Source organism: Pseudomonas sp. P4795 (assembly GCF_048822895.1).
In the GTDB taxonomy this organism is placed as follows: domain Bacteria; phylum Pseudomonadota; class Gammaproteobacteria; order Pseudomonadales; family Pseudomonadaceae; genus Aquipseudomonas.
The window spans coordinates 229,063-286,733 of the sequence record NZ_JBMFBT010000009.1; the positions used below are offsets into that span (position 1 = coordinate 229,063).

A 57,671-nucleotide genomic window follows, 5' to 3' on the forward strand; every position below is an offset into this window, starting at 1 on the left:
GGACTGGACGACAAGCAAGTCGCGGAGATGAACGATGCGTTCGCCAAGGATCAGCGCAAACGTGAGCAGGAATACCTCAAGCCGCCGCTGGCACAACAGATTGCCGAACGCAGCGAGCGCATGCAAAAACGCCTGAATGACTGGCTTGGCCCGCTGAGTAAAACCCAGCAACAACGCGTGGTGAGCTGGTCGACTGCGCTGGGCGATCAGAACACCCAGTGGATTGCCAACCGCGTGCATTGGCAGAAGCAGTTCAGTGCGGCGGTTGCCCAGCGCAAGAGTGCAGAATTCCCACAGCGGATCGAGACGCTTCTGGTCAATCGCGAGAGTTTATGGACAGCCGAATACCAAAAGGCCTACGCCGATACTGAAGCGCAGGCACGCTCGTTGTTCGTCGCCTTGATGGCGGAGAGTACGCCAGAGCAACGGCAGCGGTTGCTGAAGAAGATTGAAGGAGTGCGCAAGGATTTCAATGATCTGAAATGTTTAAAAGCTGCTCAGAAAAGCTGAAGATCAAAATATAGCAGCCTGCGGCAGCTCCTACACAAACCCTGTAGGAGCTGCCGAAGGCTCGGGCCGCGATCGGACGATCTTTTGATTTTGCTTCTAATAAAACTCAGGCGATCTGGGCTTTCGAAGCCACTTCATCAAACGTCCCTTCCGCCAGCGCATCCTCCTGATCATCCAGCACCTGACGCGGGTGATCATTCCCGGGAATGCTGCTATCGATCATGCTCAACAGGCTGGAGCCGCGCGGGGTCAGACTGAAGTTGTTACCGGTGCTGCCCTCGTCTTCCCCACGTGGCCCAATGTAGCCGCGCAGCAGCAACATCCGTTCATAGTCACAGGCCAGCGTTTTCAGATGATCCAGATTATCGATCGGCTCGCCGGCCGCAGCTTTTGCTGCCGCGTAATCTTCGGCGACAGAGCGCGGCGCAAAGCTGTGGCCAGCGCCGTTTTGCACTTCATGCAGCAAGCGTTCAATCAAATCCCAGTTATAAGTCGTCATCCTGATACAACCTCCGGTGCGCGTGATTAATGACGCGTTCATAAGTTGTGACCGGAACCAATCGTGGCCGTTCAGCCGCATTCGTCGCTGCGACCGACCGGCGGTCTGTCGAATTGCAACACCGCCAGACGACTAGGCTGTGAAAGACGGTTCAACCTCGCAGGAGATTTCTCCATGAACGTTCAGAATCATCCGGTGGTTTCGCGCGAAGCATGGCTCGCCGCCCGCATACAACACTTAGCAGACGAAAAAGCCTTCACCAAGGAACGCGATCGCCTCAGCGCACAACGCCGAGCGTTGCCGTGGATAAAGATCGACAAGGACTATCACTTCCAGGGGCCGCAAGGAGAGCTGAAAATTGCCGACCTGTTCGGCAAACACAGCCAACTGATCATTTACCACTTCATGTTCGCCAAGGCCTGGGAGGAAGGTTGTCCCGGCTGCTCGTTTCTTTCCGACCACATCGACGGCGCCAATCAGCACCTGGCGCATCACGACATTGCGGTGGTGGCGGTGTCCCACGCGCCGTTTAACGAATTCCAGGACTTTAAACGCAGGATGGGCTGGAAGTTTGACTGGGTGTCTTCAGAAGGCTGCGATTTCAACTACGACTTGGGGGTATGCGCCCGGGCCGAGGATGTTGCTGAAGGAAAGGCTACATACAATTACGAAAAGACTGACAGCGCCGAGGAAGAAATGCCTGGGCTAAGCGTGTTTTATCGCAATGATAACGGCGAGATTTTCCACACTTACTCAACCTACGCCCGCGGGCTGGACATGCTGGTCGGCGCCTACAACTACCTCGATCTTACGCCCAAGGGCCGGAATGAGGACGAGATCATGGAGTGGGTGCGGCATCATGATCGGTATGAGGGCGGTGCTAAATCGAATTGCTGTCATGAGACTTAGTCTTCAAATCCACTGTAGATGCAACTCCGCTTGTTTAACACCTCACCGGCGTTGCTGCATCTCTTACACCTTTTATCAACATATGGTCCCGGTGGCGACGAGTGGGTTCAACGACGCATTTGAATGTGCGATGCTAAGTCAATCACGTCGTCAGGTCTGCGGCCGACTACAATTGCCAGATACAGATTTCAGGAGGCCCATATGGAAAAGCTGAGTTTGCAAACCAAAAAAACCTGGTTCGCGAAGCACCGTAAAGCCAATTTCGCGGCCAGCCTTCGCCTGGAAGGCTTTGTCCCATCCCCGTCCGATGGCGATATCAAACTGCCGACCAGAGACGCGGCGTTAAGAGCCGTCCGGCTCGTGAAAGTTTGAGCGACGACAAGTATGGCACCGACCAGGCCCCGGATTGCTATCCGGGCACTGATGTCCTGATCAATCTGCTCGACTTACGTAATGCCGAAGACCTTGATGAGGCAGAGCGCTACATCAACGAGATGGCAGCTGCGCAGTTGGAGTTCGTCTTACCCCCATACAGCCTCGCGACTTTGAAACAGGTGCATCGCACACTGTTTGAAAAAGTCTACGCGTGGGCCGGAGAAATTCGAACACTGGCGATCAGCAAAGGCAGCACCAGATTTTGTAGCCCTGAGTTCATTGAAAGTCAGATCGCCAAAGAGTTTTCGAAGATGGCTGCTGCAGGCTGGTTCGAAAGCTACTCACGGGACCAATTGGTCTCAACAGTCGCCGAATCCTACGGCACACTCAACGTGGCTCACCCCTTCAGAGAAGGTAACGGTCGCACACAACGCATTTTGTTCGAATTTATCATTTTCAACGCAGGCTATCTGATCGACTGGGGATCGGTCGAGCGCGAGGAGTGGATCGACGCATGCATTCATTCGTTCCACTGTGACGACAGCCTCCTTGAAAAGATATTCGACCGATGCATCGGCGCGTCAATCCTGTAAGTCGAACGCAAGCTCACTGAACTTTCCCCGCGCAAAACTCCTCAACCGGTTACCCCGTCTTAACCGGAACTGAGGCCATCCCATGAAAACCCTGATCAAGCTCACCCTCGCCGCCAGCCTGGCCTGCGCCCTGCCCGTCTGGGCCTGCACGCCAGAAGAAGCTACCGCCAAACGCGAGCAACTGGCCAAGGAAGTCACCAAGCTGACGCAGCAAAATCCGGCCAAGGCCAAAGAGATCAACGCCGAATTGCAGAAGATGGACTTAGGCACGGCCAGTGCCGATCTGCCGGACAAGTGCCAGTTGATTGATCAGCGTTTGAAAGAGCTGGGTACGGCTGAGAAGAAAACTGAGGGTTAAACACAAGATCAAAAGATCGTCCGATCGCGGCCCGAGCCTTCGGCAGCTCCTACAAAATAGGTATGGGGCTGTTGAAGGCTGCGATTTTTTGGTGTCAACTATGCACTAGCGCATTTATTTATTTGCACAAACGCATATCCACTACTAGGGTTACCTCGAGTCAGAGCGAAATCGCCACCAAAACATGGCAAACCTTAAACGCCGCTGACTCGGCAACAACGCTACACACGCACAAGCTGGACGCTTGTTTTCACTCATGGAGGATTGAAAAATGTTAACCAATGAAGCAACCCGAATCACCGGCGACACACTGCCCAACTGCCTGGTCGGTCGTCTGCTCGACGCGCAACTGGTCGAAGTCGAAGCCGCCCCTCAAGCCCGAGCATTGGCTGCCGCCAGTCTCAACTTCAGCATGCAGCCGCAAACCCAGACCAACTGGTGCTGGGCCGCGGTTTCTGCCTCGGTCGGCAACTACTACGGCACCGGGTCCTGGACCCAGTGCGGGGTGGCCAGCAGCGAACTGGATCGCAACTGCTGCAATCAACCGGGCCCGTGCAACGTCTACGGCTATCTGGATTCCGCCCTGCGCACCACGCGTAGCTACAACGGCATGAATCAGGGTTCGCTGCAGATGTCGGCCATTCAGAACCAGATCAACATGGGCCGCCCGATCGGCTTGCGTTGCGCCTGGTACGGCGGCGGCGCGCACTTTCTGGTGATCTGTGGCACCAACGGCAACTACCTGCTGATCGCAGACTCGATCTACGGTTACTCGACCCGCGCGCTGAACTCGTTCCCCGGTTCGTACAACGGCGGCGGCAATTGGACCAACACTTACTTCACCGTGAAAAACTGAGGAGGGCTACATCATGCAACTGACTTATCCAAAGGCGCCCTCCAACGGCGTACAGACACTGCGCCAGGCGCTGCAAGCCGCGCTGCAAACCCAAGGCTTTGGCGTTAATCGGCAGTTCGCCGCTGCGGCTCCGGCCAAGATCAGCCTGAGCGAAGCCTACCGCGGCTACTCGCTCAGCCTGGACGATCTGAGCAACGGCAAAGGTCTGCAAGAAGCCAAGGTCGGCGACTGGCATTACCTGGTGTTTGCCGACGGCGCGACAATTGCCGATGCGCAATTGGCCGATGTTCGCGGGCATGTCGAGTTCGCCTCGCTGAACCACGGGACGCTGGCAGCGGCGACGGTGGATGCGCTGAAACTCGCGGAACAGTCGCCGCAACTGCACGGCAAAAGCGTCGAGCTGCGGGTGCTGTTCATTTCGGCACTGCACGTTGTGGCGATCTGGCTGCATGCCGCCGGTGAAAATGTGCTGATCCCGATTGAGCCGACGCCCAAGGAACTGGCAGTCACTCAGTTGTACAGCGAGGCGGCACTGCTCGCGCTGCTCAAACCGGCGGCTGATCAGGCACGTCAGCGCTTCGACGCGGACACCAGTGGCCTGCTGGGGAGCTGATAAACCTCAGGCATAAAAAACCCGGACACGCTGTCCGGGTTTTTTATTGCAGCGCTACACAGTTTTACTCAGCTGCAGGCTCTGCTGGTTTGCGGCGCTTCAGCGGGGCCATGCCGTCGCTGCTGACCAAAGCGTCCGGCTTCGGACGGTTGGCGCTCTTGCGTTTGGTCGGCGTCTTGGCGGCAGTTTTTTTCTTGTCGCCCTTGGCGTCGGTCTTTTTCTTCTTCACGCCGACAGCTTTGCCCGAGGCCTTGACCTTTTTCGGTCCGCCGTAGGTGCCTTTGACTTCCTTGATGGTGCGGCGCTCGAAGCTCTGCTTCAGATAACGCTCGATGCTCGACATCAGGTTCCAGTCGCCGTGGCAGATCAGCGAGATCGCCAGGCCATCGTTACCCGCACGCCCGGTACGACCGATACGGTGTACGTATTCGTCGCCGCTGCGTGGCATGTCGAAGTTGATCACCATGTCCAGACCTTCAACGTCCAGACCACGCGCCGCCACGTCGGTGGCCACGAGGATCTTCACGCCGCCCTGCTTCAGACGGTCGATCGCCAGTTTGCGATCCTTCTGGTCTTTCTCGCCGTGCAGCACGAACGCTTTGTATTCCTGAGCCACCAGACGACCGTAGATGCGGTCGGCCATGGCGCGGGTGTTGGTGAACACGATGGCCTTCTGATAGGTCTCGTTGGCCAGCAGCCAGTTCACGATTTGTTCTTTGTGCTGGTTGTGGTCAGCGGTGATCACCTGTTGACGGGTGGTCGAGTTCAACTGGCTGACCGCGTTGAGCTGCAGGTGCTCAGGGTTGTTCAGCACCTTGGCGATCATCTCGCGCAGGCCCGAACCGCCGGTGGTGGCGGAGAACAGCATGGTCTGCTGACGGTTGGTGCACTCGTCAACCAGACGTTGCACGTCCTCGGAGAACCCCATGTCGAGCATGCGGTCGGCTTCGTCGAGCACCAGCACTTCGACTTCTTTCAAGTCGAGGTTGCCAGCGTTCAGTTGTTCGATCATCCGCCCCGGCGTACCGATCAGGATGTCCGGCACTTTGCGCAGCATCGCCGCCTGCACCTTGAAGTCTTCACCGCCGGTGATCAGGCCGGACTTGATGAAAGTGAACTGCGCGAAGCGCTCCACTTCTTTCAAGGTCTGCTGAGCCAGTTCACGGGTCGGCAGCAGGATCAGCGTCTTGATGCTGACGCGAACCTTGGCCGGGCCGATCAGGCGGTTGAGGATCGGCAGGACAAATGCGGCGGTCTTGCCGCTACCGGTTTGCGCCGTCACCCGCAGGTCACGCCCCTGGAGCGCCAGCGGAATGGCCGCGGCTTGCACAGGCGTTGGCTCGACAAATTTCAGCTCGGCCACAGCTTTTAGCAGGCGTTCGTGCAGGGCGAATTGGGAAAACACGGGTGCTACCTCGAAGATATGCAAAAAAACAGCTGCATAGGTTACCGGTTTCGAGCGCTCAGGCCGAGCCTCTTTATCTAATCGGCCACAAACAGTGGCTTTTTTGTTGCCTGATTTGTCTTCAACGCTAATACGTAGCGTCTTAAATGCTCTAATCGTCCGTCGCGTCTTACAGAAGAATCTTTACTCCCATGGATTTCAAACAGCTCTGGCTCAACGCCCAAGACCTCTGGGGTGCCCTCGATCAGCACCCGCTCCTGCACCCCAGCCTGGCGCTGATGCTGCTTCTAGTGATCGCGCTGGTACTCGGACGAGTGGCACGTTATCTGATTCTGCACGCCAGCCGCATCCTCGGCCGTCAGCCGGCGCTGCACTGGCTCAACGACTTTCGCCACAACAAGGTGTTTCAGCGCCTGGCGCAGATGACGCCGTCGCTGGTGATTCAGTTCGGCCTGCATCTGGTGCCGGAGCTGAGCAAAACCGCGATGCTGTTCCTCGGCAATGTTGCGCTGGCATTCACCATCCTGTTCCTGACGCTGTCGATCAGCGCCCTGCTCAATGCGTTGCTGGATATCTACGCGCGCACCGAGCATGCGCGCACGCGCTCGATCAAAGGCTACGTGCAGCTCGGCAAGATGGTTTTGTACGTGTTTGGCGCGATCATCATCGTTGCCACGCTGATCGACCGTTCGCCGCTGTTGCTACTGTCCGGTCTGGGTGCGATGTCGGCGGTGATTCTGTTGGTCTACAAGGACACGCTGCTGTCGTTCGTCGCCAGCGTGCAACTGACCAGCAACGACATGCTGCGGGTCGGTGACTGGATCGAAATGCCGCAAGTCGGCGCTGATGGCGATGTGGTCGACATCACGCTGCACACGGTCAAGGTGCAGAACTTCGACAAGACCATCGTCTCGATCCCGACCTGGCGCCTGATGTCCGAGTCGTTCAAGAACTAAAAACAAGACCCCCACATCCCATACTATTTTCGATGAAACCCTTTAAAATATTGGGTTGAATAATAGTACTCATACTGCATTCACCATACTATTTGCAGTGCAAAATTTCGTTCATCCACCACAACATTTCTCCATTAGGGGCCTGCAAAACAGCTTCGTCTCCTACCTCCGTCCTCAAAAACGCGTGTGCCATCGGCGAGTCGATTGAAATGTAATCATTGTGATCGAAGATCTCGTCGTATCCCACGACCTCTGAGTTTTTTGATATCGCCGGCCTCGTTTTCGATCTCCAGCAAGCCCCAAAAAAGACCTTTCCCTCTTGTTCGGATGAGTACTCGACAACCCGTACGTCCTCAAGCCGCCTGCGAAGGTATCGAACTCGTCGATCAATTTCTCGAAGCAGTTTTTTGTTGTACTGATATTAAGCATTTTCGCTACGGTCGCCGCAACGATGCGGCCAAAATGAACTTGCGAGCTGTGTCGGGACGCTTCTTTCCCCAAAGGAAATCAGCTCTTGCTTCAAAGCCTAGGTGCTAAAAAGCAACCGCAACGAGCTAGTCATTACCCTGTGCGAATGGGGCGTTAGTTACCCCACATAACTGAATCGCCTTGGGTAGAACGTCTAGAAAGGCTTCACCTTGCAATACTTGAAGCTAACCATATTCTGCCGCATGTAATCCGCCATCGATGCTCATATTTCAGGGAACAAGCATTAATTATCCCGTAACCGACAAAAAAAACAGGTTTACAGCGCCTATAGCCACAAACCGATAAACCGATAAACCGATAAACCGATAAACCGATTGACCGATTGACCATATTGCGCACCGAGCCTTAAGTTGGCCAATGGAGCGAACGTTAAAATACTCCCTATAACCTAGGAGATTTCAGGCCCGGAAACAGCCTGTCGAACAGCCGAACCATAGAATTCACATGGATTGACTAGCCCTCAGTTTCCTATGTTATCCACCCCAACGGCTTCGGTCGACAGCTAACTAATATTATTAGGCAAAAAACTAATGCGAGTTCAAGAAACTCCCGGAGCGGGCGATACCTTAGTCATATCGTACTGAGCATTTACTTACTCACAGGGAATATAAGATGGATACGGCGATCTTCAGTTCAGTTATTGCTGCTGCATCTGCAATTATGGGCGGCGGCATGGTATCGATAGTTCAACTGCGTTCTGCAAGAGAAGCACAATCAACTCAACTCCGCCTCGAATCAATTAAAATAAACGCCGCAGTGGAAGACAAACGCATCACCACGATTATTAGCAGCTATACCGATACACATAAAATTTTGAGCCGCATTGCTAGGGAATACTCTTTGACATCTTTGGATATTATGTGGAGGGCAGAGTTAAGCGAAGCTGACTACGACCAAAAGTATCTAATTTCCTGCGAGTGCTTAGATGGTGCTCGCGCCATTGTCGATCTTTATTTTCCGGAAATTTCAGCAATAATGAAGGAAATATACGGTCAAATGAATGTTTTTTGGGGGAGTTTCAAAGAAATCCGTTCTCTAACTCAATTTAATGAGTCCTATGCAAAAAAAGAGAAATTCCACGCAGAAGCCGCGGCGGCTTCGCTTAAACTTTCGAATTGCGTCAGTATCGCAAAAAGTAGACTAAACTCGCTTGTGAGCACCTCTTAGATTCAGCACCCTACAACCCAGCTTTACCAATCCATTGAACTAGCACACAAAGATCATAACAATAGAAACCTTTTATGCTTTTTTTCATTATTACAATTAATTAGCTTTTCAACCAGGATCAGAATATGGACAATACAGTATTTACACTTGGTTAATTTATACCTGAAACCCTAACGTGCTAGGCCGTCATATTTACGCACCTATAACAATATGCGAATCTATTTTCACCATCCGCACAAATCGACCTGGGGTCAACATGTATATATTGGATACGTCAGCAATCCGTGGCATTTCTAGCGAAAAACTTAGATTAGCCGCAACGAAGGTGAAAATTGCAGTTTCAACACTGACAGTTCTAGAGCTCGCAAGTCACTTAAATGATTCCTCCGACGAAACCAGCTACTTAAGGGCTCGCGGAAATCTGATCAAATGCCAAATCCCTATTCTACTGGACGATCCTTTCTGGCTGCTATCACAGAAACTCCAATCATCCTCTAACCCTACTCGAAGGGACGATAAAGTTGTCTTGAGCCAACTGATAGCTGCTGCAGAGCAATCGCAGTCCTTAGAAGAGCTAGGAGCAAAGAGTCTTGCATTTCCAGATGGTAGCGTTGTGTCATGCCTTAATATCGGGGAGAGAATCGGTGAGATTTTGAAAGATGAAGAGGATTCCTTCGTCTCTCATATCCAATCCCTTCCCGCTTTAGCGCATCTCGATCCAGCGTTGAATGGAAAACATAGATTGATATCTGTAACTCTATTCGGACAATTGACCGCCGCAACACAATCATTATCTCCTATGAAAGATTGGAACCTCCAAGCCAAAACGTTTCTCGCGACAGCGCCATATTTTGGCTATTTAACACATCGACTGTACCATTATGCAAATTGCCGATCACCTGGAGAGACGATGTTACCTATTGATCGCAACGACTGCGAGGATGCATATATTTCTCTGAACCTAGATCTGTATAAAGGGGATACGTTAGTTACAAATGACAAGGGGACACTTGCTGCATTAAGAAACACCTTAACACTACTAAACGAAATCCTTCCAACCCCATTAACCTCAAGCTACGTAATGACTAACGACGAGTTCCTCATTGCCGTAGAGCCCTAACACTTTGCGACTCGCCCACATTGCTCGCTGGAGCCTCCGCACAACACGAAGACTTCAGCTGGAACCATGATGAGTGGTTGTTAATATATAACTCTAACAAAGAAGCTCCTTATGACTCACTCCTTTATTTAAAAAATGTCAATTATGGCTCCATGTCATCTTGATAGATACGAGCCCATTCAGCGCCGCCTTATAAAAAGTCTTACCCCCAGATTGATTCACTTTTAGTTCCAGCTGCATTAATGACTGCTTTAAATTAATCGGGCTCACATGCATTACCTCTCTTAAATCGCTTGGAGACAGGTAGCACGGTGGAAATTCTTTCCAATCGCTCGGAGCAGTAGTGTCAGCTAAGGGTGTGATTTCTTGGGCTGCAAAAAATTGAATTTCCTTTTTTTCTTGAATAGATTCAGAAATTTCCGAGTAAGTTTCTGGTATAAAATGGATCATATATCCCCTTGATATTTTCGGTTTCATCGAACGCTGGGAAGCGTTTCAGCCTAACGTTTTCTTGCGTTGAATACTTTTCTGTGGGCTGCCACTTTTCGGAGCTCTGCCCACCGTGGTCATAGGCAAATAATGTGGCTACCCGCCCATGGCTTTTCAGTCGTATGCAATTCAACATGATGAATCTAAAGACAGAATAGTTTGACTAAGCTGTCATGATTTACCCAGCTTCCAGCCTGCGGAGCACACTACGAGCCAAGTTTTTGGCTGAGGTAATGGAACAAAGTGCGCACGGCATTGACGAATAGCGAAGCTTCCGCCGGTTCAATCAAGCGCTCAGTCGGGTGCGCAACGCTACCATGATTTCTTATTGTGTTAAGCGCGTCCAAGACAGCAGCGAATGATTGGAGTACCTTTGCAACTTCGCCACCATGACTACCTAAATCTCCAAGCGCCGAGTGCTCCGAACGGAGCGCTTTGAAAGCCTGCGTGAGTGTCGCGTTGTCGGGTATCGAGATGCCGGCATCTTTGCATGCGGTCTTCAGGTAACCGTGCATTGCAGTATGCAAACGATCGACAGCACTTTGTGCACCGTTGGTTGCAACCAGCTGGTCTGCATCTGAGAGAGCTCGACGTACTACGTCAGAGGCACTAAGCGACGGGGCCACTGCCGGAACGTACCCTCCGCGATGGCCCAGTTGAGCCAGGCTTTGCGGTTGAGTCTGTTCCAAAATGGGTAAAATTTTCTCGTGCATAACGAGGGTGGCTAAGGCGCGCCCATCTGAACTCATTAAGTAACTTAAGGCCTGATGGACACAGTTACCATAGTCCGCATCTTGCCAGCTTAGGCTGCGAAAAAGTCGATTGTGACCCGTAAGATAGTCGAGGTGTCCAGTCAGTAAGCCAACCTCCCGCCAATCTTCTTCGCTAAACACTTTAACGATTGCACGTTGTAGGGCGAGGATCAGCGGACCGTTCCAAGACGGGTCCTGTAATAATGATTCGTTCAAGAAGGACTCCCTAGACTGTGCGTGTAGCACAACTCCTATTGTTTCTCGATCTAGGGGATTGCCACTAGGTAACACAGAGGTCCGGCGGCGTGGAGGTAATTCAACGAATCGGTGGTCACTGCGGTGATCCTACCTTGGTTTCGGCATAGATGAGGTTCGCATTTTCTTGCGAAACCGATTTTCCTCGAACGACGAGCGGATCTTGTTGTACTGGTAATCCGTATTCTCAATCCGATCATCAAGCGACCCCTCCCAGGTAACCTTCCAAGCTGTGTAGGGGAGGCTTCTCTAGTCAAAGAAAAATCGAGCTCCTGCTTCAAGGCTCATGACGTTCCGTTGTGAAGATGTTGGTACTCCGTCGGTATATCACTATGCAGGCAGGTCAAAATGGATGCCGCAGCAACTTCGCCATCTCATCACTCCCACCCTGCGTCGGCAGGCGTGTCAGCACCTCTTTGAGAGATCGAGTATTAACCGACAGCATGAAGCGCAGTCTCTTGCTTGAACGAGAACCTCTCCGAGATGCATACGCTATCTCGACGACGACCTCGTGATAGCTCAAGTGTCAGGAGGCTATCCTCGGGAAATGCAGGGCTGAGCTCTAGTTTGAGGTACTCGAATAGTTGACGGTCATGGACAGCTATTACCACCTGCCGACCATGTTCCTTTGACAAGGTCTTCAGAAGTGCCGCGAAGTGGGCGATATGCACGTCGTCCATCGATTGCACCGGGTCATCGAGAATGAGGCACGGTAGATCGCGGGGGACTGACAGATGCAAAGCGATAAACAAGGAGAGTGCTCCGGTATTAAGATTACCTGCGCTCAACATGGCACCTGGCGTCCCACCGGCTTCGCCGCCATCTCTATGCTCAGTAATCAGTTTAGGCTGGAGCCTCTGAGTGGATGATTCTGGAATGCGAAATGCCGGCACGAATGGTTCTCCTGGCGCTAATCGTACAAACAGATCGCGCCACACAAGGTTGAGCCGATCATTGAATTCTCGACGAATAATTGCGGAACGAATCTTATCAACGGCACTACGGATCGTGTTGCCCTGCTCGCGTAGGACTTGGGCCCGCTCGAGGGCACCGTTAGCGGCTTTCCAAGACTCGTCATCGGCAGAAATCCTTGCATCCACTTCCAATCGTTGCCTAAATGCAGCACGAATCGTAGCGATTAAATCGGCAGCTTTTCGCCGCAGTGAAAGACGCTTTTCAAATCGCGCCGCTTGGGTAGCCAAAAGCGCTTCCAACCTAGTCGCTCCAGCCTCGAAGGACTCTCCATCACCTAACTGAAGTGCGCGAATTGAAAGCGCAAAATCATTCAAAATGTCGTGCGCTGCGACAAGAGAAACATCGCGGATCTGAGCGTCGCTCACTGAACGACGCGCGGCGACATCGGCTGCGCGTAATTTTCCACCTAACTGCAATGCGTTGAAAATACTCTTCAGTTGGCTGATCAGAACATTGATAACAGCTAGCCGCCGATCAAGGTTAGCTAGGTCACTCTCCTCAGGACTACGCGCAGCAATCGTCTCAATGTCTCGCTCCAGTCGTTCAATGGTGACTTGCATTTCACTGCGCGCACGTCCGAGTGTCAGTAATCGCTCTGCCGATGCAGATAAACTTCGAACCTTGTCATGGACATGTTCGCTTAAGGGAGCCAAGCCCGTTTCGGTGAAATTCCGATCGCAAACTGGACACGTATCATCGGTAATGAAAGATGTCAGTTCCGAAAGTGCCGCCGCCAGGCTGCCAGCACTACTGGATAGAAGAACGACTTCTTCGTCGATCGTGTTTCTCTGGCGCAGAGCCACATCACGTTCATCTTGCGCTTTCGCGCGCCCTACGATATCAGTCCGTGCTTGAGTAACACGTTCCGAAACATGCTGCTGCTCAGTGCTTAATCGCACCAGTGCCGTTTCTGCGAATTGCTCCGGGTCGCTTGGAAGCGAAATATTTGATAACACCTCTTCGACACGACTGCGAAGAGATTTGACTTGATCTCCATATGTCGCTTCCCAATGCGAAAACTCCTCACTAGCTTCATCCGCGCCAATGGTAATGAGGTCTACGGTGATTCCGGTTGGAGCCTGCGCCCCCTCAATTTCACGCCGAATGGAAGCTAGTTTTCGTTGCTGATCCGTCAGCAGTGAAAATGCGTCCGCGTCTTTGTCATCTGAAAGGCTAGTGGCAACTCGATCGAGTGTTTCTTCCCGCACCTCCACGGATAATTCCAACTCCTCACAGAGGATTGCAAGCTCATCAGCCACGATTTGAATTTGCTCGTCTAAAACTGAGTGTGCCTGGCGTTGTTCGGCGAGCAGGCGATCTAGGCGTAATTTTTCATTTTCCGCAGTAAGCCAGCCTTCAACACTTTTGCGAACGTTGCGCACATCTGCGAGTGGCTTCAGCCCAGCTTCGAGCGCGTCAAGGCGATCCAGTCCTAGAAGTTTGGCTACGAATTCAGCTAGAGGAGATGTCGCATCGTGGCCCGCTTCTTGATAGATCTGAAGCAACTGACCAAGCAGAGCCTGCGGTAAAAATGCCCGCTCGCGGAAGAACGTCGCACGCATATTGTCAAGCGCGCTGATGGACTGCGCACCGGTTACATTGAGAGTAGCGTTGAAACTTTGTTCTGATATTCCGCTGAGGGCCCGCAGCAGAACACTGCCCTCAGAAGCTGATCGATGAATTAGTTGCTTCTCATAGCTGGGATCAGCGCGTTCCAGCGACTGAACCTTCCCTGTCAGGGCGAGTTCGATAGCTGAAAGAATGCTCGTCTTTCCCGCACCATTTTCACCATGGATAAGCACAACCTTGGCGTCAAGCGGTGCATGAATCTTTCCTCGGATGCTTCGGAAATTGTTGATGTCGAGGCTTTTAAGAATGAAATCGCTCAAGACTGCTTCGCTCCCAGATCGGATTGGAAGGCACCGCTGATCACCTGCGAAATGGTATCGATCACCGCTTGCTCTCCGTCTGATGATGCGGCGATAACAGCCTCTATAAGTTCGCTATTAGTGTTTGCAGAAAGCGCAAGAATAAGCTGTTCCAAGGCTGGGCCATTGCCAGTTTGGGATTGTCCTATAGGGGCAGGAAGCGTAAGCGGTAGTAGCACACGTATACAATCGTCCAACTGACGTTGCGCCGCCTCATCTGTCGGCCTGCCTTGATCATCAAGTGAGACTCCTTCGACATGCAGTACACGGCAAATCTCAGATAGAGCCTCAATCCCCTCCATCAGCACTGCACCTGCGATGACTACCGTCACCACATAACGTGAGCCGGTTACGTCGAGCGCGCGACTCAACGCTTCGACACGCTGTTTGACACTTGCGCCTTCGCGGTCACCGTACCCCCCCCGTTGTTGTGTCGACCACTAGCACTAGATCTAGCGCCCTACCATCGTGGCCACGCATCGCAGCGGTGAACGCGAACTCCACACCAGCAACCTTGAAAGGGATCGTCAAGTCAGTGTAATCAGCGCCGTGAAGTCGCTCCTGAATCGCATGTATGATAGGTGCAACAATCACAGCATCATCTCCTTAACAAACTCCTGCTGTAATGTCGCGGCATCACCACAGTTCGCGAGTAGATTACCGAGGCTTACATGCGTTTCGCCAATGTGTCCGGTTCGTCCCGGAGCAACACGGACGCGCCTCGCACTCCCTCCGTTCCCACCCATCTGATACCAGGCATCGTCAGCATGTAGGATGATTGCATTGTTGTCGGCGAATCCACCGTTCATTTTTAAAGAGATCGCCTCAGCAGCCGATTTCACGACAAAAATTGGGCGATGTACCCCGTCAGGACGTAATGCACACGCAGATACAGCCCCTGACTTCAGGTCTTCATCCGCGGGTTTATAAATATCCCAAAGCCCCGTTGCTCGCCCATATTGCAACAGCGACAAGGCGACCCCAAGACGTCCCAAACCCATAGCTTTGGCGTTCTGGTCAGTGGCGATGAGGTTGAGAGCTGAGTTGCTGAACGTCTCGTAAGCGTCCGCGCTTGAAGGTAGGCGGCCACTTCGAAACAAAGAGAGCATACGGGACCATAGCTTGACAGCGTGGTTTACAACGTCAGTCCGGTTGTAATCCCCAGGGGTGGGAACTGCAAGTTCTGCTATGTCATCTCGTAACGACTTCAGGAAAGACTTGAGTTCGCTTGCAACCAGGCCTTTACCGATTTCGGTAAGAGAAAGCTGCATTAATGCAGTGATCTTATCGCCAAGGACCTTGAGAACCAGCGCGATTAATACCTTTTCACCCCAGGCGCGCAGCAGCGTGGCTTCGTGAATGGCAGCCGCATTTTCGTTGTATGCCTCACCATAAGAGAGGCGTAGCACATCTCGCTGTCCCTGCTGTATTTTATCCTCACAAAAGATATGCGCTGGAGCAGCCGGTGCACACGGCCAAGGCCATGCATGCGCCGCCTTGGCTCGCGCGAAAAGAGTCTGGAGGTTGTTGTCTTGGATTGATAGTCCGAGCACGAGCGTTTTTTGAGCTGTTGCAAGCCCGACGACAGCATTGCACATAGCTAAGAACTCAGGCTTCTCCGGCCAATCCATTATCTGGGTGTAGCTTCCGGTTAAGAATCGGCGAAAAACTAATGGCTCACGCGAAGCATGCACAATGCAGCCATGAAACTTCAGCAATCGTGCCCGCCCGGCAGGCCCTCTAAGCTGGTCGGGGTCAACGACCACCTGCAGCACACCAGGAACACGGTTGCTCAAACGATCGACCGCTGCCTCTATAAATCCGTCCCAATTCGCAGAGGCGACCGACTGTACTGCCCCCTCTAGAATTAGGATCGCAATACAAAGATGTTCGGCGGCAGGCGGCGCGGGATCTTGGAAGGCCAGCCTGATATTGATCGCATCCCATAGGATAAAGTCAGCGTTCGTTCCCGCGATACGAATGTCAAGAACCCGCGCGTACTTGTTCCAGAGCCGGCCAATGATGCTGTCATGCTCTGGCCAAGACGCAAGCGGTTGTACGTACTGCGCCTGAACTGTCGCGGGCTCTATCTCGGCAAGCACGAGGGCTTCTTCAAGTGCGGGCAAATACGCCGCGGCAGTCCCAACTGCAACTGCCCTCTCTCGAATATAATCGAATGCTCGTTCTATGAGGTTACCGAGGTTTGGAGCTTGCCTTGAAATCCCTGAACCTACCCATAGCGCAAATTCGCCATTCGCGACCGCATTGGCAGCCGGAGCGAAATCGGACTCGAGTTTCTCAAGCACCTCACGCACCGCAATGTCATTAGCCGTTGGAGCTGGAGCCATGTCTACCACTTCTCCCTGTTATGACATCGTCGTATTACTTTTCAGACTTCGACAATATAGTCATCTCAGGGCGCATTGATATAGACAGATTTTTACAGTTCCTCCTTGGCTACAGGCGTATTCGTGTTCTTTTGTTCAGGAAGACTCAATTCAGTGGAAAACCTGCTGGCGATCTGCACGCCCATGATGCTCTGGAGCAAATAGCATCACGGCTCAAGCAATTAGCCAATATTTCTGGATTTGGCAGCGGGGCATAGCCGGGTGGCGATATGACATCAAGACGTGCTTTATCTGACTAAGAATGCTGATAAGCTCCCACTTATCCCCTCTGTTACGGCCGCATTTTGAATGGAATCAAACTTCCTCCCCAGGACACTCTGGCACCACGACGAATACAACGTCGTTGAGGTAGCCCACACCGAGTTGGATGCCGAGTTTCGCGCACAAGCTCGCCCGCTGATCATTCTGGGTGGAGCGGGAATGGGCAAAAGCTGTTTGCTCGGATGGTTAGCGGAGACGTACGGCTATAGCATTATCACTGCTCAGCAACTGAGTCTTCCACTTCTTCCAGGGCAAGAACTCAACGCGACAAAAGGCCTGGTGATCGACGCGCTGGATGAGTTGCACGCGTCCTCCCCAATGGACGCGCTGATGAAGATCATTGAGCCGCTTGGCAGGCTGGGCTATCCCAAATTTATTCTGTCCTGCCGGGCATCCGACTGGATGGGTGCCGCGAGTGCGGCGATCATCGAACGCAGCTATAAGGCATCACCGCTTCAACTACACTTGGGCGCACTGACCGAGGAGCAGATTCAGCAGGCGTTGCGTGATCAACTGGGAATTGCGGGCGCGTCAAATCTCATTGAACACCTTAACGCTAGGCGACTCGACAATTGGCTCGGAAACCCCCTTACTTTGGGGTTAATTATAGAAATTGCCAAGACCGGATCGTCACTCCCCGAAGGACGTGAAGAACTCTTTCGATTTGCGGTTAAACAGCTACTTAGCGAGCGTAATGCCAACAAGTCAGCATTCGCACCGGCCGAGCAAGATGCACTTGATGCTGCCGGGGCCGCCTGTGCCGCTCTAATCCTGTGCGGCTTCGGAGCCATCAGCCGTGCGCCAGCCATCGGCAACACACTTCCCCTAGTAGAAGCCAGTCGGCTTTCTGGCAGCAAGCCTCTATCTCAGGTGCTCGCAACACGCCTGTTCGATGCTGTAGGTGTAGACCGTTTCAACTATTCTCATCGCAGCATTGGCGAATACTTAGCCGCGGATTGGCTTCGACGGCAGGCCGATTCGCCGCGCAAACGTCGTCGAATAGTCGCGTCGTTTCATCGGAGTGGGCTGGTACCTGCAAGCTTGCGTGGTGTGCATGCCTGGCTAGCCTTGGACCCGCATCTGGCGCCAGAGGTGCTCACTGTAGACCCTGTGGGTGTCATCGAGTACGGCGATCCTGAACAGCTGACATCACAGCAGGCACGAGCGCTTTTGCGTGCCCTGGACCATCTGGCGACACGTAACCCAGGTTTTTTGCCAGACTTCCACAGTCTTTCTCTGAGAGGCGCAATTAGGGCGGGTATGGAGAGCGAACTGTTCGCGGTGCTGGAGCAACCGGCAAAGTCAGTTCAGCTTCGCTTGCTGCTCCTCAAATCAATTCCGGGAACTACCGCCGCAAGCCAACTGGCTCCGACGCTTCAGGCGCTCGTCCGCAATCCTGCTGAGATCTTTGCAATAAGACGCGCAGCACTTGAAGGGCTATCCGCTTCGCTGTCGGAGGCACAGTCGCACGAGCTTATTCAAGCACTCATGTCACAAAATACAGACGATAACGCCAGACTTGCGCTCGATTTGACCGGTTTGCGAGGTTATGCCTCATTCGACGATTCCTGCATCATCAAGCTCGTAATCGCTTGTGCATTTCATGATTTTCGCTTTGGTGAAGAAATCGCCAAGTATGATCATTTGGTGGGGCATTTTCCCGGCCAGCGGATCGCCGGTTTTCTGGACAAGCTGACGCAAGCAGCGGCAGCCTTGGCGATTGCCGAAGAGATCACGCAAATGCCTGAAATCAGCGATCTCGTGGTGTATCTGATACTGCGCTACCTTGACGAAGAAAGTGTTGTTCCTAGCAGTCTACTGCGCTGGCTTCGTTTTGCTGCAATCCAAGGTGGCGGCTACTATCCGGCAATCGAAATTGATGAGCGATTGGAAAAAGACGAGCCCACGCGTCACGCGATACAGCGGTTGGCGCTGCTAAGCGAAAGTGCGGAAGAACGCATGGGTAGCCGGCATTACGACTTGCAGCGCGCATCCAAAAGTCTTCAATGCTCAGAAGCCGATGCCATTGCCCTGCTCAATTCCCTCAATTCCGATGACCTCGAAGATGACCGCTGGCGCCAGGTGGTAGAATTGCTTTCCCACACTGACGATCACGGAGCGGATTTGCGCGCTGCGGCTCGAGTGTTCGCGTGGAATCGTCCTGACGGATTGGTGTGGATAGAGCAGCTATCGCTGCAACGCTCGGAAAGCGAGCTGGCGGAGCTCATCGCAAGAAGCAAAAAGCTCGATGCTCAAGCGCTTAAGAAGAAGCACACCGAGGCTCGCCTCCCCTACCTGCATAAAACCCCGCAAATGCTGAGTGGGGACTTTGACACTCTTCAGCACCCGGCAATAATTTATCTGGGCCAGTGGCATACATACCGGTCTGGTGCAGCCGCCCATGAACGTCTGTCTCAGTGGCTGGGCCATCAGTTAGCGAAGAGTGCGCTGTGTGGCTTCGAGGCTTATCTGCAAGGTATTCCCTCCACGCTTTCAGTTGCCGAAGTAGCCAGCTTCTATGCCAAGCAGGACTGGTTTTTCGATACGCCCGACATTGGGGGTGGGGAAGGACTCTCACCATTTATCATCATCGCTGCCGCCTATGAGCGCCACAGAACTGGTGTCGGGTTCAACGACCTCACTGAGCTGGCACTGATGACTGCGTTTTTAGCCATACACAACTGGTTTTACCGTGAGTCACATCCCCTACGCCCCATACTAGATCAAGAAATCCAGGCCAGGGGGTTATGGGAGCAAGCATTACGATTGCTTCACGAGCCCCAACTCTTTATGGACTCTCACAGGGGTGCATTCGATGAGCTTCTGTATTTAGAGAAAGACAAACAACTAGTGTCAGGCTTGGCAACGGACTGGTTGCGACGGTTACCATCAATGGCGGCTGAGCGGGAAAATCAACTGATAAAGATGCTTCTGGAAATTGGAAAATATGACGAGCTGCGTGTCCTTGCTCAGCGCCGCACGTCCCCATCGCCCGCCCATCAACTAAATTGGGATGCAGTTGGACTGATGGTCAACTTCCAGGCAACCGCCAAGCGGTTGGCGGTCGGTCCTGTGGACAAGGAATTGTTGCCTTGCTTGCGCGCCCTTGAACCTGGGTACTTCTTCGGTGCAGAGGGACGTCCTTACAAACTCGATATCCCGCTGCAAGAATGGATCATCGCGACTTTTCGAGCCTTATGGCCTTACACGCAGACGCATATCGGTGATATCACCGATATGGCCTATGGCGGGCACGACACAGAAGGAGAACTTGCTCATCTCATCAAGATATTAGGGGACCTTACAACACCCGAAGCAATTGATGCATTGACTCGACTCTGCGAAAGCCAACGCGACACCTACACAGATCTATTGCTCGATGCAAAAGCGAAACAGCAGCGACTGTGTCATGAATCAGCGTTTACGCATGCAACGCTGGAAGACCTTATCGCAATCACCAAAGATGTAATTCCTCGCTGCGGTGCTGACTTGCAAGCCTGGGTCCTTGAAGAAATCGACGCCATCCAACGCAAGATAACGAGTGACGACGTAGGCTCCTGGAGAGGTTTCTATCGCACTGATCAAAACATCCCTGTGGATGAAAACAGTTGCCGCGATTATCTAGTAGGGCTCCTTCGGCAAGGCTCTCCGGGCGTTGCGTTTGAGCCTGAAACGCATGTAGCCGCTAATAAAAAAGTCGATATCACATGTTCCACGGTAAAAGCACGTCTCCCTATCGAGATCAAAGGTCAATGGCACAAATCTGTCTGGACGGCCGCTGACAATCAGCTCGACAAGCTTTACACGCCCGACCATCGCGCAGATGGTTTGGGAATCTATCTCGTTCTATGGTTCGGCAAACAAGCCGACTCGGCATACGCCCTCCGAAGCCCCGGCAAAGGTATACGTCGTCCATCCTCTGCTGAGGAAATGGCTAAGATGCTTGAAGAGCGTTGCCTGGCGTTCGCACAAGGGCGTGTAAAAATTGTGGTGCTCGATCTGGCGCGTAGTAGCGCCAACGCTGGAGCAGGCCCGCGTATGCCAGCCCTCTCCTGCTTGAGCTATTTTTGGGTAATTGCACCGACTTGACTAGCCATTTGCATCGAACTTGCCCAGCACACTTCGTAGTCTTGACCGTCAAAGAACGAATCAAAGCTACCTTTCACGGGCGGTGGATATCGGTCACAAGCAGCCATTTTCAGTTGTAGTATCGCCCCCATCTAAAATGCGAGGTGGTGGCCTGCCATCAGTATCTCTGGCATTCATTACGATCAGGCATGATGTCCCCCGCGGTGTGTTTCTGGGCACACACCGCAACATCTGCGTAATTGCATGGACTTGACCACTCAATTGCATTGCCTCTGACCACCCGTTTGCATTCAACTTGACCACCCAATTGCACTGCCTCTGACCAATCATTTGCATTCGACTTGACCAGCAGGTATTCGCTGCGCCTGTGGTGCACAATCGAGGGTCGATAGAAAAGACACTGAAGCGTTTCATAGGCCGCGAGTGCCGTAAGCAAATCAGTCTGCGTACTCTGGAACGCAGCCACGCAGCTTATCATCAAGCCGAAGGGCAAGGTGACCAGATCCGGTTGGTCAGCGGCCACGGCCTGGAAATATCAGGCCGCCCGCGCCAAGAGTGGAACGACCTGTAGCTATTGACTCAGGTCATCCATGAAGGCGAGCAACTACAGGTATTCAACGAGAACATCAGCAGTGGCAACACTGACAACAAGGATGACTTTCATCAGAGCTACCGCAACCGCTTTATGGTTCTTCCGTGGGGCGCGTTCTAACGTCCGCCTCCTGTCCACAAGAAGCCTCGGGGCCAGGCAGCCCTACCGCTGTGGTCACCGCCCTGGCAGACGAAGAGATCCAGTGCAATCAGTTCGGTAGGGTGAGCTGATTGAGGCCTTCCTGGGCTAATTGCTAAAGATCTTCGACTCAAAGTAGCAGCCTAGAGGCCCTCCGACTCCAGATCCTCAGCGGCTGCCGTCGCGTCATCGGCCCTACAATGACAATGCTTGCGCAATCTGATTCGCCTCAGCCTTGGTTTGACCACCGTCCATGATTGGTGCCCGTAGCAACGACCTCTGCCCCTTGCGATCCACGATCCAGAACGCCATCTTTATAGGTGTTTCCCGCAGGACACCAGTTGCAGGGGCCTCTTCGGAAGCGCCTTTGCCATCCGGCAGCTTTGTCACATCGAACTCCCATTTACGGCCGGTTGCCTGCGGCTCTCCATGCTCGGCTGGCTTGGGCGAAAACTTCGTTATGTGCATTTCTCCGGCTTGCAGCCCCAATTTTTTCGTCATGAAGGCGCGCAGCAACGATTCGAGCTCCTGATCAGATGATTGAGCCAAGCCTACTGTGAGACCAAGTTGTGCCCCCGTTTGCAAGTTTTCGTAGTAAAAATGATTGGCATCACCCAATCTCAGGCGGTAAGTGCCCACACGCAAGGGCAACCGCATGCCTGCCCAATGGTTAACAAAAGCATTTTCGCCCTTCGGTATTCCCCAGCCCATCGAAGCGTCGCTTTCCTGCCATTCGATGAACGTCCGGTTCAGGGCGACAGCCTCTGTGTCTCTTCTCTGACGGTAGGCGATATCCGCAGCATAATCTAACGCGGCCTTATAAAATTTCTCATTTTTGGCAGAGCCATCCCCCCAGGCAAGTACGGCCAGATCTAGCGTGCGTCGGGCCGCATCCAACGCGCCACGCCGGTACTGCGCCACGCCGATAAATGTTTGTAATCGTGCAATTTCCTCGGAAAAAAACGCATCGGGCTTAGCTTGCTCCGCCAGTTCAGCGGCCTTGGACCAGCCGCCAGGAGTATTCCAATGCGAATCCATGTCTCGGTTCTGCTCGGCCATCGTGCGCTCGCGAAACAGCTGTGGTGCACTTTGCCATTTCAGTGCTGCGAACAACTTTCGCACTTGCTCAACTGCTTGGGCCTCGTCTCGCGATCTGAAAATCACATCGATCTCCATACGCCAGTCGCCACGTAGCGCAGTCCAATAAACGTTGGTGCACGGCTCGCCGTCACAGGGTTCTGGCCTCTGTAGTTTGACGACGGTTAGTCCGTCGAAGGGTAGATCGGGCATCGCCGATGCACGCGCTTTTTGCTCACGCAACTCGTCGTAGGATTTGAGCCATTCCTGCCGCTGTGACGATGTCTTCTTGCGTTGTAATTCGTCATAAGACAGCGAAATCTCGGCGCTCAAGTGGCTGTCTGCCGATTTCTGTGTGTAGAGGACGCGGGAGTCGAAATCCCGGCTATTAGCGGGTTCAAACTTCGTCAGTTTCCACTGCCCCAGTATCAACGGCAATGATAAACCGGCCAACTCGTAATGTAGACGTGGCTCATCCGGCGACAGGCGCCATAGTCCGGAATAGGGTTTGGTGACGGAGTAGAGTTTTTCCTGCAGGCGGACGACCGCTGCCCTGTCACCCGCCGCCATGCTTGCTTCGATAGCTACGCCTAACAGCGCTGCGCCGTGAAGGTCTGGGGTAACCGTGCTGCCGAAAGACGCTGTCTGCTGCTCTTCATACTCCACTTGCTCTTCGGCGGCAGCACGGGCCTCTGCGTACTTCCCCTGCTTGTACAGTAGATTCACCAGCAAGGTTCCCCCGTCCAACATCGCGACAATACCATTGACCCCTTCGCGACGGCCTGCCTCCATCGCCACCCGCGCCGCAGTCGTAGCCGCCGGCCAGGATTCCTCGCGATTCAGGTGCTGCGCCTCAAGCAACAGTATATGGGCGAGCTTCGGTTGCGGCTCCGCCGCCCAAGCTGCGGTACAGGCTGACAACAGAACTGCGGCCAGGAGGGATCCGTACCGGCTTGGTAGTAAACGGTTCATATTCGTCCCTCTGGCACGGGTCTAATGGGTGAGCTACACAAACTTGTACCCAACAGCAAGGCACGGTGTGAACGAGGCGCGGAGCTTGGGGATAGGCGCTGTAGCGATGGATGCATAAATACTTCCTTGTGGCTTTACATAGTGGTTGAAGCGGCTTACTAAACAGAGTTTCCCTTTCGGGGACGTTTGGGTGGAACGGCAAAACGTCTATTTGACCCAGCCGAATAACGAGAACCCGCGACGGCCTCCAACTGCCCGCCGTCACGCACGAAATCGCTCACCTCTTTGACTCGGCGACTACGGAGCCAGGTAATCCATTGGGCGAGTTCGGTGTGCCGCTGTTGTTCAAGCATCCGTGTGAAACGTATCTGCCAGCGCCTGCATGACGGGGCGCAAAGCCCTGTGCGTCGCTGCTGATCAACCACACTCTCGCCATTGATCAGACCTTGGGCAAAACCCAACCAGTGCTCCGGATGACCTAACCGGGACAGTAACGTGCCATGGAGTAAGCTCACCGTAGTCCAACAGCTAGGGCATCGAAAATCAGGGCGCCGCTCATCGATACGCTGCATGTGAGGTGAACCACACTTCGAACACACCGCCTGCTGAGTGGTCAGCAGCAGCTCTGATCCACTCAAGAACGCCTGGGCTTGAGCCGCAATATGCGCGGGAGGCTCCAGGTTGGTTCGATCTTGTCGCGCAGACCACCAGTGATACAACGCTGGAAATTTTTTGGCCATCACGGCACGGCAGGGTTTAATCCAGCGCCACGTGGTACTGGGAGAAATACCCATGGATTTGGCAATAGCGGACATCGGCCAACCTGCTAAGAGGTACTGACCATAGGTTGACCACAGGTACATGAGTCCGTAGCCCGAAAACGGCGTTTTCGACAAACAGTTAAAGCCTTTATTGCACGCAATGCAGCGATAAAAAGGCAGTCGTACTTTTTGACTGGCATCCAGCCTAAAGCGTGGATGACCGCACACCGGGCACTCGACCGGTGATTTGTTGGGTAGCTCGTGCAGATAGCGGATAAACGCATCCGCTTGGCTGTGGAGCTCAACAGGTAGGCATCTGTGGTAGTCGAGGGCAGCACGAGTATTGGGCATTGAACTTAAGTTTTTCATGGGGCATCTAGTGAGTTAACCGGTCAACCTCAAGACGTGGGTTCACCAGAAGACACGCATCGTAATGGGGTAAATCCTCGTGCCTGGGGATGGGCACGAGGGAAGTTTTCCTGGTAGCTATCCAAGAGTTAGCCATATCAAAGACGCTACCGGTTTGTGCGTATTCCACGCACAAACCGGTAGACACTCCCACTAAACAATAGAATCGATGTCCAACGTATGAGGCATGCCGCTGCGAGAGGCAAACATCAAACCGTCATCAACCTGCCGAGGAATCATTGCAATCTGCACCAGCCGCTTGTTCTCCCGTTGGTTTTTCCAACGAAGCAGAGCGTCTTCCAAGTTGGGAGATTGCGCTGCGCTTCCGTAGACATCGACCAGTGTCAGACGACGTGCTTTTTCCTTTTTAAGACGCGCCACCGAATCGAAAAGCTTTTGCGACTCTTGGTTCAAATCATCCGATGTTTGTATGTACTCAGGGTCATTGTTGATATAGCGCTGAGTGTTCCTTGTTTGCTTACCTTGATCCTGTACTTTGGTGCGCATCGTCTCCAATGCCGCCGCCACAAGCTCGTATTCACGCTTAGTGACCACCGTCCCGCCAGTTTCCTGAGTTTGCTGCCAACGTCGAAAGGTCGCCCAAGAGAACGGGATATAGGACCCCGGTATACTGTGATCACCTAAATTCATGGCTTGATCGATAAAACCACCACGAAATGGCAGGTCGCCATCTTTGGCCAGAGCCCTAGTGCAAGCGGCCTCCTCAATGGAGGCACAACCCGGATCCCAGAGAATCGCCGACTCTTCCTTCCCGGTAAAATCCACGGGCATGAAGTGATGCAGCTCGCCATGGTGCTGATAGGGCGCGCCACCGACACGAACCAGACCTGCGACGAAGATCAAGATGCCTAAAACAGGGTTGGTAATAAAAAGTGCCGCAAGCCCAGGAATCCAGATGGTTCGCCGTGCGTTCATCCAAGGCGCAGGGACACCGGGAATCATGTCGTTGTTGTTCACCATCCGGTGGTGCTTCAGCGGCTTGGCAGCGGCGACGAACGTGGCATCACCCGCGCGTGGCGATCCATAGGTGTAGAGGAGAACGTCGTACTTCTGAGTTTCATCACACCGCAAAGCTTCCGCCAGCAACAATGCAATCGCACCACCCAGACTATGGCCACTGATTATGATTTTTTGCCCGACATAAAATCGGAATAAATAGTCCTGAATAAACTTCTTTAACGCCTGATAGGCATCGTAAAAGCCATTATGGACCTTCCCTTTACCTTCTTCGAAAGGCACTTGTGCCGCGTCAGCGTCCCGCCACCAATCTGACAACTCCAGTGTTCCACGAATAGCAATCAGTATGACTTCATCATGGTGCGTGATGAACGCCTGCGTGCTCTTTCCGCTAAGCCAATTCTTGTTGGCGTCATCAAAAAAATGCAGATTGGCAGGGTGTTCCTGAGTGTCGCTCGGCTTGTTTTGCTCATACGCCGTTGGGTCGAATGGCAAAATCTCAAAGCGCTTTGAGTAAGGCACTTCTTCGTACAGTGGATAGTAACGGTGAACCGACGACTGCGAACTGTCTACCTTCCAACTTTCTCGATAGTTCGAAAGCGCGTCACCAAAAAAGTTACCGACGCTGGGATCCAGCGGGAAACTCACGAAGTCCACAGGATTTTTAACGGGGTTTTGACCGAAATTGGAGTAGCTCAAGTCCGACATGATCGCGAGCTGGTACAGGTTCAGTGCGCTGAAGGCATTATCCGTTGACAGCATCGGTCTAAACGCACGCAGGGGGCGCACTTGTAGCAGCGTGTGCCGGTTCGACAGTAGCCCAACACCTACTTGAGATAACGGTTCTGGACCAAAACTCAGCTCATCAAGCGCCCTAACCAAGATGTCATCTGGCGGGTATTTGCGGTCAACGCGCGGGGGTAAATGCGCGCTACGTTTGACCAGATCCCGCACCTCTACCTGGATGAATTTATCTCCGGCTTTTTGCGCGGGGTTGTGATCGACGGGGAAACCGTCTTTGTGGAAGAAACGGGTTTGTTCGGCGCGTACCTGGAGTTCGGTAATCGGAAGTGGATAAGATTTTCTATCCACGATCTTTTCATACCAAATATCAACGCCTCCTTGATACTCACTATCGACCGTTAATACGACAGGGCCTCGATAGCAGTCTTCAATCTTGGCAAACCCTTTGGCGTCCAGCACCCCCGTGTACTGTTGCTTCGCGCTGTCCTGAAGGATATAGGCAAGACCAGCATACGGTTTGCCATCACCGAACTCGTCTACCAACTGAAAACTAACCCAGTGCCCTTTGTTTGGGCAGGTAAACATCTTGCCGCTGAATGCCGGCTTATCCCCATCTTCCATGGGTTTATACGAACTCATCCTTTGATGTCCTTATTCGGTGCAGTTGGGGTAGACGGAGCAGTCACGTCCATCGGGCATTTTGAAATCGGTGAAAGTCGGCGGAGTTTGGCAGCGGAACGTTTCCTTCGTTTCGATACAGGGCTTCCAGCCCTTAGGTGTTTCTAGCCATGAACGCCCAAAATACGGCTGTTCCTCTTTCGCTACCGTCAGTACCAATTTCACAGTCTTGCCCGCTAGCTGATCGCGCTGCAACGCCCCGCCCGCCAAGCTTTTCTGCACAACGCCATTCGCGTCGAGCGCCCGGCACTCTAGGATTTTGACGATGTAACGATACGGACCCATCGTGCGAAACAACCACTGGCACTGCCCCTGAAAGACCAGAGGTCCCGATGGGGGGAAAGTGCGAACCGCTTCTGATGGCTCATCATGAATCGATAAACCGGCAGTCTGTAGACTCATGTCCAGCTCGCGCTTGCCCCACTGTCCTTCGATATGCAGCACCACTTTTGTCAAAACCATTGAACAACCCTTCGCGGTGTCCGTCAGTGACAGCTTGAACTCAACCGGACGCACTCCCTTGGGCTGCTCGCTTTGGATAAGGTTATGCCCGGAACACGACTCGCCGGAGGCCGACTCGTAGTAAGCCATCGGACTAACGGTGAAGTTCTCTGGGATGTCGGCTTGAAAGGTAAAACTTTCTGTCTGTGCCATTGAGCAGCCCGAAGCGACCAAGGCCATTGCGCTCACAAATGAGACCCGCAGGAAGTGTGGAGTGAAGTGTCGTACGTGCATCATGCTGATTGCTCTCCTGACCAGAATTTTGCTTCATTAAAAAGGCGCTCGAAGTGAACCTGCGGCGCTTCACCGGCATGAGGTAACCAGCTTTTTATGATGGTCGGCTCAGTTTCATTGAGTTTGTTGATGATCAAGAAATGCACTTGCTCAGGGGCAGACCATCCCCATTGCTGAGCCTGCGAGAGTTGTTCTGCAAGCCAAGTGCTTGGGTCTTGGCGCTGGCTGAGTCGCATCAGGTCGTCGCTGTGTTCTGCCCACAGATACCGGTAGATATTGGACTGAAGCATCTCCATCGACTGACTCGCCGGTGCGGGAATGTTCAGCCACATCGGATCAGCAGGAAGCGGGTGTTCGCCGGGAACTGGATTGTGGGTGACTTCCCAGCTTGCGCCTTGCCAGTAACACGTACTGACCGTTGGCCCCAAATACTCAGGGCGGGCTTCTTCAGGGAGATGCCCCAAGGCGCGGGTTAGGACGCGATTGTCGTGGAAGCGGTACAGCGCCTGATTGGGCCGCGTGCCGATAATCAGCCGTTCGCGCCAGTGTTGAGTGAGCGTCGGCAGATCACCTTTTCGAATACTGGCTAGCCAGCCCCAATTACGCTCAGGCACGTTGAGTAGATCTCGGATGCGTTCATCGTCAGGACTGTCAACGAGGAATATGAAAGGCCCCGCATCAGCTAAATCGGAGACCTGAGTCTCGCTGTACACACTGGAATGCTGATCAGGACCGCTGTTTTTCAGCAAGGCTTGGCGGACGTCGAGTTCGCCTTCCGAATCCAGAATCAGGCACAGAGCACGGTCGAGCTTTAGCTGATCGATCATCCATTGCCGAGGGGCGGCAGCTATCATGATGTCATTCCTTTGGGCAGGCAAAGACCGTTTTTACAAGCCTCGCAAAGCGGGCAGAAGTCAGCGCCTTTAACTTTACTGGCCACCATCAGCGCATTTTGTGTCGGGGCCATCATAGGCAGTGCGGGTGGGGTCGCCAGGGCCGCTAATACGCCCGGCAACAATGGATTGGCAGCCGTTCCTCCAGCAGGTGCACCGCCGATTTGAATCTCGGTGCTACTAAAAATACCACCGGCCCCAATTACTATGTGTTGACCACCGGCTTTCAAGGTGATGCTGGCCCCGGCATCAAGGATTAAATTAGCCCCGGCTTTGAGGTGTACTTCCTGGCCCGCTTCGACCACCAGCGTTTGACCGACACGGGTGTGGCTGCTGCTGGCTACCTGTAAGTAGTCATTGGCTTTGAGATCGACCTTACGGTCAGCGGTGACGGTACGCTGCTCTTCAGCCTCCAGCACAGCGATGCTGTTGCCCTTGATGGTTTCCCGGCGTTCGTTACCCACTTCCAGCCGACTGTCATGTTCGACCTTCTGCTCCATGTCACGCTGAGCGCGCAGGTAGATCAACTCCTGACCGCTGCGGTCTTCAATCGACAGCTCGTTGTAGCCGCCACTGGCGGGCGAGCTGTGACTGCGCAGAACCGTTTTGGTTTTGTTCGCGGGCAAGGGGTACGGCACAGGCGTGATCTTATTAGGCACGCAACCGGTAATTAACGGATTGTCGGGATTACCTTCCAGGTAGGTCACCACCACTTCCATGCCGATACGCGGGATGGTCACCGCACCGAAACTATCCCCGGCCCAGCTGGATGAAACCCGCAGCCAGCAACTGCTCTTGTCGCTGCCAAGTTCGGCGCGATCCCAATGAAACTCGACCTTAACCCGCCCGTACTCATCGCAAAAGATTTCTTCCCCCGCTGGACCGGTGACCCGGGCCGTCTGGCTGACCAGCACCGACTTTCGCGTGACCAGCGATGGACGGTAGAACACGTCCCAGGGAATCGCGCTGAAGCTGTTGCGGTAACCTTGGGTAAAGCCGTCCTCAGGTTTAACGTCGCTGGTGATCGCCTCTTCAAGCGCCTGGGGTTGTTTTCCAGCATGATTGACACTGAGCAACAGCCACAGCGCGTTACACGCTTTGCGCGGGTGTTCGGTCAGGTCGAAGAAATAGCCGCTGCGTAGGATCGGCTGGTCGCTGTTGCCCTCGGCCAGTTGATAGTCGCTTCGGTACCGCTCAAGGGCGTGACGGGCAAGCTGTTTTCCGAGCTTTTCATTTTCGTGCAACACCGGGTAACAGTAGTCTTCAAGCGCAGGACTAAACTCGGCAGTGAATTGGCTTTCCAATAACAGGCTTGGGCGTTTTAAATCATAGCCCCGCCGCGTGGCCGTGCTGGTACGAGTGCTAAAGCGCATTGAGAACTGACTGACGACCGGGTGATCAGCCGCCAGGCCTGAGCCTTGCTGATACGGTGTGCCCCCCAGCTTGGGGAAATAGGTCTGATCATCGGTGAATACCAGCTGATGGCCATCCTGGCTGTGTTGATGGTGCCACGAAATCCCATCCTCACTGCACAACCTCTGGATGAACTCGAAGTCGTTTTCGCCGTATTGAGTGCAGTATTCGCGCTCAGGGCTGGTGCTGGCATGAAAGGTATACGCATCGCCCTGAATGCCATGCCCATTAAGGACCTGGGCGATGATTTGCGGCACCGTCAGGTGCTGGAAAATCCGCTGGTTATGGCTGAACTGCAAATAGTGCAGAGCGGGCACCAAGGTCAGTTGGTAACGGGTCAGGCGTTTACCGGCCTCACCCACGAAAACATCTTCGATGCGCCCATGAATACCTTCGCCATTCAGGCCAAACTGGAGAAAAGCCGACTGGCTGAGCAGGCTTTCCAGATCGAAATCAGGGTACTCGCTGACCAGTTCAATCTGGATCGAATACAAGCTGCTGATGGCTTCGGTGCCGTGAAAGGCCAGCACCTTAAAATCGTTACGAACAGATGGGATCAGTAACGTGAAGTGCGCAGCATTAGCCGGCGCGAACATACGCTTATCCTTAAGCTGAGAGAGGAGACAAAACGCGAAGCCAAAGCCATACCTAGCCTGAGCAAGCTTAAATTTTCGAGCACGCTAACAAAACGGCAGAAGAATTGATGTAGGAAACGTCCTAAATCGCGTCAGAATTTTCGTTTGTTCGGAATGTTTCTTCGGTGACCGACAGAGACAGCGAAAATGATGCTGAGTTCATTTTTCGTAAGCGTCCGGCAATGTCATCTAGGCAGCTACGCTTTGAGAGGGGTGCCCGACTATGCGGACACCATCTCTAGCTAATTAGGCGTCTGGGCTTATCGATATTTCGGGTGCGTGGCTGACTGGAAAGTTTACCGAACGAGCAATGAAGCATTTCTCATGAGCTATTTTGTGCAGAGTCTGAGCTTTTGCAATCTCAGACCCCGATGCCAGAATCACTTTCGGCCTCAAAATAACTGAGGTGAACTGACCAGCGCCGTCGCTTTCCTCGACCATTATTCCTTGAGCGTTGTCCTCGTAGGCCACCACAACGATCCCGGCCTCAGCGCAAAGGCCAAGGTACCAAAGCTTGTGGCACGCAGATAAGGATGCCAAGAGCAATTCCTCGGGACTCCAGCGCGTGGGGTCTCCTCGAAAACTGGGATCGGACGACCCCTCAATTGGTATTTTGCCGTTAGCTGCGATTACGTGCGCCCGGCTGTACCCCCTATAAGATGACGTTCCTGTTCCGTTGTTGCCGACCCAAGTTACCTGAACTTCGTACTCGTGCGCTTTATCTACCATTGATCCCTCCTAGGGTAAGCGTCTTGCGGAGTCATCTTGTCGAATGAAAATCACGCGTTTTCGCGGCGGTGCGCGGGAACTTGAGCAAGAAAACGATAGCAGCCTTTAGGCTGCCGTCGATTCAAAGTGGCTTTAGCTTTTTTCGATGATGGAGGTGATAGCGGACGAAAATTGGTGGGCATCCTCAAGCATCATCAGATGGCCACAATTTTTCATTACTCGGTATGACGCGGCTTTCTCTTTGACCCAGGCAGGAATGTGCCATCCATTGGCTGATCGCTCGCCTGCAATAAGATGGAGCGGAATGTTATCAACCCAGCCTTTGATTCCATTCAGGTAGGCAGGGTCGCCCGTGATATCAACGACTGAGGCTGCCATTTGTTGAAGCGTGCTCGCCGGCTGAAACGAAAGAGAGGTTACTGCGGCCGACAAGGTTGCCTCGGTTGGTTTTACTCCCGCGCCATTCAGCCACTTTTCAGGTTCTGAACGGTCTTCCGCCAGCTTGGCCTCGACTTCTTCGAGTGACATCTTTGCCAACTTTTGCGACCAAAAAGCGTCATCCAACGTGAAGTTGCCTTCAACACTTATCACGGCTTCCACGCGATCCGGGTACGCTGCGGCAAAAAGCGCAGCAATCGCACCACCGACCGAATGCCCTACGAGGTACCAGCGGTCATGTGTTGCAGAGACTGCATTGATTTCCTTATGCAGATACTCGACTTGGGCATTTAGGCTGATCATCGGCGGATCGACTTCTGCCAAGGAGCCGTAGCCGAGCATGTCTGGAGCAAGCATTTGCGTAGACTGTGCCCCATCACTCAGGAAGGTTTCGTTGAGTGGGCCTATCAAGCCGTGAATAAAAACTATGCGGGTTGAATGAAGCATCCATTTCTCCAGTTGGTATCTTGAGTTTCTATTCAAGAAGCAGCGATGCATCTTGCTTGGCTATGCCGATCGCCACCGATGCGGCAGCAACTCCGCAATTTCACTCGCCCGTTGCGTCGGCAGCCGCGCCAGTACGTCCTTCAAGTATTCGTACGGATCATGCCCGTTGAGCTTGGCCGACTGGATCAGGCTCATCAGCGCCGCCGCACGTTTGCCGCTTCGCAGCGACCCGGCGAAGAGCCAATTTTTGCGACCCAGCGCCCACGGCCTAATCTGCTGTTCGGCGTGGTTGTTGTCTATGGGTACCGCGCCGTTGTCGAGATAGCGTGACAACGCCGCCCAGCGTTTGAGGCTGTAATCCAGAGCCTTAGCGATGGCCACTCCATCATGCACAAGCTCCCGCTGGGCTATCATCCAGGCATGCAGGGCCTTCATCGCTGGTGCGGCTTTTTCCTGACGTATTCGGCGGCGCAAATCCGGCTCCAGGTCGCGGACTTCATGCTCTATTTCGTAGAGCACCTGGATATACCGCAAGGCCTTTTCGGCGAGCTGGCTTTTGTTCGTGACATGCAGCTCGAAGAACTTGCGCCGCGCATGAGCCATGCAGCCGATCTCGGTCACGCCGAGTGCAAAACTGGCCTTGTAGCCACCAAAATCATCGCAGACCAGTTGGCCCTTCCAGTCTTGCAGAAAGGCGCGGGCATGTTCGCCCGAGCGGCTGGGGCTGAAGTCGTACACCACGGCCTTTACGTCGGCAAACTGGCTGGTAGCATAAGCCCAGACGTAGGCGCGGTGGGTTTTCTTAGCTCCCGGCGTGAGCATCTGTACCGGTGTTTCGTCGGCGTGCACCACGTTGTGTCCGAGCATCACCTCGCGCAGGGCATCGACCAAAGGTTGCAGTTGCACACCGCAGGTGCCGACCCATTGCGCCAGGGTTGAACGCGGGATTGCCAGGCCGGCTCGGGCAAAGATCTTTTCTTGGCGATACAGCGGCAAATGATCACCGAACTTGGCGATCATCACCTGGGCCAGCAGGCCTGCCGTGGGGATTCCTTTGTCTATGACCTGCGCCGGAACCGGGGCCTGGATCAGAGTTTCGCACTGATCACAGACCCACTTGCCACGGATATGGCGCTCGACGGTGAACACACCAGGCGTGTAGTCGAGTTTCTCGCTGACATCCTCGCCGATACGCTTGAGGGCGCAGCCGCAGGTGCACTGCGTGTTGTCCGGCTCGTGATGGATCTGCGTGCGTGGAAACTCGGGCGGCAAGGCTGTGCGTTTGGGTTTTTGCCGAGCCACGGTCTGGGACGGAGCAGGTTGCAACGCCTCAAGCTCGGCCTCGATGGCCGCGATGTCGGCGTCGATCAGGTCATCGAGCAGGCTGGCTTGATACGGGCTTAGTTGCTCGCTGCGCTTGGCAAACTTGAAACGTTTGAGCTGTGCGATCTCATGGGTCAGCTTGTCGTTGACCGTTTTGTAGTGATGGATTTGCTTGTCCATTGACTCGACGCGCTGCATCAACTGCGCCGCGATAGTGCGCAGTTGTTCAGGGCTTAGTTGGTCGAGATTAGGAAGCGAAGTCATGCCGCCGATTTTGCCAGAACAGGCCAACACCGGCGATAGACGCATCGGACAATTGCACGGCGACGCTGGCCATGGCAGGTGTTACATCATGGAAATCGCATTGCCTGGCCCCACTCTGTGCCAAGGCAAACCCAGCACCAGAGCGCGTAACTGTTCGTTGCTCAATTCCACCTGAGAGCCATGCCGAGAACCTGGCCAGAAGAACTTACCTTGATGCAGTCGGCGCGCCGCCAGCCAGATACCCAGGCCATCGTGCACCAACACTTTCATGCGATTGGCGCGGCGATTGGCAAACAGATAAGCACAGTGCGGCTGCGCCGCACCGAACACGGCTACCACCCGCGCCAGCGCGGTGTCGGTACCGGCGCGCATGTCCATGGGCTCGGTGGCGAGCCAGATAGAGTCGATGCGGATCATCGCAACAGGTCTCGAAGAAAGGTCGCACAGGCAGCCGCGCTGTCGGTTGGCCAATTCACTTTGACGGTACCGCGCGGGTGCTGGATTTCAACGCAGATGTTCGATGATGCAGCTTGCGACTCTGCTCCGGCTATCCACCGGCGAACGACATTGGCGTTGATACCGTGCCTCATCGCAATGGCTGCCACGGAAACACCGGGCTGTTCGCACTCGTGGACGACCTGAGCTTTAAAGGATTTCGGGTAAGACTTACGTTGGCGCATGGCGATCCTAGCGTTAAGGGTAATTGCGTCCGTTTAAAAATACGCGGACACAATCGGCCTTATTGGCCGGGCTCGGTAGGTGTGTTCACCGGCCGCTTACCATTTTTCACCTGTATGAGCGCACTCTTTGAAACAATTCGTCTGCGGCAAACTGTTTGGCAAGCACAAAATTGCTCCAAATCTGTCGCTACTAACAACCGCTGAAAGCTTTGTAGCCCGCATACTGCGAACTTCGCTAATCGACGGCGCATGCGCTCAACATCTGACAGTTACCTGCCAACAATTAACCGCGACCAAGGCGTGAAGAGGACGTCTCGATTGTTCGGAGGGAATGAAATTGGATGGTCAAGCTGCCGGCCAAGCAAATTGGCAAGTGACATTCTGCAACAACATCTGTACCCCTTCCAGAAGCCTGAGCCTAGGGTTCAATACCTACTACCGGACAGCCACGCAGCTATTTGAAGACATAACATTGTCCTACGCGGACCACACGCTTCCGAAGCTGCGCAGGCAGTTGATCATCGACGATTTGGGAATCGGCGGTATTGATTCCCAGCTCGGTCCCTTCCTCCTAGATGTCATCGATCAGCAGTCACGCAATGGCTCCTTGCTGATCACCAGCCAGTACCCCAAGGAAAAATGGTACGACCTTTTCACCGATCCGACGATTGCCGATGCCGTGTTGGACCGAATCGTTCACAAGGCGCATGTGATTCCGCTCAAGGGCGAATCAATGCGCAAACTTAAGAGCAGGAAAAGCTGAAGACCCCCGACCACTCCGCCAGCCGGTGGAGTGGTCAAGTCGAATGCAATTGAGTGGTCAGTGCGAATGCAAATGACTGGTCAGCAACAATGCAATTGGGTGGTCAGCGTGGATGCAAACGACTGGTCAGTGGCAATGCAAATACCTGGTCAAGTGAGATGCAATTTCGCAAACATCCACACCGTAAGGAAGCGCTAGGTGCACGACCTCTCCATAGGCCACCTCGAGCTTCTTTGTTATCACCTGGTTGGCCTGCAATGCCTGCACATCAGTCGGTATTTCCGTCTTAAATTGCTGGCCGTTGGCGTTGAACGAATAACTGCGACCCACCTGGTAGTTGAGGGTACGCGCCCGGCAATCCCGTCTTGCGTAATGTCATTGCCTGGCAAGCAATGACTGGCGGGGCCATCTTGATGACCTAAGCCCGAACGCCTTAGATAACTGCGAGCATGCCACGAAACGCTTGTGCCTCCATCTCCACGAGACTAGAAGAGGTACTGCCCTCATGCTCCAGCAGGAATCGTTTTACGAGCTGAAATCCAAGGGAATAGCCCAACCATCTCGGGAGGTCGGATGCACCAAAGAACCACGCGTCGTGGCCATAATCCTTGCGACTCCAGTAGCTCGCCGCCATTCCGACATGGCGTCGAATGTCAGACACATCAAGGCGCTCCCATGGTTCAGGTAAACCACCACAGATTTCCTGTGCAAAAGCGCCCGCCAGCCCCTCCGAAACAAGCGCTTCACCTAATGATGACCCATAACCTGGCCCATCCCATCGGGCAGCATGGTGAAGCTCATGTGCGAACATTCGTTCGAGCGACGCTTCTTGGTTTGCTCTGAAAATGTCACTCGCAGGATCTACGGTCAAAAAAATAAGGCCTGGTTCGGGCGCATATCCTAGATGCCCCTTTTCTGGAATGACATGAGTGCCAGCTTTCACGATCACATCAAGTGGGCGCAACGGCATCAACACAATTGCTTTTTCGTAGGTTTCTAACAGGCGGGTGTGAAGCCAATTACGGTGATCGATAAGCGCGCCACGCGCGTCGATGAAATGGAAATTTATGGATGTCATTGGTATGCCTCCTTGCGTAAAGCCTTGCGTAACGAGATAGGTTGCCACCTATGCGGCAACAACTGATCGATTTCACTCGCCCGCTGCGTCGGCAGGCGCGTGAGCACGTCCTTCAAATAAGCATACGGATCATGCCCATTGAGCCGCGCAGATTGGATAAAACTCATGATCGCCGCCGCCCGTTTGCCGCTACGCAACGACCCTGCGAAGAGCCAGTTCTTGCGTCCAAGAGCCCATGGTCGGATCTGGTTCTCGCACCAGTTATTATCAATGGGTACAGCCCCGTCATCGAGGTAGCGCGACAGCGCTGCCCAGCGTTTTAGGCTGTAATCCAGCGCTCTGCTGATAGCCGAACCTTCAGGCACAAGGTCGCGCTGGGCGATCATCCAGGCATGCAACATCTCCACCACCGGTACGGCTTTTTCTTGCCGTATTCGACGGCGTAAATCCGGTTCCAGGTCGCGGACTTCGCTCTCGATTTCGTAAAGCAACTGGATGTAGCGCAGGGCCTGCTCGGCGAGCATGCTCTTGTTGGTGGCGTGCAGTTCGAAGAACTTGCGCCGCGCATGGGCCATGCAGCCGATCTCGGTCACGCCGAGTTCAAAACTGGCTTTGTAGCCGCCAAAATCATCACAGACCAGCTTGCCCTTCCAGTCTTTCAGGAAGTTGCGAGCATGCTCTCCGGCACGGCTGGGGCTGAAGTCATAAACCACCGCTGCCAAGTCCGAGAACTGGCTGGTGGCATAGGCCCAAACATAAGAACGGTGGGTTTTCTTCGAGCCGGGAGCAAGCATCTGTACGGGTGTTTCATCGGCGTGGATGACTTGCTGCCCAAGCACCACGTCGCGCAGCGCGTCGACCAGAGGCTGTAACTGCACGCCAGTCATGCCAACCCATTGAGCCAAAGTTGAACGTGGAATTGCCAAGCCAGCACGACCGAAAATCGATTCCTGACGGTACAGCGGCAGATGGTCGGCAAACTTGGCGATCATGACGTGGGCCAGCAACCCGGCGGTCGGGATGCCTTTGTTGATGACTTGCGCCGGAACCGGTGCCTGGATCAGGGTTTCGCAGTCATCACATACCCATTTGCCACGGACATGGCGCTCGACGGTAAATACGCCGGGCGTGTAGTCCAGCTTCTCGCTGACGTCCTCACCGATGCGTTTGAGTGCGCAGCCACATTGGCAGTGAGTGTTGTCCGGTTCGTGATGGATCAACGTGCGTGGAAACTCTGCCGGCAACGCAGTGCGCTTAGGCTTTTGCTTTTTCTCGATCGGCGATGGAGCGGTTTGCAAGGCTTGAAGCTCAGCTTCAATCGCCGCGATATCGGTATCGATCAGGTCATCGAGCAAGCTGGCCTGCTGCGGATTCAACTGCTCGCTGCGCTTGGCAAACTTCAAGCGCTTGAGTTGCGCGATCTCGTGGGTCAGCTTCTCGATAACCGTTTGGTCGCGGTGGATCTTCTTGCCCATTGTCTCGACTGTCTGATCGAGACTCTCCACACGCTGCATCAACGGCGCTGCCAGAGCGCGCAGTTGTTCAGGAGTAAGATGGTCGAGATTGGGGAGCGAAGTCATGGCGCCGATTTTGCCAGAGCAGGCAGTTCGCGGCGATAGACCGATAGGCTAATGGCAGCCGTTAAAGCAGTGTGATCGCGCCGCCAGACCCCACGCGCTGCCAAGGCAGGCCCAGCACCAAGACCTGAAGTTGCTCAGTATCCAACTGTATTTCAGAGCCATGGCGAATGCTTGGCCAGTGGAACTTGCCTTGGTTCAACCGGCGAGCAGCCAGCCAGATGCCGAAACCGTCATGCACCAGAACTTTCATACGAGTGGCGCGGCGGTTGGCGAATAGATAAGCACAGTGCGGCTTCGCCGCACCGAACACCGCGATCACTCTGGCCAACGCTGTCTCGGTGCCAGCGCGCATGTCCATCGGCTCGGTGGCGAGCCAGATGGAGTCGATGCGAATCATCGCAGCAGGTCTCGAAGAAAGGTCGCGCACGCAGCAGCACTTTCAGTTGGCCAGTTCACTTTGACGGTGCCACGCGGGTGCTGGATCTCAACGCAGATAGTCGATGATGCAGCTTGCGAATTTACTCCGGCCAGCTGCATGGGTAACGGAATAAACGCAGGTTGCAGCGCCGTGCTTTTCTGCGCTTGTACCCGAATCCATTTATGGACGAGGTTTGCGTTGAGGCTATGGCTGAGCGCGATGCTGGCAATAGAAGCGCCTGGCTGGGCACACTCTTGAATGACTTGAGCCTTGAAGGACTTGGAGTAGGAACGGCGTTGTGGCTGCATGAAATACCCGCTTAAAAGGCTAGAACTGGTGCCCACTTAAATTTAAGTGCACACCATGTCGTGGCTTTGCGGGGCTGGGTAGATGACTTGGCCGGACGGATACAGTTGAGGTTGATCGCAACCGTTGCACCGGTTGCGCTTGATGAAGAGATTTCGGCGGTGCCATTGATCACCCCAATGCCCAACGAACAGGCGGTCATTGATTGGTTGCAAGTACGCAGTTCCATCGGTGGGTAGCTGAGTGTTGTCGCCGCTCCGGACTCCAGCAGTATCATCCGCAAATCCTCGCCTCACCTTAATATTGCCGTTGCCGATGAAATGGCTCGAAAGATCAAGAGCCTTAGGGAAGATGACCCATTGGCGCTGCTACAGCCGCCTCAGCCAGGGAAAAAGCACAGCCAGCTCATGGCGTTTCGCTGTGCACCGCTTGAGCTTTCGATGTTCATGGCACAAGTGACCGGCGCAGCAATATTTACAGACCTCCCGATTTTCTGGCGGCAGTTACATGCCGCAACGCAAGCTCAACCTAATGCAGCATGGTGGCTGCCATTCACGGTTTTGACCGACCAGTTGCTCTTTACGCTGGCCGAGGTACCGTACGAAATCTATCGACTGAGGACATCAGTAAAATTGGCCAGTTTCCGAGGCGTGTTTAGAACGGTGTCAAAGTTGCTTATCGTGCCTGAGGGGGAGATTGCAAGCCAGGTTGAGCAGCTTGCAAATGACACTCGTTTAGCAAGACTGGTTGCTCAAGATTTTTGGGCAAAGGATTGTCCGGCTGTTTTTACACGACGACTCAGAACTATGATTCCTATGGAAGGATTTGCCTATGCCGCCGTGCAACGCCAGGTCCTAACCTACGAACATGAGGACGCACTCAAGACCGTTCCACTGGCTCTGTTTATAGAAGTACCATGAAAACTGAGTTTCGACTTTTGAACTTTTAAATCGGACGACCTGCTCGAACGGTTTTGTTCTACCTGTAAACCGGGACCCTCTGTATAATCACAATAATCGACCCGATTTGGATGGCGCTATTGGAATTCTCCAGCCAACTTTTGAGTTAGGATCTATATAATATCCCACCGAATCACGGACGTGTAAGGGCTTTATCTGAGGCTACCAGAAGTATCAAAACCAACATGGGTACCTGGCAACCCATCTCGGGAACCCCTGTCACGGCGAAACTAGTCAACTTATGTATCTTGATTGTTAGGCAGATCAGACTTCCCGCCATACAGGTCAAAAATACTGACTTGTGGAAACATTGTGCTCATGGTTTCGTTAGAGTCATACACTATATACCCCCCTGTATAAGCATATATATTCAAGTTCAGTTTGTAATACAAATTCAAACACCGCGTTAATCTTGTGCGCTCCTTAATTTCTCGCTCAATCGTCATTTCGGAGAATTTCGGATGAGTTGACGAATTCCGTAAATCCTTCCAAGCTTGCACTTCCTGCTTTGTGATCAACCCTTTTTTAGCGAGAATGGTTAATGCGGCATTTGCGTGAATGTTACCCCAACGCTGGACGCTTTTTACAATGGTCTCGAGATGTAGAGGATTTATCTCTGTCTCAGCGAGCAATTTTATTATCCGTTCTTTTTGCTGTTCAAACTCTGGACTATCTTCATCTCTTTCAAGTTTCGGTATAAATAAATCTATTAGGAGCCCTTCGATAGATACGGTTAGCGCTAGTGCGGTAATCGACTGTTGCGCATTGAAACCTTGCCAAACTCTTTTCCATTGGCTCACGGTACTATCGAAGAATTGTGGAAATTTATCCTGGACATATAGAATATTATTTAACAATTCAAAATGGCAAGAATTATTCCATTTACCATCCCCCAACATAAGAAGCTCATCAATCGGGTGCGGCATTATAGTTTTATTAATTTTTTTATTGATGCTGCGTATATGGTGAAAAACATCACTGCCTGTGCGAGTGGTCATTACATAAGCAGTTGGCATGGTTCCACTAGTGAAGCCAACATAGAACTTCAATGCTGAATACAAATCTTCAACATCAAACACACCATTAGCATAGATAGTCGTGTAGTATTTGTTATCTATGATGGATACTTTGTAATCAACCAAATCAAAATCCGTCTGATTCCACGTCATCGACTGACCTGTCAATGAATCATCAATTGTATTGGTTTTGTTTTTTGGAATACGGCTGTACTCGAAGCTTTCGAACCAAAGGTAATTATGTTGTTGTAATGGAAGATCTTGCTTATGCTTGTGAACTATCTCGCTGAGAAAAATAGAAAATTTAAAGGGTGTCTGGACTCTGAGCATTCTAAGCCGTAGAGAAAAGTTTTCGCCGACCCATACCTTTCCGGACAAATCTACAGCTTTGAATCTTAAAGTCTGTTTTGAATCTCCATAATCTAACGGATAGTTTGTTCCAAATTTTTCCAAAACGAGATTTTCAGCTTTCGTGCATATCACATCGCACACTAAAGCGCCGCCAGCATTAATCTTTAGAATGCCATGACCTTCAATTTTTATACCCGCCTCAGCGAGTTGCGATATCTCTATAGATACAAAGTCTATGACTAATTCGCCACTACGCACTTCTTCAGATAAATCTTTAGCCAGCATTATGAACAATCCTTGAGCAAGCTGTGTTAGTTGCTGTAATTATAATGCGACGATCCAATTCACAAATCCCCCACTATCTCACCGAGATTTTCAACAGCTTCGTCGATTGCTTGGCAGGGTTCGGAGGAATCACGATAACAGATAGGGGCTTGCCATTGGCATGCCCTTTCTTTTCCGACTGATCACAACCGAACACTCTGAAATTTGGAGAGAGCATCGTGATGACAGAAGCCATTAGCATCATTGAGATGATGCAGTTAATGGAAGCCGAGAATATTTGGAAGCATCACTTAAATCATTGTAGATGCCCTTCGAAATACGTTGAGGTGCATTGCTTATGCATCCTGTTCACTGTCACTCCAAAGGCAATCTTTGGATCGTGACCAGCCAGTGGGAATCACGCGAGGCGATGGAGGATCACTTAAACCACCCGGCACTGTTCGTCGTGATGAGGCTACCGTCATCTCATGCAGTCAGCAAAATTTCGGCCCGCGGTTTTCTCAAGTCCGGCGCGTGAACAATTCGGCGCTTCTGTATCGTGCAAAGTCCCTACAAATAAAGGCACGGGGTTGAGAGTATAGGAAGACCGGAAACGGTGACGTCGAAAGCAAAGGGAGCATGCTTGACGTTGCCCGCGGAGAAGCGCATGACAATGCAGCGAGAAAGATCAGGAGTTTTCAGTGATCCGGGGGTAAGGAGCCGCAGCCGCAGTAACGAAATGAAAGTCGACAAAAACTAAAAAAGGGAGCGTTACATGGGAAAAAAATCGCGGGAAAAACGCGAGCGCAAGGCTGCGAAAATGGGTATGGATCCGCAGCTATGGCCGCAAGCCTTTTCGTCTTTTCTCCGGCGGAATGTGCGGGACTCGAAGATCGAAAGCAATTTTCAAAAAAGCGTGGAGCGAACGCTTGGCGTGCTTCAACGGTACAAACGCATTGATGTGGCCGTGGCGCTGAGTGCTTCGGACCTGTGGCCAGCGAATGTAGCCAGTCCGGTCAAACATATATTTGCCTGGGCGGTGTTGCTGAGAATGGGAGAGTCGACTCCCAACGCGCTCCCTATTGCGACCTATCAGGAGTTCTCTGACTTCGCGAAAGCGCTTTATGCGGCATGGCCCGACTTCCCAATGCTCGAAGATTTTTCCCCAGAAGCTGATTGGGGTCAGACGAGAGTACGTCTGGATTCGGACTTCGTTTCCATGTTTTACGGAAGTTGTATTGAGCGCACACCGGATTTTGTCGAGGCGTTTCGCATTTCGTATGCAGGTGTCGATGCAGCACAGGCCGACATGAACCTCGCCGTCGCACTACAGGCTCGTATCATCGGATCAATACCCGATTTGTCCCGCGTGCCAATTCCACAGTCGAGCAACGGAGATGTGGAGATTCCACCTGAAGACTTCTGGTTGGCGTGCCGGCCAACACTCCTGCAGCTTGGTCACGACTTGGTTAATCGCCGCATCCAAGCAAGTAAAGATCTTGAAATTGGATTTGGTGTCGTAAAGGATCCTCTGACAAATGACAGTTTTGGCAATGACATGATGCAGGGTCAAGCACTCCCATTTCTCGCTGTGACAGACGGAAAAAACTGGGTGCCAATGTCAGTGCGAAGTCTGCCCGGGGTCGTGATCGATCATTGGGCTACACGACACACAGGCGATATCGACGTACACGTTCACAGAAAGCTCGGACGCTTTGTTGCTGAGAGATTCAGCCGCACCCATGTCGGCCCGATGACTCTGATGATCGGCGAAAGCGCGATAGATCACCTTCCTGTCAGCTGCCTTATCCCCGGCAAAAAGGGCGTCTACCTCATATGCGCGTGTGATCAAGGGTCGTATGAAAAAGCCTCACTCGCCGCACAGTTTGCATATGCTGCTCTTAACCGTGGAGAGCTAGCACATTTCCGTTTGCCAGACGGACGTGGCTTCAGCTTGAGTCAGAGCGGAACGCCGGGACTCAAAGCTGAAGAGGTTCACATTCTGATTGTGCTTACTCAATCGAGCACAGCGCTTGGAATGATTAACCCGGCCGAACGGCCTGCGAGGCTTATTCCGCTGGCGGACTTCGTCACCATCTTCGACGAACTGGATGAGCCTGATGATATTGACTCTTTCTGGAAGTTCGTGGATGGGCAACGAGGGATGTTCAGTCCGTTTTCCAGCGGATCTGCTGATCTTTTTGCCTCATTCAAAGATAGCCACGGAGTACTCGTCGATGGGGCCATGACACCGACGTTGCTGATGCTGGACACGCAATGGGGGACCTCGCGTCGCTTTCGAGAGCTATCTTCATTCTGGTCCAAAGCACCCGGCAATTTTCCTGACAATTCAGCCGGTTGGCGCCTGTCACACGCTACAGAAGGCGTCACGAGAATGGATTCGCGGGCATTGCCGCTGTTCGCGTTTTCAACGCAAACCGACTCCTGCACCGTGCAAACCGTAGTTCCCGTTGCTCCAAACCTGCAGATCATGGACGTGCGGATGCTAGAAATTTTTGCCCATCTGTTGGCAGATCAGTTCTTCCGAAACCGCGACGTACTTTCAAAATTACCGTTCATGCAGCAACCATTTCTAGTACTTACTTGTGGAGTGGATGCGGGTGACACCATCGAACCCGAACAGCGTCCTGAACCGCTTTCGGAGTTCCCCAAAACGATTCTCGCCGTGTCGCGAACTGAGACACAGCCGTACAAATTTCATCTGAAAATCAGCACGCGGGCGGTACTGGCCGGCCTCAATGATGCCAAGGACGCATCTTTCGAGGTGAGATGCCTCGTTGAAGCACTCCAACGCTGCCACGATGAACTTGGCGTGCCCTTTCCAGATGACTTAATCGAGTTGCTTCAATCCCGAGCCAAGGAAGCCGCGCGGTTCCAGTTGCAGCATACGAAGCGTTTAGTCGATGTGCCGGACTTCGTAGATCCCATCGTCCCAACACCGACTGACTACAAGTTGGCACGCAAGCACTTGGCTGTCGCAATGCAGCTGCTGGGGTTGAGCCCGGGTCGGTACGAACTCAAGGAAGCCAAGACGAAGATTGATGCCGGACGAAATTTTCTTCGAGGCCATATTGAGCAGCGACTTGCATCTCTCGATAGGCAACAGCTCACGCGGCAATGCATCGAACAACATGATGCGGTTGTGGCGGCCGAGAGATTTGCCATCCAGCGAGCTCGCCAGAGTCTTTCCCATGAAGTCGAGTACGACCGCCTTGAAGTTGTGGAAAAAGCGCGCAAAGAGCTCGGATCAGCAGCCCGCCACTATCGGTATCTGCTGGAAAAGGTTCTCAGCACTCCTGGCGAGGGTACGCAACCGGTCACCAACGACGTACTGCGCGAGCTGGTTGGCTTGGTGGATTGGTACAAAGTCCTGGCCGATGCCGGCGACGTCCTGCATACAGGCGTAGACGTCGGGGGTATTGAAATCGATGATTTCTATATACCTGAGGTCTTCTATTCAACCGACTCCGGAGAGCGTGGTGCGAAATTCGCCCGGGAGTACGCCAAGTCCCGGTTGGGTATCGACCTGAACGATCAGGATGAAGTAGTAGGCGCTTCAGCAGAGCTACTGTCTGACGAGAAATTGCGCCAAGCGTTCAAGCAGGACCTGGGGTTTGAATTGCAGCATTTGCTGAGCACTCTGGCGATCCTGTCTCAGCCGGTCCAATGGGGTTTAGCGGACACCCTCGCACTCTCCTATTCAGCAACTCCGGATAGGCTTTCGCAGCTACTCGTCGAAAGCCTTCAAGGACTCGAAATCACCGAGAGCGTTGCAATTCTGAAGTTCCTGACGCTGTCCGGCTCCGACATTCTTCGACTGGCAGGACGGGATGTGGATGAGGGAGAGGTTCCCTACTGGGAGCACACCAAGCGAATCCATCGCTACGCCATCCGTCCGCTGATTACTGAAGGGGAGTCCCTTCGCTGGGGCGCAGAGGCAGTTAGTCGGGCCATGAATATCTGGAATTCCTCCGTACGAGACGGATATCTTCCAGCCGAATTTGCGTGGCCTCACGTCGAGCCGCTCATCAGGAAAATCAAGGAAGGCATCGAGAATGCACTGGAGGAACGCACGGCAGAAGTACTGCTGCGTCATACGCCTTACGTGGTTCCGAATATGGATTTCTTTCGCAAGTTCCGCAGCGAAGGGTTCGAAGACGTTGGAGACTTTGATGCTGTCGCCTATTGGCCAGAGACGGATACGTTGGTGGTTGCTGAATGCAAATACAACCAGCCGCCATACTCACTGAAGGACACAAGGCGTCTGAGAGACCGGATTTTCGGTAAGACCGAGGACGACAGGAGCGGCCAATTCAGCCGGATATTGCGCCGGCGGCAATTTTTGCTTCAGCACAGATCAAGGATGCTGGAGCTGCTGGGCTGGCCAACATCAACTGCCGACCAACCGCGAAATCTCGAGATCTACGTAAGTCGAGAGGTCTACTACTGGATGGTCCATCCACCTTATGAAGTCCCAACTGTATTTACTCGAGTAGATGCGTTGGACGCCTGGATCAAAAAGCAGATCGTTGGCCAGCCAGCGGAAGACTTGACAACGGTAGCTGCTGACGAGCTTCGCGTTCCGAACACTTGCTGGACGGCCATTGCTGTCCAGCAAGCTTCGACATCCTTCCCCCCGATATTGGCTGATCAAGATCGGTAGCCGTAACCGTGCCCCGGGATGGCCAGATCTTCAGACCAAAGCACCTGACCGCCGCGCGTACCTAAGCAGGTGTAAAAAACATTTTCTGGGGTACCGACACGATGACGCAGGTCGAATAACTTGGCGCCATGCAATTCATTCAAGGTTTAAACATGAACAAACCTCTGCAACAAACCCCGCAACAGATTTGTGAGTCCATCTTGACTAAAGAGATGCAGACGAACATCGAACGCAAGATTTTGCCAAGCGAAAACGCTGTGATAAAGCGAATGCTTGCCCGCAGCCTTGAGCTGAGCGAGACCTATGTTGAGCTCCACTCCACGCTGCATTCGCTCCCGTATGCGCTGGAAACCGTCTTGCGCGTGATCCTGTCCACAGCTGCGTTCTGGAGCCCGGAGAAAAATAACAAAGCACGTGAGGAGCGCAGGAAGCTTTCTGAAATCAATCGCCAGATTTCGACCCGAGCGCTTGAACTTGCAGTCCTTATGGAGCAGAGGTCGAACCTGCACGACAGATCTGGCTTTACGAGCGATACCCACTACCACATTGTCGACGTGATCGAAGAGGCATCGGTACACAACTATCATTTCACGTCCTATGTGCAAGATGACCTCGCACACCTTAGAGGCCAATACGATTTCAAATATTGGCCGTCGCTAGCCGATTGCCTTGAGGAGATTTCTGAAGATGCGGCCAATGCCGTGTCAACGGCATCCAATCCTCTTACAGCGGCAGCAACCGAGGCTACGCGGCCGTCCCTTGCCGACTTCTTTAAAGCGTTGTTCGCTGCAATGGAAGAAAACAGCACGCGACAATGCGGGCGTCTCCCGAATGAATTCAAGATCACGGACAACAGCTTGGCCTCGCTGGCAAACTGCTCTCTGGATCTGAGTGGCGACGAAATGGTGGATGGACCGTATGTAAAACGGCTGCGTCAGCGTCAACGCGAAAAGAAAAAATGATTGTGGGGGGGGAAATCTGTGTCGGGAGCAAGCTTACAGCAGCCCCTCGTGTCCCTGAATTGCGTGTCCCAAGACTGCGCGGACTATCGACCACTGTGCAGAATCGACTATCACGCAGTATGAAACATTGTTGAGCTAAAGCCCCTCGCTCGTCACGAACCACGCAGCCCTGACCGATGACATAGCGCGCTGGCATTGGCAGAGTCCAGGATGGGTCATCGTTGATGATAGCTAGGTTGGTCTTCAGTGCGTTTTTGTAGATAACGATCAGGTAGTCCTGCAGTTTCGAGCGACAAGACCTAGGAGGGTTTAGCTGGACGCGTCCGTGAAAATGCGATTCCACTCTCGGGCCACCAGGATCCGGCAAGCTGACGCAGAACCACCGAAACAGCGTCGCGATACGATTTGCATATTAGCTTCAGTAACATAGGTGATGGTTTGCGCCCGCTCATCGAGTAAAACGCCCCCCGCCCCCCTCAGCAATGCATGACCCGCTACGACGTCATGTGCAGAAACCGGGTAGAGAGATACCCCACAGACGCCATCCCCTGCGGCTACTTTGGCAAGCCTGTATGCGATGGAAGGCATTGCGACGAAGCCAGCTGGTTTACACAGATCGGCATTAATGTCTGGTTTACTGATCGCGGCGGCGCTGACCATCACCAACTCATTGCTCGACAGAGTTTTGGTGGATAGTTTTGAAGGCACCGGTTGTCCATTGCGTATCACCTTTTCTAGTCCTTCAGCCCACGCGATGCAATCCGGCGAACCTTCGACAGTGATCGGCGCGAACACTACACCCAACACTGGCATCTGCTCGTGCAGAAGGCCGACGGAAAGAGCTGAGCCTTTAAGCCCGTTTAGGAAGTCACTGGTGCCATCATTCGGGTCGACAACCCAACACCACGAGTGTCCAGTCAGACTATGACCTGTTTCCTCGCCCCAGAAATCGCAATTAAAAATTTCTAGCAGTTGCTGGCGCAGAAGCTCCTCAATTTCCAAATCTACGCCGGCTTTGTCACCCTCTCCTCGTGGCCCGTCTATCCTCGCCCACTCGGCAATCAGCAACTGACCTGCGCCGATTACGATCTCAATGGTCTGAGTGAGAAGCGCCCAAAGGTTTGGATTTCGCACGGAATGTTCTACGACATCGAGTTTGGTCAGAGTATTGCGATGTTCCTCGACATGTGGTTTACGCGAGCCGCCAGCCAACCGCCCAGTCGGCTCAAAATCTCTGCCAAATACCAAAGCCGCATCAAGGAATCTATGGGCACCTTTATTTGACCTCTTCGCCAGTCTGCGACTGGCTTCGAGCTCAAACTGAGCTTGCAATGACCATCTATAGCTTATGACCTTACGTCTTCCTTTCATCATGACCTCTGACAGGAGCTCCAAGTACGCCGCTCCCGCTCTCAATGCAACATCCAACAGAAAGGTGGGTAGCTCATCAACCACACAGATTGTCGACGACCAGAGTGAATGCGGCCCTTCAAATATTGCTATAGCATATAGCATCTCCCCCTTTAGCCAATGGGCCCTCTCGGGGCACGACATCGGAGCGCTTAGTGATATTCCTTTTTGACCCCAAGCAAAAAGAGGTAAGAACGTGGACTCATTGCGAAATAGAAGGGCTTTGTTTCATTGCTACGATCACATCGATTAGAACCGGTCAACGGAATCGCGCTGCGATGGTTGAGTGTGCGTATGAGCTACGGCACTACCTTTTAACAGCCAAGGACGTTGTGGTCAGGCACGTTCACATGATGTGTCCCCCTTCCATAAGCGGACGCAGCGCCTGGGCTTTAGAAGAGCTTGAAAGCATTGTGGCTTTCACTGGAGTGGACAACGACCAGAGTGCAGTTCTGTATAGGACGTCGATTGCCAGCTACAAGCTCGGCGATCTGGATCTTCGAAGGAAAAAGCATTCCCGAGTTCTGTTCTCCACTCGCCACCTCAAGCAGCACTCTCCGGAAGTTTCCGACTCTCCGCGTGCCGAAAGGTACCCTCAGATGTTTGCTCCTCAATAGGTACGTTGAACAACGACCCACACGAAAAAAAATATTTGATTGAAGAAAAACTCAAATATCTCTATAGCGTATAGCTCTTTATCCCGCAGCAAGGCTTTATCGTGCCTTTTGCGGGTCAGCAAATGGATCTCAAAGAATCCTTCGGGGTTACCGTCAAATCTATTCGTCGCGCCAAAGGGCTGCCACAGATTGCTATTGGCATGAACCAGGGATATATCAGCGAACTCGAAAATGGGCAGAAGACTCCGACGCTGCCCAAAATGGCTGCTATCGCGAAAAATCTAGGAATTCATCCTCTAACCCTTCTCGCGGCGGTATATAGCAACATGGGGCCGGAGGATTCGAAGCAGCTTTTAGCCAAGGTAAGTGGCGAGCTCGAGAGCTTGAAGTAGTGGGCGCAATACAGAAACCACCATGCCTACAGATGTAAGTCTGTATACCGTCTGGCACCCGACTCAGTCATCAATACGTATCTCCATCCCCCGTAACGGTCGTCCAACAGCTCAAGCATGACGCGCCGTTGTGTAGCGGTAAACGGCGCCTAGCCCCAATAGTCCAAGATCACCAAGTCGGTCTTGGCATAACTCGCCATCAGTTTCGCGAAGCGTCCGTCGCCGTGGGCCAGGCCCAGTTCTTCCATCAAGAGTGGCAAGCTCAGATAGCGCACGCTGTCGCCATCCCGGCAAGCCTTGCCAGCGCGCAGGCCAGCCATGTTTTACCTACGCCAGTCGGGCCGGCGATGATCAGGTTCAGCCTGTCGCGTAAACGACTCCTTAGTGCGGTGCATCGTGTGGGTTCCATACGCCACTGAATTCGGAGCAAGGGAGGCGACCCACGTTTGACGATATGTTTGTAAGTGAGCACCCCCATGCGCCCGGTATCGCCAGTCCAGGACGATGTGGCCGTTGTCAAAGGTACTTCAACACCTTTTCAATCGCCTGCATTGTTCCTGGTTTGAAAACAGTTTTTTTCTCAGGGTCGAGTATGTCTCCTACCCTCCCCCGTTCTAACTTCCAGTCGTGCAGGAAGTCATCAGACCTCAGGTATTCCATAGCGCGTCGCTCAATGGCAGACAATTTGAAATCTGGTGCAGTGCCAGAGCGATCGTCCACACGAATCACAGTACCTGGCGGCACAATCTCCTTGATTGTCCGCTGCGCTTCAGCTAGTTCCGCAAGGCTTCGGTGAACAAGGATGCGCAATTGGGGATCCTTGATCTCATTTGCCCAAGCATCACCACCGCGGAGCGTTGGCACACGCCTGCGAGTACTTGGTACCGAAACGAAGCATTTAATCAGCGCTTGATAGTTTTCTCCGGTCTTGTTAGCAATGCTCTGTGCTTTAGGCACTTTTCGCTCGGCACCTAGGCGGGCGATACCAGCGTACGAGAAATCCGTACCACCCGATTCTACGATGTCCTTGCAAACGTCATAGATAGCCTCAAGCGACGCTTTCTGTCGGGGCGACTTCTCGCACAGATGTGCAAGCAATTCCTCTGGGGTCATTCAACGTTCCTCAAGTAACATGCCGGTCTTATCAGCACATCTTCAAAATGTGATTCGGGTAGAAACGCAAAAGGGTCTTTGTAACCCCTTGGATTTGAGAACATATCCATTACTACGCAACACATTTAGTATCAATGACATCAATCCCAGCCACCTGATGCTCTAAGCCGAAAACCAAATTAGATGGATTGGTCGTCAAAAGTTTAAAAAATTCGATTTTAGAGATACGCTCGCCCCCCTGAAGATCATCAAGCAGTAGATCTCCACTGATAAGTTGATTGACCCGATCCCAATTCTGCAGACGTTTGAAGAAGAAGTCTGTAACCTGATTACCAAGAAGTAACTGCTCTCGCTCACTCAGGTTAAACATGTTTGGGCGGATGTCATTCATCAATGCCATCCGGTCAATCATCTGAGACCTTCGTGGAGTTGCGAGGACAGCGGAAGCTGACTGATAGATCGTTGCGTTCACGCACACTTCGTTGAGCTGCTGGTAAAACGAGGTCTCCTGATATTCAATTTCAAGATCGCTCTGGTCGCTGACGATAAGCTTAAGGCCGTTACCCTCATCATCTGTTCCTTCGGTAGCTTGATTGTTCAGTAAGACCCGAGAATCTTCAATGAGCTTCGTAATGGCCTGCATATCACCGAGATACATATCCATCTTCGTAGCGACACCTTCCATCTCAGCATGCAGCTTCCGGCATGCGATCTCACATTGAAGTCGCTCACGGTCATCGAAGATGTCTTCAGTAACTGAAAGCTCCATTTCGAGATAATCGAACTCCTGAATTTTGGCCCGAAAGACCTCAAGCTGGTCGTCCAGTTCGCTGTACTTCGCCCAGAGCAAATTCACATTCAGGCTGATTTCATTCCACAGGGCTGTCAGGCCACCTAGAAATACTGGACCGGTAATGAAGTGACGGCAACGAGGGCAATTCTGCATGCCAAGATACCCCGCCGGAGCTGGCATATATGAGACTTTGTTGTACGGTACACCGCCGTCTTCACATCGACCGCCTGCATATGGACAAACACCGTAATCTCGTACCAACTGGGTACCTGTCATGCCAGACATGAGTGCGGCCAGTGCCTCTTCGCTGTTGGCCACTAACTGATGATGGAGCTGATCCAGACGGTTCTGCTCAATGAAGAGCTGTATATCAGTAGCCTTGTTCAGGAGCGCCCGCTTTTCCCCCTCGGCCATAGCCTGCCGCATCTTGGTTGAATTAATCTTTGTGTAGTACACACTCATTACTATTGAAGTGTGCCCCGCGATCTTCATGATGATCTGCACCGGCATGCCGAAATCCACAACATAGGCGGTGATCAAGCTCACCCGCATGCTGTGAGGCGTATATCGTGAACTGTAGCGAGTTAACGCAGAGGGGCGGCCCCTCCCGTCAAACGTTGCAAGCTCAATGTTGCTTGGCTGGGTAAAGTAGAGAGCAGCCGCAAGGCGACTGATCATCGAGGGCGTAAAAAGTGGGGGTTGTTCTTCCCCGAATGCTCTGAACAGGAAGCAGTTGGCCCCCTTCTTTTTTAGCCTGCTCTTACTGAGATTGCAGCGCTTGGCACAATCGGTCCACGGCGTCACACGGTTAATCGGATTGTATTTCCGTTGCCAGTTTTTTAACACGGTTAGCCAATAGACCAACTTATCCGGAATCCAGGGCACGTCATAGCCTGCTCCATCGTAGCTCGTCTTGTTACTCGTGAAGTGCATACCCCACTCACCCTGGCTCGAATGGGTAACAAATCCATGCTGCCTACCTAACTCTACCAGTGGACCGTTATTTTTGACCCATACTGGCTTTCCATCAACCAACTCGACCACGAACTCATCGGCTTCCCCAGAATCGTTGTACATGATCTGGCGACCGCGAGCCGGTACCGAGACAAGCGTATAGAGAGCAATCCAGTGTATTGGGAACCACAGATAGTATTGGTCACCTGCTTTGCGATAGACGCAGTTCGGGTCATCCGGGTCAATAACCGAGGCATCGACTTGATAATAATCTCCATCAAAGTTATGAACGCTTTTCAAGTCACTGAAGGTCGTAGCGTTTTCGGGTACAATCCAATCCCGAATAGCCTCTACAAACTGGTAGGCAAGTACAGGTTTGACCGACTCCGAAGGTGTGGGTTTGAATCCACCAAATTCCACAACAGAAAGAGGATTCGAAGCACCAGCTACACGATAAGCATAACCGTTTTCATCCTCCTCCGTAAAATGCCGTTTGAGTGCGTCCTCTAGATACTCATTGACTGCAAACGAAGTCCGTCGACCGTGATCAGTATCACCTTGCGCCTCAAGAAACCTCAGATACTTTCTTGTATCCACCAAGCCGCCACTAAGAAATTCATGAACACTATTTCCTAAGGCATGGGGTTCGATAAAGTGACGTACAAACCTACAGAGCGATTGTTCTCGCGACCCCTTTACGGGACATTTATCGAGATAAATTCTAATATCATCTGCCCATCTCTTACTGCTTTTAGATATGTACTGAACTTTACTAGGGAGCTCCACACTCAGAAACTCGTAAACGTTCGCCCACTCCATATAAACTTTGTCTGGACTGTAGGGCATTCTAGGATCTTTTAACACTCTCCAAAGATCGGTGTAATCCTGCATGATTTTACACCCATGCAACTTTACAATTTCTTGTAATTCAGTATAGCTGTAAGGTGTTGGCAGGCCACAGATATCGTACCAATCAATCCATTCACTTACGAAAAGAACATCCGGATTTTCTGGAAGGTCTGAATGCTTGAGACAAGCCGCATTGTAATCATTTTTACTTTTGATCTTGAGAAGCTTGGCAGCCAGCTTGATATCTTCAAGTTCACCGTACGTATCAGGCAATAGGAAGACGTCATATCCAGGAAAATCTAAAAATTTTCTTTCCGGATTCGAAGGTAAGCGAGGATCAGCCTTATAATTTTTAACGTAATCTTGCGCGCAGCTAAACCTGTAAGGCAACGCTAATTTCCGCGCTTCTTCCCAAGTTGCGCATTCATGGGACTTTCGACCAGCCATTGATCTTCCCCACCCCTGCCATTCTTCGAGGTAGACAAGATCAGGATGGCTTGGAAGATTTTTATCTTTCAAGTAGTTCTTTTGGTATTCACCTTGATTCCTAACTCCCAATTTCCGAACAGCCTCTTTGAATTCTTTGTATGTTGCGTAAAACCCTCGAGACTGAGGAGAAATGAAATCACGAGTATCTATATTTAAGAAGTGAACCCATCCCTTCCATTCCTTTGCATACTGCCTGCTCGGCATTGCAGCGAGCTTAGGGTCTTCTTTACGTCTGCGCCCATAAGCATCCTTCGACCGAATTCCCATTCGAATTGCCGTCTTGGAAGCTTCAGCTAATGTGTCGTAGGCAGGCACGCCGACGCCAAGGAATACTGGAAACCCAGGAAAATTGTCATACACAAATGGGGGGCTGGCAGGCAGGCGAGCATCTTCACGCCGCCTTTTTTTGTAGTCTGCGGCCCCAGTTATTCCCAAATCGCGAGCAGCCTTTTGGCATTCCTCAAGCGTAGCGTAAGGTTCTGGAACCCCGAGAAAATTTAGCCACCCCTCCCAATCGCCACCATAATAGGTGTACGGGTGTTTCGGTAAATTGTAATGATCACGCTGAAATTTTTTATATTGCCTAATATTCGTTATACCATTAGCAATCACAAGTGCAGAAGCTTTCTTATAATCAAGAAACTCTACCGAAATAGATTTCGGACGTATAAACCCTTTAACAGTTCTTGTAGGTCTCCGCCTACCTGTAATTCTTGAGCGCTGCTCCCCCTCACTTTCATTCGACAGCTTATCTACCGGGGAGTTTAACCCATCCATCTCGCTCATATTTTCACCTGCTTATTGATCCAATATCAGCGAACGTTACAACATCCCTTAACGATTTCAACCCCCCACCTTACAAAATTCGACAACATTTACCAACTTCAAAACCGTAGTTACCAGTAGCATGTTGCTATCATTATAAGGAGTTTAAAATTAGAAAATCAGGTACAACAGCGTGAGAAAGTGGCTGAGGTGGAAGTCTGGTACTCAAATTTTTTTCCAGCGTATAAATGAAGGGGGTAGTCCCCTACCGCGGCCGATTAAAAATCGGCCAAAAAACGAAAAGTTTTGTTACATTTTTAATTATTTTTTGCGGTGACCCAATATTTTTTCCGGTAAGAAAGGGAAAATCGGGCCAGTAAGCTGGTGAATCGGACGGCCGTAACCCGTCGATTCTATGCGTTGGAGCTAATGTTGAAGATGGTTAGTGTGGTCTCGGCGGCTTGGATGAGTAGCTATGACTCAAGCTGGCGCGTATGCGAGAGCGTCTAGTCTTATATCAGGGAGAGTGAGTTTTGACGCTTCTGCCGCTTCCTCTCCAGCGCCCGCTCCCCTTCTTCAAACGCATCTCGTATATCTTGCTCAGTTGGCTCTTTATATACTTGCTGTGAGTGAATACTTTTATGATGCAAAGCTTTCTGAATAAACTCCGGTTTAAGATCGGATTCCTCTAGCCTATAACCATAGGCATGACGATGCCCATGCTCTGTTGTTCCAATTTTTTTGGAGTGAGGCAAGCCAATGCGGTGCACTGCCGCGCGATGCTGTCGATTAAAGTTTTTTAACGTCTCAGGGTGCCCTTTAGAGTTCGTAAACGCATAAGGATGATCTTCATGCGTAGCTGGGTTGACTCTCTGGCACTTCAGATAACAAGAGAAATTATGCAAAAACAACTTAGCAGTATTGAGTGGATAGAAATAGACTTCTAGGTAACCATCAGCTCCATCAGTCAGTAATGGTGCTTTCCAACCCGCATGCAGGGAATTCGTCTTTCCATACTCAGTACGGGGCTTTCTACCATAATGCCTATTCAGGTAGTCCCGTCTATTCGTATATCCTTTTTCCTCCACTCGCCCCAAGGACGGATGCCAAATACGAACAATCGCCTCATTTCGCTTCTTGTCTACGATCACGTCAGAAAGGAACATTTGGAACACCTCACTCTTACGCAGCCCAGAATAGTGCATGAGGATAGTAATCGCCCTCCCCTTGTAATCGATAAAGTCGTGAGACGATGCCTTTGGATCTGAACTACGGCGCACCCAACCGTTTTCGAGCAGATTATAGATTTCGTTCTCTGGAAATCGCTTGGTCGGCTTCCTGTTCGATGTCGGTACTGCCCCTGTCTGCGTCTTTCGTACGAGGGCTTGCTGAGCGGCTGCATCCTTTGGCTTATTCAGGTGACTCAGGAATACATTCGATTGCTTCTGGTAGTAGGCGCACCAATTCATCCGTTCCTCAACCGAGTTGGCTTGTCTGAATGGATTGGCCCTGGTCGCATTGTAGTTAGGTTCATCAGCAAGCCAGTCTGTATAGCTTGTGATGTGGTTCATGAGCGTTCTAGCGTCCTCGGCTCTGCGAGGCGTCCAGTAAAGTCCACTTGGATCTGTCTGCGTCTCGACGTTGATCGTTCCGTATTCTAGCGCCGGGGCGAATGACTCCAAGAGCGCCATTGTCTTCTCGAACCGGCCCTCATTGGCAGCGATATAGGACATCAGAAGCTTCAGAGCGAAGATACTCCGTTCACGCCAAGAAGCGCCTTTGCGCAGGTATCTTGTTGAGGCTAAGTACCGAAGGTGGGAGATGAGAAGGCCATCTTGTGTCAGGAGACCAGGCAGCTCGACTTCTCGCCCTGTGTTGTCACTCACGTACCGCGTGTTGATCCTGAGGGCAAAGGCCAAGAGTCATCCTAGTAGTATGTAGTAGTTAGTATGTGGATATTGCCTATATTACGAGGGAGCCAGGAGGTATGGAAAGGACTGAAAGGGGATGTGTGGTAGGGAGCTTCTAGGCGTACGAGGGTGAGGGAGAAGTTGGGGCTTTACTAGATAGTATGATTTTTAAAGCGGTGATAATGGCGCGGCATGCAGCAATCCGGCGGTCGACGCATCAAACGCAGCCTGTTCATCGACGCCAGCGGCGTGCGCTTCATTCGTGACGATGAAGAGCTGAAGCTGACCCAGGTGCATTTGCTCACCGACTACATGAGCCGCAAGAAAGCCGAGCTCAAGGCGTGGAACGAAGCGCAGGGCAACGTTGCGGCGATGGCTGCCAACCGCCGGCGCATGACCAACATCGGCACCTTCCGCGCTTATGCGCTGGCCTATCTGAAAAGTCATCCGGAGATCCAGCCGAACATGACCTGCATGGTGCGCCAGATGCAGACCACGGCGCAGGGTATTCCGCTGGAGATCTACTGCTTCACCCGCACAACGGCGTGGGCCGATTACGAGCGGATTCAGGGGGATATTTTCGATTATCTGCTGGCGGTGTTGCCGGAGTTTGGTTTGAGCTTGTATCAGCAGCCGAGTGGCGGGGATTTGCGCGCCGGGTTGTTGCCGGCGGTGCTGGGTGCAGCCCACATTCCTGAAGCCGAAAAACACCTGATGTAACACCGCAAAACCCTGTAGGAGCTGCCGCAGGCTGCGATCTTTTGATCTTAAAAAATCAAAAGATCGCAGCCTGCGGCAGCTCCTACAGGGGTCATGCGGTGCGTCTGATGCCCAGGCGGCTGATCCAGACGGCGGCGAGGATGACGCTGCCGCCGATGAACAACCGCCCAAGCTCCTCATGCTGATTCCAGATCAGCAGGTTCAGCAGCAAGCCCACCGGCACATGCAGGTTGTTCATCACCGCCAGGGTGCCGCCGTTGACCAGGCACGCGCCTTTGTTCCACCAGTACAGGCCGAGTGCGGTGGAGACCAGTCCAAGGAATATCAGCACGGCCCATTGCAGCGGCGCTTCGGGCAGGAAGTTGG

At 52.7% G+C, this 57,671-nt stretch carries 46 protein-coding genes and 4 pseudogenes (2 of these 50 only partly in view); 20 read left to right on the forward strand and 30 right to left on the reverse strand.

Going from position 1 to position 57,671, the window contains the following annotated elements:
- Positions 1-510: the 3' portion of a DUF6279 family lipoprotein gene (locus tag ACOI8A_RS23865; protein WP_420647883.1), read on the forward strand. 360 nt of this gene lie to the left of the window's left edge; only the last 510 of its 870 coding nucleotides appear in the window; the start codon falls outside the window, past its left edge; the stop codon is at positions 508-510.
- 106 nt (positions 511-616) lie between these two features.
- On the opposite strand, the gene ACOI8A_RS23870 is transcribed toward ACOI8A_RS23865, so the two are convergent.
- Entirely contained in the window at positions 617-1,009 is a 393-nt protein-coding gene (locus ACOI8A_RS23870) for a transcriptional regulator (protein ID WP_420647882.1), read from the reverse strand.
- A gap of 174 nt (positions 1,010-1,183) precedes the next feature.
- Here ACOI8A_RS23870 and ACOI8A_RS23875 point away from each other — a divergent pair, with 174 nt between their 5' ends.
- The 6 genes from ACOI8A_RS23875 (at position 1,184) to ACOI8A_RS23900 (ending at position 4,713) form a co-directional block, all read left to right on the forward strand.
- The gene (locus ACOI8A_RS23875; protein WP_420647881.1) at positions 1,184-1,918 is read left to right on the forward strand and encodes a DUF899 domain-containing protein; all 735 of its coding nucleotides are present in this window, start codon (positions 1,184-1,186) and stop codon (positions 1,916-1,918) included.
- A 201-nt stretch (positions 1,919-2,119) separates the two neighbouring features.
- Positions 2,120-2,290 carry a YhfG family protein gene (locus ACOI8A_RS23880; RefSeq protein ID WP_420647880.1) on the forward strand — a complete coding sequence of 57 codons (171 nt, stop codon included), beginning with the start codon at positions 2,120-2,122 and terminating at the stop codon, positions 2,288-2,290.
- Complete coding sequence (locus ACOI8A_RS23885) at positions 2,287-2,886, forward strand: Fic/DOC family protein (RefSeq protein WP_420647879.1); 600 nt, start codon at positions 2,287-2,289, stop codon at positions 2,884-2,886. Before ACOI8A_RS23880 ends, ACOI8A_RS23885 begins: the two co-directional genes overlap by 4 nt.
- A gap of 82 nt (positions 2,887-2,968) precedes the next feature.
- On the forward strand, positions 2,969-3,244 hold the full coding sequence (locus ACOI8A_RS23890) for a hypothetical protein (protein ID WP_420647878.1): 276 nt from the start codon (positions 2,969-2,971) through the stop codon (positions 3,242-3,244).
- 271 nt (positions 3,245-3,515) lie between these two features.
- Complete coding sequence (locus ACOI8A_RS23895; RefSeq protein WP_420647877.1) at positions 3,516-4,100, forward strand: papain-like cysteine protease family protein; 585 nt, start codon at positions 3,516-3,518, stop codon at positions 4,098-4,100.
- A 13-nt stretch (positions 4,101-4,113) separates the two neighbouring features.
- Positions 4,114-4,713: a hypothetical protein gene (locus tag ACOI8A_RS23900; RefSeq protein ID WP_420651424.1), complete on the forward strand. Its 600-nt coding sequence runs from the start codon at positions 4,114-4,116 to the stop codon at positions 4,711-4,713.
- Between the two features lie 64 nt (positions 4,714-4,777).
- Here ACOI8A_RS23900 and ACOI8A_RS23905 read toward each other — a convergent pair whose 3' ends face one another.
- A complete protein-coding gene (locus ACOI8A_RS23905) occupies positions 4,778-6,118 on the reverse strand; it encodes a DEAD/DEAH box helicase (RefSeq protein WP_420647875.1) in 1,341 nt (446 codons plus the stop codon).
- 191 nt (positions 6,119-6,309) lie between these two features.
- On the opposite strand from ACOI8A_RS23905, the pseudogene ACOI8A_RS23910 reads away from it, so the two are divergent.
- Positions 6,310-7,071 (forward strand): annotated as a pseudogene (locus tag ACOI8A_RS23910) (mechanosensitive ion channel family protein); the annotation flags it as partial.
- A 91-nt stretch (positions 7,072-7,162) separates the two neighbouring features.
- Here the strand turns inward: ACOI8A_RS23910 and ACOI8A_RS23915 are convergent.
- A complete protein-coding gene (locus tag ACOI8A_RS23915) occupies positions 7,163-7,477 on the reverse strand; it encodes a GreA/GreB family elongation factor (RefSeq protein ID WP_420657871.1) in 315 nt (104 codons plus the stop codon).
- Between the two features lie 698 nt (positions 7,478-8,175).
- On the opposite strand from ACOI8A_RS23915, the gene ACOI8A_RS23920 reads away from it, so the two are divergent.
- Together ACOI8A_RS23920 and ACOI8A_RS23925 are read left to right on the forward strand one after the other, a co-directional pair.
- Positions 8,176-8,730: a hypothetical protein gene (locus ACOI8A_RS23920; RefSeq protein ID WP_420657823.1), complete on the forward strand. Its 555-nt coding sequence runs from the start codon at positions 8,176-8,178 to the stop codon at positions 8,728-8,730.
- Between the two features lie 256 nt (positions 8,731-8,986).
- On the forward strand, positions 8,987-9,850 hold the full coding sequence (locus tag ACOI8A_RS23925) for a hypothetical protein (protein ID WP_420657825.1): 864 nt from the start codon (positions 8,987-8,989) through the stop codon (positions 9,848-9,850).
- A gap of 138 nt (positions 9,851-9,988) precedes the next feature.
- Here the strand turns inward: ACOI8A_RS23925 and ACOI8A_RS23930 are convergent, their stop codons facing one another.
- The 5 genes from ACOI8A_RS23930 to ACOI8A_RS23950 form a co-directional block, all read right to left on the reverse strand.
- Positions 9,989-10,300: a hypothetical protein gene (locus tag ACOI8A_RS23930; RefSeq protein ID WP_420657826.1), complete on the reverse strand. Its 312-nt coding sequence runs from the start codon at positions 10,298-10,300 to the stop codon at positions 9,989-9,991.
- A 245-nt stretch (positions 10,301-10,545) separates the two neighbouring features.
- Complete coding sequence (locus ACOI8A_RS23935; protein ID WP_420657827.1) at positions 10,546-11,307, reverse strand: abortive infection family protein; 762 nt, start codon at positions 11,305-11,307, stop codon at positions 10,546-10,548.
- Between the two features lie 470 nt (positions 11,308-11,777).
- Positions 11,778-14,210, reverse strand: a complete 2,433-nt coding sequence (locus tag ACOI8A_RS23940; RefSeq protein WP_420657829.1) for an AAA family ATPase — start codon at positions 14,208-14,210, stop codon at positions 11,778-11,780.
- A complete protein-coding gene (locus ACOI8A_RS23945; protein WP_420657830.1) occupies positions 14,207-14,620 on the reverse strand; it encodes a hypothetical protein in 414 nt (137 codons plus the stop codon). Before ACOI8A_RS23945 ends, ACOI8A_RS23940 begins: the two co-directional genes overlap by 4 nt.
- Positions 14,621-14,839: 219 nt before the next feature.
- Positions 14,840-16,597, reverse strand: coding sequence for an SIR2 family protein (locus ACOI8A_RS23950; RefSeq protein ID WP_420657832.1), 1,758 nt, complete (start codon positions 16,595-16,597; stop codon positions 14,840-14,842).
- Positions 16,598-16,945: 348 nt separating this feature from the next.
- On the opposite strand from ACOI8A_RS23950, the gene ACOI8A_RS23955 reads away from it, so the two are divergent.
- Together ACOI8A_RS23955 and ACOI8A_RS23960 are read left to right on the forward strand one after the other, a co-directional pair.
- On the forward strand, positions 16,946-21,007 hold the full coding sequence (locus tag ACOI8A_RS23955; protein ID WP_420657833.1) for an NACHT domain-containing protein: 4,062 nt from the start codon (positions 16,946-16,948) through the stop codon (positions 21,005-21,007).
- A gap of 574 nt (positions 21,008-21,581) precedes the next feature.
- Positions 21,582-21,719 carry a hypothetical protein gene (locus ACOI8A_RS23960; protein ID WP_420657835.1) on the forward strand — a complete coding sequence of 46 codons (138 nt, stop codon included), beginning with the start codon at positions 21,582-21,584 and terminating at the stop codon, positions 21,717-21,719.
- Between the two features lie 213 nt (positions 21,720-21,932).
- On the opposite strand, the gene ACOI8A_RS23965 is transcribed toward ACOI8A_RS23960, so the two are convergent.
- The 11 genes from ACOI8A_RS23965 to ACOI8A_RS24015 form a co-directional block, all read right to left on the reverse strand.
- On the reverse strand, positions 21,933-23,786 hold the full coding sequence (locus ACOI8A_RS23965) for a hypothetical protein (RefSeq protein WP_420657836.1): 1,854 nt from the start codon (positions 23,784-23,786) through the stop codon (positions 21,933-21,935).
- A gap of 158 nt (positions 23,787-23,944) precedes the next feature.
- A complete protein-coding gene (locus tag ACOI8A_RS23970) occupies positions 23,945-24,916 on the reverse strand; it encodes a transposase (protein ID WP_420657838.1) in 972 nt (323 codons plus the stop codon).
- 192 nt (positions 24,917-25,108) lie between these two features.
- The gene (locus ACOI8A_RS23975) at positions 25,109-27,316 is read right to left on the reverse strand and encodes a lipase family protein (protein ID WP_420657840.1); all 2,208 of its coding nucleotides are present in this window, start codon (positions 27,314-27,316) and stop codon (positions 25,109-25,111) included.
- A 12-nt stretch (positions 27,317-27,328) separates the two neighbouring features.
- Positions 27,329-28,093 (reverse strand): hypothetical protein, encoded by a 765-nt coding sequence (locus ACOI8A_RS23980; protein ID WP_420657842.1) that lies wholly within the window; start codon positions 28,091-28,093, stop codon positions 27,329-27,331.
- Complete coding sequence (locus ACOI8A_RS23985) at positions 28,090-28,944, reverse strand: DUF4123 domain-containing protein (RefSeq protein ID WP_420657844.1); 855 nt, start codon at positions 28,942-28,944, stop codon at positions 28,090-28,092. The genes ACOI8A_RS23980 and ACOI8A_RS23985 overlap by 4 nt, the downstream gene beginning before the upstream one ends.
- The gene (locus ACOI8A_RS23990) at positions 28,941-30,992 is read right to left on the reverse strand and encodes a type VI secretion system tip protein VgrG (RefSeq protein WP_420657845.1); all 2,052 of its coding nucleotides are present in this window, start codon (positions 30,990-30,992) and stop codon (positions 28,941-28,943) included. The genes ACOI8A_RS23985 and ACOI8A_RS23990 overlap by 4 nt, the downstream gene beginning before the upstream one ends.
- 285 nt (positions 30,993-31,277) lie before the next feature.
- A complete protein-coding gene (locus ACOI8A_RS23995) occupies positions 31,278-31,760 on the reverse strand; it encodes an OsmC family protein (protein ID WP_420657846.1) in 483 nt (160 codons plus the stop codon).
- Positions 31,761-31,892: 132 nt separating this feature from the next.
- Positions 31,893-32,645 carry an alpha/beta fold hydrolase gene (locus ACOI8A_RS24000; protein WP_420657848.1) on the reverse strand — a complete coding sequence of 251 codons (753 nt, stop codon included), beginning with the start codon at positions 32,643-32,645 and terminating at the stop codon, positions 31,893-31,895.
- Between the two features lie 60 nt (positions 32,646-32,705).
- Complete coding sequence (tnpC, locus tag ACOI8A_RS24005; RefSeq protein WP_420657849.1) at positions 32,706-34,232, reverse strand: IS66 family transposase; 1,527 nt, start codon at positions 34,230-34,232, stop codon at positions 32,706-32,708.
- Positions 34,233-34,313: 81 nt separating this feature from the next.
- Positions 34,314-34,649, reverse strand: coding sequence for an IS66 family insertion sequence element accessory protein TnpB (gene tnpB / locus ACOI8A_RS24010; RefSeq protein ID WP_420657850.1), 336 nt, complete (start codon positions 34,647-34,649; stop codon positions 34,314-34,316).
- Positions 34,646-34,912: a transposase gene (locus ACOI8A_RS24015; protein ID WP_420657852.1), complete on the reverse strand. Its 267-nt coding sequence runs from the start codon at positions 34,910-34,912 to the stop codon at positions 34,646-34,648. Before ACOI8A_RS24015 ends, tnpB (ACOI8A_RS24010) begins: the two co-directional genes overlap by 4 nt.
- A 133-nt stretch (positions 34,913-35,045) precedes the next feature.
- Between ACOI8A_RS24015 and ACOI8A_RS24020 the strand changes: the two are divergent.
- Positions 35,046-35,162 (forward strand): annotated as a pseudogene (locus tag ACOI8A_RS24020) (phosphatidate cytidylyltransferase); the annotation flags it as partial.
- A gap of 81 nt (positions 35,163-35,243) precedes the next feature.
- Entirely contained in the window at positions 35,244-35,675 is a 432-nt protein-coding gene (locus tag ACOI8A_RS24025) for an ATP-binding protein (RefSeq protein WP_420657853.1), read from the forward strand.
- Positions 35,676-36,108: 433 nt separating this feature from the next.
- Here ACOI8A_RS24025 and ACOI8A_RS24030 read toward each other — a convergent pair whose 3' ends face one another.
- From ACOI8A_RS24030 to tnpA, 4 genes are all read right to left on the reverse strand, one after another.
- Complete coding sequence (locus ACOI8A_RS24030) at positions 36,109-36,753, reverse strand: DUF2268 domain-containing putative Zn-dependent protease (RefSeq protein ID WP_231665351.1); 645 nt, start codon at positions 36,751-36,753, stop codon at positions 36,109-36,111.
- Complete coding sequence (tnpC, locus tag ACOI8A_RS24035) at positions 36,750-38,333, reverse strand: IS66 family transposase (RefSeq protein WP_420657855.1); 1,584 nt, start codon at positions 38,331-38,333, stop codon at positions 36,750-36,752. Before tnpC (ACOI8A_RS24035) ends, ACOI8A_RS24030 begins: the two co-directional genes overlap by 4 nt.
- A 61-nt stretch (positions 38,334-38,394) precedes the next feature.
- The gene (tnpB, locus tag ACOI8A_RS24040; protein WP_322212171.1) at positions 38,395-38,730 is read right to left on the reverse strand and encodes an IS66 family insertion sequence element accessory protein TnpB; all 336 of its coding nucleotides are present in this window, start codon (positions 38,728-38,730) and stop codon (positions 38,395-38,397) included.
- On the reverse strand, positions 38,727-39,059 hold the full coding sequence (tnpA, locus tag ACOI8A_RS24045) for an IS66-like element accessory protein TnpA (protein WP_322212172.1): 333 nt from the start codon (positions 39,057-39,059) through the stop codon (positions 38,727-38,729). Before tnpA ends, tnpB (ACOI8A_RS24040) begins: the two co-directional genes overlap by 4 nt.
- Before the next feature lie 318 nt (positions 39,060-39,377).
- On the opposite strand from tnpA, the gene ACOI8A_RS24050 reads away from it, so the two are divergent.
- Positions 39,378-39,977: a hypothetical protein gene (locus ACOI8A_RS24050; protein WP_420657857.1), complete on the forward strand. Its 600-nt coding sequence runs from the start codon at positions 39,378-39,380 to the stop codon at positions 39,975-39,977.
- A 278-nt stretch (positions 39,978-40,255) separates the two neighbouring features.
- Here the strand turns inward: ACOI8A_RS24050 and ACOI8A_RS24055 are convergent, their stop codons facing one another.
- Complete coding sequence (locus tag ACOI8A_RS24055) at positions 40,256-41,668, reverse strand: hypothetical protein (protein ID WP_420657858.1); 1,413 nt, start codon at positions 41,666-41,668, stop codon at positions 40,256-40,258.
- A 337-nt stretch (positions 41,669-42,005) separates the two neighbouring features.
- Here ACOI8A_RS24055 and ACOI8A_RS24060 point away from each other — a divergent pair, with 337 nt between their 5' ends.
- The 3 genes from ACOI8A_RS24060 to ACOI8A_RS24070 all read left to right on the forward strand — a co-directional run bounded on the left by ACOI8A_RS24060 (position 42,006) and on the right by ACOI8A_RS24070 (position 47,293).
- Entirely contained in the window at positions 42,006-42,185 is a 180-nt protein-coding gene (locus tag ACOI8A_RS24060; RefSeq protein ID WP_420657860.1) for an antibiotic biosynthesis monooxygenase, read from the forward strand.
- Between the two features lie 237 nt (positions 42,186-42,422).
- Positions 42,423-46,331 carry a hypothetical protein gene (locus ACOI8A_RS24065; RefSeq protein ID WP_420657862.1) on the forward strand — a complete coding sequence of 1,303 codons (3,909 nt, stop codon included), beginning with the start codon at positions 42,423-42,425 and terminating at the stop codon, positions 46,329-46,331.
- A gap of 152 nt (positions 46,332-46,483) precedes the next feature.
- On the forward strand, positions 46,484-47,293 hold the full coding sequence (locus tag ACOI8A_RS24070) for a hypothetical protein (RefSeq protein WP_420657863.1): 810 nt from the start codon (positions 46,484-46,486) through the stop codon (positions 47,291-47,293).
- Between the two features lie 309 nt (positions 47,294-47,602).
- Here the strand turns inward: ACOI8A_RS24070 and ACOI8A_RS24075 are convergent, their stop codons facing one another.
- Positions 47,603-48,664 (reverse strand): inositol monophosphatase family protein, encoded by a 1,062-nt coding sequence (locus ACOI8A_RS24075; RefSeq protein WP_420657865.1) that lies wholly within the window; start codon positions 48,662-48,664, stop codon positions 47,603-47,605.
- Between the two features lie 778 nt (positions 48,665-49,442).
- Here ACOI8A_RS24075 and ACOI8A_RS24080 point away from each other — a divergent pair.
- Positions 49,443-49,712, forward strand: a complete 270-nt coding sequence (locus ACOI8A_RS24080; RefSeq protein WP_420657866.1) for a helix-turn-helix domain-containing protein — start codon at positions 49,443-49,445, stop codon at positions 49,710-49,712.
- Positions 49,713-49,801: 89 nt separating this feature from the next.
- On the opposite strand, the pseudogene ACOI8A_RS24085 reads toward ACOI8A_RS24080, so the two are convergent.
- The 4 genes and pseudogenes from ACOI8A_RS24085 to gmtY all read right to left on the reverse strand — a co-directional run.
- A pseudogene (locus ACOI8A_RS24085) lies at positions 49,802-50,085 on the reverse strand (ATP-binding protein); the annotation flags it as partial.
- 143 nt (positions 50,086-50,228) lie between these two features.
- Complete coding sequence (gene gmtX, locus ACOI8A_RS24090) at positions 50,229-50,825, reverse strand: gamma-mobile-trio protein GmtX (protein ID WP_420657867.1); 597 nt, start codon at positions 50,823-50,825, stop codon at positions 50,229-50,231.
- 112 nt (positions 50,826-50,937) lie between these two features.
- On the reverse strand, positions 50,938-54,696 hold the full coding sequence (gene gmtZ, locus ACOI8A_RS24095; protein ID WP_420657869.1) for a gamma-mobile-trio integrase GmtZ: 3,759 nt from the start codon (positions 54,694-54,696) through the stop codon (positions 50,938-50,940).
- A gap of 491 nt (positions 54,697-55,187) precedes the next feature.
- Positions 55,188-56,594 carry a gamma-mobile-trio recombinase GmtY gene (gene gmtY, locus ACOI8A_RS24100; protein ID WP_420657870.1) on the reverse strand — a complete coding sequence of 469 codons (1,407 nt, stop codon included), beginning with the start codon at positions 56,592-56,594 and terminating at the stop codon, positions 55,188-55,190.
- A gap of 174 nt (positions 56,595-56,768) precedes the next feature.
- On the opposite strand from gmtY, the pseudogene ACOI8A_RS24105 reads away from it, so the two are divergent.
- Positions 56,769-57,305, forward strand: a pseudogene (locus tag ACOI8A_RS24105) (mechanosensitive ion channel family protein); the annotation flags it as partial.
- Positions 57,306-57,396: 91 nt separating this feature from the next.
- Here ACOI8A_RS24105 and ACOI8A_RS24110 read toward each other — a convergent pair.
- On the reverse strand, positions 57,397-57,671 hold the final stretch of the coding sequence (locus tag ACOI8A_RS24110; RefSeq protein WP_420647873.1) for a carboxylate/amino acid/amine transporter. The gene runs 583 nt beyond the window's last position; 275 of the gene's 858 nt are visible here — the last part of the coding sequence; the start codon falls outside the window, past its right edge; its stop codon occupies positions 57,397-57,399.

Excerpts from the sequence above, each read along its gene's own strand:
- ACOI8A_RS23870 (WP_420647882.1), bottom strand. The coding sequence starts at position 1,009 with ATGACGACTTATAACTGGGATTTGATTGAACGCTTGCTGCATGAAGTG.
- ACOI8A_RS23875 (WP_420647881.1), top strand. The coding sequence starts at position 1,184 with ATGAACGTTCAGAATCATCCGGTGGTTTCGCGCGAAGCATGGCTCGCC.
- ACOI8A_RS23880 (WP_420647880.1), top strand. The coding sequence starts at position 2,120 with ATGGAAAAGCTGAGTTTGCAAACCAAAAAAACCTGGTTCGCGAAGCAC.
- ACOI8A_RS23890 (WP_420647878.1), top strand. The coding sequence starts at position 2,969 with ATGAAAACCCTGATCAAGCTCACCCTCGCCGCCAGCCTGGCCTGCGCC.
- ACOI8A_RS23895 (WP_420647877.1), top strand. The coding sequence starts at position 3,516 with ATGTTAACCAATGAAGCAACCCGAATCACCGGCGACACACTGCCCAAC.
- ACOI8A_RS23900 (WP_420651424.1), top strand. The coding sequence starts at position 4,114 with ATGCAACTGACTTATCCAAAGGCGCCCTCCAACGGCGTACAGACACTG.
- ACOI8A_RS23920 (WP_420657823.1), top strand. The coding sequence starts at position 8,176 with ATGGATACGGCGATCTTCAGTTCAGTTATTGCTGCTGCATCTGCAATT.
- ACOI8A_RS23925 (WP_420657825.1), top strand. The coding sequence starts at position 8,987 with ATGTATATATTGGATACGTCAGCAATCCGTGGCATTTCTAGCGAAAAA.
- ACOI8A_RS23930 (WP_420657826.1), bottom strand. The coding sequence starts at position 10,300 with ATGATCCATTTTATACCAGAAACTTACTCGGAAATTTCTGAATCTATT.
- ACOI8A_RS23950 (WP_420657832.1), bottom strand. The coding sequence starts at position 16,597 with ATGGCTCCAGCTCCAACGGCTAATGACATTGCGGTGCGTGAGGTGCTT.
- ACOI8A_RS23955 (WP_420657833.1), top strand. The coding sequence starts at position 16,946 with ATGGAATCAAACTTCCTCCCCAGGACACTCTGGCACCACGACGAATAC.
- ACOI8A_RS23965 (WP_420657836.1), bottom strand. The coding sequence starts at position 23,786 with ATGAACCGTTTACTACCAAGCCGGTACGGATCCCTCCTGGCCGCAGTT.
- ACOI8A_RS23970 (WP_420657838.1), bottom strand. The coding sequence starts at position 24,916 with ATGAAAAACTTAAGTTCAATGCCCAATACTCGTGCTGCCCTCGACTAC.
- ACOI8A_RS23975 (WP_420657840.1), bottom strand. The coding sequence starts at position 27,316 with ATGAGTTCGTATAAACCCATGGAAGATGGGGATAAGCCGGCATTCAGC.
- ACOI8A_RS23980 (WP_420657842.1), bottom strand. The coding sequence starts at position 28,093 with ATGATGCACGTACGACACTTCACTCCACACTTCCTGCGGGTCTCATTT.
- ACOI8A_RS23985 (WP_420657844.1), bottom strand. The coding sequence starts at position 28,944 with ATGATAGCTGCCGCCCCTCGGCAATGGATGATCGATCAGCTAAAGCTC.
- ACOI8A_RS23990 (WP_420657845.1), bottom strand. The coding sequence starts at position 30,992 with ATGTTCGCGCCGGCTAATGCTGCGCACTTCACGTTACTGATCCCATCT.
- ACOI8A_RS23995 (WP_420657846.1), bottom strand. The coding sequence starts at position 31,760 with ATGGTAGATAAAGCGCACGAGTACGAAGTTCAGGTAACTTGGGTCGGC.
- ACOI8A_RS24000 (WP_420657848.1), bottom strand. The coding sequence starts at position 32,645 with ATGCTTCATTCAACCCGCATAGTTTTTATTCACGGCTTGATAGGCCCA.
- tnpC (WP_420657849.1), bottom strand. The coding sequence starts at position 34,232 with ATGACTTCGCTTCCTAATCTCGACCAACTAAGCCCTGAACAACTGCGC.
- tnpB (WP_420657850.1), bottom strand. The coding sequence starts at position 34,649 with ATGATCCGCATCGACTCTATCTGGCTCGCCACCGAGCCCATGGACATG.
- ACOI8A_RS24015 (WP_420657852.1), bottom strand. The coding sequence starts at position 34,912 with ATGCGCCAACGTAAGTCTTACCCGAAATCCTTTAAAGCTCAGGTCGTC.
- ACOI8A_RS24025 (WP_420657853.1), top strand. The coding sequence starts at position 35,244 with ATGAAATTGGATGGTCAAGCTGCCGGCCAAGCAAATTGGCAAGTGACA.
- ACOI8A_RS24030 (WP_231665351.1), bottom strand. The coding sequence starts at position 36,753 with ATGACATCCATAAATTTCCATTTCATCGACGCGCGTGGCGCGCTTATC.
- tnpC (WP_420657855.1), bottom strand. The coding sequence starts at position 38,333 with ATGACTTCGCTCCCCAATCTCGACCATCTTACTCCTGAACAACTGCGC.
- tnpB (WP_322212171.1), bottom strand. The coding sequence starts at position 38,730 with ATGATTCGCATCGACTCCATCTGGCTCGCCACCGAGCCGATGGACATG.
- tnpA (WP_322212172.1), bottom strand. The coding sequence starts at position 39,059 with ATGCAGCCACAACGCCGTTCCTACTCCAAGTCCTTCAAGGCTCAAGTC.
- ACOI8A_RS24050 (WP_420657857.1), top strand. The coding sequence starts at position 39,378 with ATGGCTCGAAAGATCAAGAGCCTTAGGGAAGATGACCCATTGGCGCTG.
- ACOI8A_RS24055 (WP_420657858.1), bottom strand. The coding sequence starts at position 41,668 with ATGCTGGCTAAAGATTTATCTGAAGAAGTGCGTAGTGGCGAATTAGTC.
- ACOI8A_RS24060 (WP_420657860.1), top strand. The coding sequence starts at position 42,006 with ATGCATCCTGTTCACTGTCACTCCAAAGGCAATCTTTGGATCGTGACC.
- ACOI8A_RS24065 (WP_420657862.1), top strand. The coding sequence starts at position 42,423 with ATGGGAAAAAAATCGCGGGAAAAACGCGAGCGCAAGGCTGCGAAAATG.
- ACOI8A_RS24070 (WP_420657863.1), top strand. The coding sequence starts at position 46,484 with ATGAACAAACCTCTGCAACAAACCCCGCAACAGATTTGTGAGTCCATC.
- ACOI8A_RS24075 (WP_420657865.1), bottom strand. The coding sequence starts at position 48,664 with ATGAAAGGAAGACGTAAGGTCATAAGCTATAGATGGTCATTGCAAGCT.
- ACOI8A_RS24080 (WP_420657866.1), top strand. The coding sequence starts at position 49,443 with ATGGATCTCAAAGAATCCTTCGGGGTTACCGTCAAATCTATTCGTCGC.
- gmtX (WP_420657867.1), bottom strand. The coding sequence starts at position 50,825 with ATGACCCCAGAGGAATTGCTTGCACATCTGTGCGAGAAGTCGCCCCGA.
- gmtZ (WP_420657869.1), bottom strand. The coding sequence starts at position 54,696 with ATGAGCGAGATGGATGGGTTAAACTCCCCGGTAGATAAGCTGTCGAAT.